Raw genomic sequence first — 57,671 nt, forward strand, 5'->3', positions numbered from 1 at the left:
CGAAGCCGCCGCAGGCCCGTAGCTCTTGGGGCACCCGCCCCGCGATCCCGATTGGGCAGCGCTGGGCGGGGCGCCCTCGGCGGCGGGGCGCAGCTGCCGCTGGTCCGTTGCTCTTGGGGCACCCGCCCCGCGATCCCGTTAGGGCAGCGCTGGGCGGGACGCCTTGCCTTTGCCGTTAGTCTTTCGGCTTTGGCTCTTGCCTTAAGGTAAGGCCCCGCAGGCGTCCCCGCCAGGGGAGTCTAAGAAGGGCCGCTCCCCCGCCGAAGTGATCCCTCCCGTCCGCTATCGCCGCTCTCTGCTCGGAGCCCTTGTTGCAGGTGTCCAGAGGGCGGCGAGCCCTTGGGGTCCCCCTTGGAAGGGGGATTTAGGGGGATAAGACGCAAACGAGCGCCACCCCGCCCCCAAAGGGGCGAGACGACGCTCGCGATACCACCCTAATTCTGCGCTTCACGCACATCCTTAAGGGGAGTGTATTCAGCACAATCTCAGTTCCGCACATAATTGTACTGTACGGGTCCGGGATAACGTCCGGCAGACGGCTGCACCTACGCACGAATACATCGCTTCAGCTTAGCTTCTAGGGGAAGATCTTCCGGCAAGGCGTGAACAATCGGCTCGCAGCAACCGCCGACTCTCTGGAGAACAATACCTTATCGTACTTTGTCCCGTCATCGAATAATTATGAACATGACACAGATATGTTCTAGTTATAGACGTTTTAAGAAAAAATGTCAACACCCACAGCACCGCAGGTAACGGGCTTATTCATCCGTTAGCAGCTTGCCCACTCCGGCTTGCCACTATACCGTCTCCCTTGGCCTGAGCGAATCCAGTCACGACTTAAGCACCAAATCAGAGCAGATTCTCGCTGGTTTCGCGGCTTTCGAGCGCGTTCCAGTCATCCTGGGAGAGCAGCTCCAGCTGCGCTTCTACTAATGTACGGAAGCGGGTACGGTAGATAGAGGCCTGCTTACGCAACTCTTCCGTCTCAATCGCTACCTTGCGGGATTTGGACAACGCTTCATTGATAATGCGGTCAGCGTTCTTTTCTGCTTCTTTAATGATCAGCTGTGATTCTTTCTTGGAATTGTTCTTCACATCATCAGCCGCTTCCTGAGCGACAAGGATAGTCTTCGATAAACTTTCCTCGATATTCACAAAATGGTCGAGACGCTCTTGAATGGTCAGAAGCTGGTTATGCAACTCTTTGTTCTCACGAATGACGCTTTCATAATCCTTGATTACCTGATCAAGAAATTCATTGACCTCGTCTTCATCATAACCACGGATTCTCCGGGAGAACTCCTTGTTATGTATATCGAGCGGCGTTAATGGCATGCTGTGCACCTCCTAGAAATTTCGGACCTTTTATGTGCCTGAACTATGAATCATAGGGTGTCCCGGCAGACATAGAAGAAAGACTGTACTGTAAAAAGAATCGGATGCATCGTCCCATCTGAAGGAGGCAGCCGGTTCTTCGAGAAAATAAGGATGTTAACTGATTTATACATCCTTACATTTTCAATGATAAGGCGCAAGTAGGAATTCATCTTGAAATGCCGCTTCAGGAACCGCCCCTTCTAAGAGTATCGGCGCCCGGCTTTCAAAATGTTTGCTTCCCTAGAGATAATCAATTTCGACAAGCACTTGCAGATTCCTGCTAGGGATTCACACAAATTTACCGATCCGGACCCGGTACCGGCCTTTTTTCGTCAGGCTGCCAATCTCCAGAACCTTGAACCGGCCAAAACCCTGGATGGAGACCATGTCCCCATCCTTGAGTCCGCAGGAAGGGTCCTCCTCTACTTTCCAGTTCACCCGGACGCGTCCGGCTTTGATCGGAATTAATATTTTGCTCCGGCTGAGCCGGGTAACGTCTGCAGCAATACCATCAAGCCGCAGGGAAGCAACCGTTAATTCCATCGTCTCAAGCTTAACCTCACTGCTGCGCAAGCCGGATAACGGCAAAAGCTCTGTACTAACATTAATCCGGTGTACTCCCGTCAGATTCATCGCCAGATAATCTGCGATATCTGCCGCTACGACCACATGACACCCATCCTCTAGCACATGAATATCGCCGATTTTCCCTCTTTTGACCCCTAATCCAAGGATAGCGCCCATATAATCGCCATGCTCCAGAGAGAGGAATTTCTGCTCCCCGGAGGAAATTGCGAGGACCTTAAGCTCCATGTCTTCGTCTGATAGATCCCGGTAATCGGGAGCCACCAGTGCACGTTTCCGCTCGGCACCTTCAGAACCGCCCTCCCATCGTACTTCAACATCGGGATGGCGGTTCACAAGACTCTGCAGAATATATCCTTGGCGCGGATCAAGAAATTCAGTCAGCTTAGTCTCATGATATTCTCCTGCATGGGTGACCCATTCCCAGGCCTTGTCCACAAATTGCCGTTCGTCAGGATGAAAATGCCCGTAAATTTCATTCTTCATCCGTTTAGCCGAAAATCAGGTTAACAATGGAGTGAAGCCCGCCGACAGCAAAGCGCAGCACGATAATCGCAATGATTGGGGAAATGTCTATCGTGCCAAAAAGCGGAGGAATAATTCTCCGGAACGGGCTAAGGTACGGCTCCACAAGCTTGCCGAGCAATTCACCAATAAAGTTCTCGCGCAGATTAGGCAACCAGGACATGAGAATGTATATAAGAATCATGTAATAGTAAATCTGAAATAGGATGTTGATAATAGAAGATATTTCGTTCAAACCCTGTTCACCTCATTCTGTTGTAATCTTGATCGTCACCTAGAATTTCTGTAATGGAGCCTTGAATTTCAACTGTATCCGGTGTGCACATAAATATATTGCCCCCAATCTTGGAGATTCCTCCACCCAGGGCATAAACAGTTCCACTGAGAAAATCAATAATCCGCATCGCCTGATCGTTGCGTACACGCTGCAGATTAATGACGACCGTACGGTGCGAGCGAAGGTGATCAGCGATTTCCTGAGCCTCCTCGTAGGAACGGGGTTCATACAGTACGACCTTTACATTTTTTTGCGAATGGATACTGACGACGTTGGCCCGCTGATTTTTGCGGGTTTCTACAGGGGCGGGCTCGTATTCATCCTCATCACGGGAGATTTGCTCCCGTTCCACAACTTCCTCTTCCTCCTGCAAGCCCAAAAAACTCATAAACCGGTTCATCACGCCCATCAAGCTCCCTCCTCGTGACCTACTAATACCGTCCCCAGGCGCACCTGGGTGGCTCCTTCCTGTATCGCCACTTCAAAATCATTCGACATTCCCATCGACAGCTCTTGTATAGGCTCAGGTGTCAAAGCTAGCAGATTGAGCTCATCTCGAAGCTCACGGAGTCCGCGGAATACGGGACGTGTAAGCTCCGGATCGCCTTCGTGAGGCGCCATCGTCATCAGTCCAATTACTTTTACACGGTGCAGAGAAGCGATTTCCCGCAGAAATCCCGGCACCGCTTCAGGCGGCAAACCAAATTTCGTATCTTCTCCTGAAATGTTCACCTGGAGGAAGACCTTCACGGTAATTCCCGCAGCATCGGCTTTTTTGTGCAGTTCTTTTGCCAATGATAACCGGTCCAAAGAGTGTATATATTCAAATTTGCCGATAACGTCCTTAACCTTATTGGTCTGCAAATGGCCGATAAAATGCCATGTACCCTTGTCTCCCAGCGCTTTCCACTTATGCTCGGCATCCTGCCAGCGGCTCTCGGCAATGTCCTCTAATCCTGCCTCCAGCACAGCAGCCACCGTCTTCAGCGATACATATTTCGTCACTGCGATAACCTTGACGTCACTTACATCCCGGCCGCTTGCCGCGCAGGCACGTGCTACACGTCCCTCTACATCGGCGATTCTCTCCTGCAGTGTCAAAACCAACGTTCAACTCTCCTTTATTCCGATCCAGCTCGTCATTCTCCCTGTAATCCCCTGTTCCTTCCGGTAAGAAAAGAACAGATCGGTGTTACAGCTTGTACACCACGTTGTACATTCGATATGAGTCGGCAAAATTCCTGCTTTTATCATAATGCGTTGATTCAATTCTTTCAAGTTCAGCATACTTTTGCTGTCATCGGATAGCGATTTGCTGTATAAGTCCTGCTCTGTCCCCGAGGAAGCGATGTGAGCCAATGTTTCTTCTAACTGAAGAACATGTTTCATTACATTGTCGTCGACCTCGTAGCAGCATTCTCCAATAGAGGGTCCTATAGCAGCTAAAATATGCTGCGGCTTACTTCGGTATACCTCCGCCATTTTATTGACCATGGCCCCGGCAATTTCCGCTACGGTCCCTTTCCAGCCTGCATGGGCCAAGCCTGCTACACGCTCCACCGGATCATAAAAGTACAGCGGTACACAATCCGCATAAAAAGAAGTTAGCAGCACTCCCGGCACATTGGTCAGCAGCCCATCTGTCGACTGGAAGGCCGATACTCTTGTCCGGCTGCCGCGTCCGCGGTCTGCCTCTGTCACTACCTCTATATGTTTACCGTGGGTCTGCTCCCCGCAGGTCCAGGCATCCAAGCTAAAACCCAGGCTCTCCGCGAGCATTCTCCGGTTGCTGAGCACATCGTCCGGATCATCGCCGACATGAAAGGCACAGTTGAAGCTTTCATAAGGCGGTTTGCCGGCTCCGCCCTGTCTTCCTGTGAAGCCGGCTGTAATCTCTCTGTACCCGCGCCACGGCTCCAGCTCCAGCAGCACAGGCATCCCCTGTTTTTGCACAAATGGTTCCATCCTCTCACCTCCGCTTAAGTGTACCATAAGAGAACCCCACAAAGTGACGTTAGGACTCAGAAGCCTATTCAAGTACTTTGCGGGGACCCCAAAACCTAACAGGATTTCCCCACAAAGTGAGGTTAGGACTCTGAAGCTTACTCAGGGTCTTTACCACAAAGCATCAAAAAAGACGCACCCGGTTAATAAGTGCGCCGTTCATTGCGGTCCCCCCGTTCCAGATACATCGTTTCCCGTTCTTCCTGCCCTTGCGGCATTCTGGATTCCTCAATCTTAACGAGCACGACATCCGCGCCAATCTTAACAATATTCCGCCAGGGAATAATCAGATCGGCTCCGCCTCCGAAAAGCCCCATAAAACGGGTGAAACCGGGAACGATGATAGCATCAATCACGCCACGACGCAGGTCAAGCTCCAGATCGCTGATCTGTCCCAGCCGTTTTCCATCCACGATATTAATGACATCCTTTGTCTGGAAATCGGAAATCTTCATTTTTTTGCCTGAGCCCAAAGAATCCTCGTTCACCACGCCACCCCTGTACAATCAGACCTATAGCTGAGTATATGATCTAAAGGCTTGGCAACATGCAAAATTAATTGCGGCTGGTCTATTTTGCATTACAAAGGGGTATCCTTCGGCTGCTTATGCAAGCCTGAACTGGATACCCCTGCTTTTTTTAACGTTAGCTTTAAGACTTTACATGCTTCTGCATCTGCTGGATGGCCGACTTCTCAAGCCTTGAAACCTGGGCCTGTGAAATACCGATCTCATCCGCAACTTCCATCTGGGTCTTGCCTTCGAAGAACCGCATGGAAAGAATCCGCTTTTCCCGCTGCCCCAGCTTGCGCATCGCTTCCCGCAGGGCAATTTCTTCAATCCACGAGACATCCTTGTTTTTGTCATCGCTGATCTGATCCATCACGTATATCGGGTCCCCGCCGTCATGGTAGATCGGCTCGAACAAGGAGACCGGGTCCTGGATCGCATCCAGTGCGAAAACAACATCCTCTTTTGGAACACCGAGCGCCTGGGAAATTTCAAAAATCGTCGGCTCCCGCGAATTCTGATTCGTCAGGCTGTCACGGACCTGAAGTGCCTTGTAGGCGATATCCCGCAGCGAACGCGACACCCGGATCGGATTATTATCCCTGAGGTACCTGCGGATTTCACCGATGATCATCGGTACTGCATAGGTGGAGAACTTCACATTTTGCGATAGATCAAAATTATCGATGGCTTTCATCAGACCGATGCAGCCTACCTGGAACAGATCGTCAACGAACTCTCCCCGATTGTTGAACCGTTGAATAACGCTAAGAACGAGTCTGAGGTTACCGTTAACTAATTTCTCTCTGGCGGATCGCTCGCCCTGCTGCTGCAGCGAAGTGAACAGCTCCCGCATTTCCACGTTTGTCAGAACGGGCAGCTTGGAAGTATCCACACCGCAAATCTCGACTTTGTTTCGGGTCATGATGATTTACCTCCCAAGGAGAAACATTACTGTACATTATCTCCCCGGCCCGGCATTTTATTCCTTGGTTTTTTCCGCTCACACCATCTTGTTGAACTCCTTGCGCAGCCGTTTGATGATTCTCTTTTCCAGACGCGAGATATAAGATTGAGAGATACCCAGCAGATCTGCAACGTCTTTTTGGGTTTTTTCCTCGCCCCCGCGCAGCCCAAACCGCAGCTCCATTATTAGCCGCTCCCGCTCGCTGAGCTTTTCCAGCGCCTTTTGCAGCAGCTTTCGGTCGACCTGTTCCTCAATATTGCGGTAAATGGTATCATTTTCCGTCCCGAGCACATCTGATAGAAGGAGCTCATTGCCGTCCCAGTCGATATTCAGCGGCTCATCAAAGGATACCTCGCTACGCGTCTTGCTGTTGCGCCGCAGATACATCAGAATCTCATTCTCGATGCACCGTGAGGCGTAGGTTGCCAGCTTGATTTTCTTCTCCGGATCAAACGTATTTACTGCTTTAATAAGCCCAATAGCACCAATGGAGACGAGATCCTCGATATTGATGCCTGTATTCTCAAATTTGCGGGCAATGTAGACAACCAGGCGCAGGTTACGCTCAATCAGCATCGCCCGGACTGCAGCATCACCGGTGGACAGCCGCTGCAGCAAATATTCCTCTTCTTCCCGGGTCAGGGGAGGCGGCAAAGCCTCACTTCCGCCGATATAATAAATTTCCTGGCTTTTCAGACCCAGCAGAAACAGCATGCGGTAGTACTGCAGCTGCAGCGCAAGCTTCCATTTGACCATTATTGTTCCTCCTCCAAGAAGTACACCGTTCCCCCAGATGTTCCTTATCTCATCCTCTTCTACCATTATCAACATGGCACTGCCGCGTCAGCGGTGTGCTCTTTTTGGGCTAAGTCAGGGTGTATGACCGCCCGGTACGCTCCGTCTCCCGACAGTGTCCCGCCATCCAGCCCGATGAGCACTCTTTTACTGCAGAAGATCTCCTCACCAAGCTTTATCTTCACCAGATCAGGCTTCAGCGCGAGCATAAACGCCGCCCCGCGGTTAATTCCCCGGTAGGGTACAAGCCGCATCCGGTCCTGCCAAGCAAAAGACTGCCCGTCCGTTTCCAGCAGAAGTTTGTCCGCACTCATCTGCGTCAGCTTACCTTTCCAGGAGGCCGGCAGATGGGTTTCCCAAAGTGAAGCCTCCATAACCATCACCGGAATCCGCGTCAATGGATCATTCAGCCGGTTTCCCGTATCCAGCAGGCCCGGACAGACAACGATTACGCCCTCAATCTCCACAGACACCTCACCGATATAGGAATCCAGCTGCTCTCTGCGGATCCGCGATGAATGGACCAGCTTGAAGAGCAGCAGCATCAGCGGAAGTGCAGCGAGCACGAACCAGAAACCGATTTTCAGCCGGTAAGCTTGACCTCCCGAAGAGGTAAATAGAATACCGTTCCAGATGTCGCCGGAGCTTTGCAGCAAGTAGTGAACACCAACAATACCGCCGGCTGCTGCAAAATTAATCACATAAAAAGCTCCCAATGCACGCAGATAGCTTTGCAGACTCCTAAACCCGAAAGCAATCCATAGCATCAGAACCGACAATCCGAACTTAATCAGGAAGGTATAGAGAAAAGAGAGCTCCGGTACGAACATCATTACCACATACAATGCGCCAACCAGCGCGGAGAGAGCCAGCCTCCACCAGGGGACTTTCACTTTGACCAGCCAGCCTGTCAGCCATAAAAGCACTCCGTCGATCAGCAGATTGGCAGCGAAAATCAAGTCAATATAAACTACCAGTGCATTCACCTGCCTATCCGGAGCCGGAAGCAGGCTCTCTTTTTTGGACGATATGATTAGTATAGAAAGTCTCGCATTCAAAGTCTGTCTAAACATGGGGGGCATTCTGGAGGTTTTTTTGTCGAGTTATAGCACGGCGCACGCAAAAAAGCCAACCTTGTAAGGCTGGCTTCAAATGAGCGATATTCAATTAATAGACTTCAGTTCTTCTTCTGTCAGGCCGGTCGCCGTCTGTATAGCTGGGAGATCCAATCCCATCAGCAGCAATTTTCGGGCCACCTCCAGTTTGGCTTCTTTTATTCCTTCTTTCATTCCCTTAGCAAAACCTTCTCTTTGAGCGCCGTCTCTTTGTGAAGCCTCATCGTGCAGAAATTTCTGGCGGTCTTCATATTTACGCCGGGCTTCGGAATCCTGACTTAAAAATTCCAGCGTTTCCATTGCTTTTCTTAATGCCGGTTCGTTCATCCGCAATACCTCCCAATTCGAATTATCGCTTCCTTTCAAAAACAGCAGCCAGTTGACCAGCCCTTCTTCACCCGGGACAGCAGTTGTATTCAGTTTAGGCAGCTCCAGAAAATGAATTTCTATATCGTCAGTAAGCGTTGCACCGCTGCCGTCCTCCCGCAGATGGAACACACTATGGGTATGCTCATTAGGCAAAACACTATAATTTAAAATATTGATCGTTATGCATTTCTTGAGTTCTGTATATTTACCGCCGGTCTGAAGCTGACTTGAATACCGCTTGCTCCAGTATTATAAGGTCCGCTTCTCCATGTCGTACCGGTTAAACAGCTGCATTTGGATGTTGATCAGCCTGCCATCAACCGTCTTAGCCCAAATATCAAAGATCGACTGCTTATCCAGCGGGTCGTCTTTGATCGTATACGGATTGAGCAGCACCACTTGCGTATCCACTCCCGTTATCCGTATTATAACAGCTGAAAAAGCAAAAAAACACCGTATCCGGTCCCAGCATTCGGCCAGGTAGATACGGTGCTTCCGTAAAGGTATTCTGTTGTGGCTAATGATTAATCGTTATTCCCACGTGTGCGGTTGCGCAGGAAGGTCGGAATATCCAGCTGATCAGAGGCAGTCTGATTTCCGAACGGACGCAGATTAGCACTTTTGTCTGCTGCAGGCTCACTGCTTGCCGCAGGACGGCGTGCTGGTGCAACTGGCGAAGGCTTGTGCTCAAAGCCGGTAGCAATAACCGTAACTTTGATTTCATCCTTCATGCTCTCTTCGATGATGGCACCGAAGATCATATTCACTTCAGGGTCCGAAGCTGAGGTAACGATCTCAGCCGCCTCATTCACCTCATACAGGGAGAGGTTGGAGCCGCCTGTAATATTCATAATAACACCGCGCGCACCCTCGATAGAAGTCTCGAGGAGCGGGCTCATGATGGCTTTGCGGGCTGCTTCTGAGGCACGGTTCTCACCGGTGGCAATACCAATACCCATAAGCGCTGAGCCGCGTTCTGTCATGATCGTCTTCACATCGGCAAAGTCGAGGTTGATAAGTCCCGGAACAGCGATAAGGTCCGAAATACCCTGTACAGCCTGGCGGAGTACATTATCCGCTTCGCGGAATGCTTCCAGCATCGGTGTTTTCTTATCGACGATTTCAAGCAGGCGGTCATTAGGAATGACAATTAAGGTATCCACTTTTTCTTTCAAAGCCTCGATACCCAGCTCAGCTTGGTTCGAACGTTTTCTTCCTTCAAATGTAAACGGGCGGGTTACAACACCCACAGTGAGTGCTCCGCACTCTCTGGCAATTTCGGCAATCACAGGTGCTGCGCCAGTACCGGTACCTCCGCCCATTCCTGCGGTAACAAAGACCATGTCGGCACCCTTAAGTGTATTCGAAATCAGATCGCGGGACTCCTCGGCCGCTTTCTTGCCTACTTCAGGATTGGCTCCTGCGCCAAGTCCCCGTGTAAGCTTGTCCCCGATTTGCAATTTATGCTCCGATTTGGCCATATGCAGCGCTTGGGCATCTGTATTAACCGTGATGAATTCAACACCCTGAACGCCATTTTCGATCATCCGGTTAACAGCATTGCTTCCGCCGCCGCCGACGCCGATGACCTTTATTTGCGCCAAGCTCTCCATTTCAAAATCAAATTCCAACATATTGATTCCATCTCCCCCTCGAATAGTGCTTGGATGGCCAGTCCAAGTATATCTGGACTTACACTTATATGAACTCGCTAAACATATTTTTTAGACGCTCCACCAAACCTGGCTTCTTATCGATCTCCTGGTTTGGAGCGGCGCTCTGCTTGCTTCGGTTGACCGTCTTTTTGTTGGCGCTTCCGCCACCTGTCCCCCGACCGCGGAAGCGGCGGACGACGTTATGCAGAATGCCTACGCCCCCGGTAAAGCCGGGGTCTCGGACTCCGATATAATCAGGAACAGCAATCCGCACAGAAGCAGATAGCTCAGTCTGGGCTGCTTTTAATACACCCGGCATGGATACAGTACCACCCGTAAGTATATAACCTCCAGGAAGCTCATTGTAACCTAACCGCTTCACTTCCTGACGAATCAAGTGGAAGATTTCCTGGACTCTCGGTTCAATAATAGCTGCCAAATCTTCCTGATTGAATTCCTTTTCCACATTGCTGCCGATGCGGAGCACTTTAAACACAACATCTGCGGCAGCATCGTCTATCCAGGCGCAGCCGTATTTCAGCTTAACCTTTTCCGCTTGATCTGTAAGTGTACGGAGTCCGTACGCGATATCATTGGTTACGAATTCTCCGCCGATCGGGATCGTGGAGGTTGCACAAAGGGAACCCTCTTCATATACGGCTATCGTCGTAGAGCCGGCACCGATGTCTACCAGTACGGCTCCCATAGATTTCTCATCTTTGGAAAGCGCCAATCCGCCGGCTCCCAGAGACATCAGCACAAGATCCTTAACTTTCAGCCCTGATTTCTCTACACAGCGAAGCAGATTATGTATTGGCGTCTTAGCCCCCGTAATAATCGTCGCCTCTACTTCCAGACGAACACCGATCATTCCGCGGGGATCCTGGATTCCTTCAAGGCCGTCGACGATATATTGCTTGGCGACAACATCGATAACTTCACGCTCAGGCGGCAGCGCAATAACCTCTGCTGCTTTGATTACGCGTTCGATATCATCTTCACCGATTTCACGGTCCTCATTCTGAACGGCCACGACGCCATGGCTGGATTGCAGACCGATATGATTGCCGGATATTCCGACATAGACCTCGGATATTTGAATACCGACCATTTGCTCCGCATGTTCTACGGCACTCTTGATCGATTGCACAGTCTGATCGATATCTACAATCGCACCCTTGCGTATTCCTTCCGAATCAGCAGATCCAACGCCAATAATATTAAAGGTTCCATTAGTTACTTCCCCAATAATTGCCCGAACTTTGGATGTACCGATGTCCAAACTAACAATGATGTCATTGTTGCTCAAGCCCTATGGCACCTCCTGTTATAATCAAAATAAAATATGATGCTGACGAAACAAACGATTTCCGGTTCCGGAAAGCTTCTTTGTACATATTCAACATCCCTATTCCTTTCCCTCTTTTTTCTACAATTTTTTTGAATGGGATAATATGGTTTATACCCTGTGAGTATAGAGGTATCTGCCAAAAAACAGGATACGAACCGATATCACAAGTAAAATAAGGTTAATAAAGGAATAACATCCATATTTCGGCCTTACTTTCAAAAAAACCGCAGAAAAAAGAGGGATACAGCTTATTGCCCGTAAAACAGATTGTAGCATTTTTTCCGCATTATTAGTAGGGACTATTTACTCTTGTGTGACCTCTTTGTCCTCATTTTCGGCAATGAAAGGAACATAAGTATCAGCTTCAAGCATCTTGATCAGCCCCGGCTGTTCTGTCTCTATCACCTGATTCAGATATTCCACTTTATCTTTCAGCAGGGAGATCGCCGTGATAACTTCAAAATGCGAACGTGTGTACAGTTTAATCCGGTCCGGGAAGGATAAGGTTGGTGAGGGTACAATCTCGGAAATGTCACTGGTCAGTTCATTCGGAATCTCGGCTAATGCTTGGCAAAGCTTGGCCTTGAACGGGTCATCTGCCTGCCAGTTAGTCAAAATAGGCTTCTCCACCGCAATCCCGGTCTCATTCACCTTGACTGCAGCTCCGCTGGATAGAATAGCTTCCAGAGTGCCTTGCTGATCTAACTCGTAAGCTACTGCCGGGAACTCTGTGACGGTGATGTTGACTACTCCGGGGAAATCCTTCTCCACGGTTGCTTCCCGGACGGTCTTAAGCTCTTTCAGCGCTTCCTGTACAGAATTAGCCGAAGCCGCGAAAAACTGGCCGCCAACCACAAGTCCGCTCTGGGCAAGGAGCTCCTCACGGGTAGCATATTTATTTCCTTGAATATTAATCTCCGTAATACGGCTGACTGACGAGCGGAAAAAGATAACCGCCAGCAGCGCGAAGAACAGCAGCAGCAGTATAACGGTGATTTTACGGCTCATTTTTTTTACATGCTTGTCCTCTTTTAGAAGAGGTAAACGGGTTTTAGGCATTCTCATATCTCCGTAGTAAGGCCCTGTCTCCTTCCCTTACAGTAATGTAAGCCGAAGGAGACAGGGAGCTTTAATTGGCCAAATCAACAGGACCCGGTACAGGTGCTTTGCGGCTGATGCGTGCACCCAGCTTCTGGAACAGCTTCTCAATACCGTCATAGCCCCGGTCAATATGGTGCGCCTGCTCGACTACAGTAGTTCCCTGGGCTGCGAGTCCGGCAATCACCAGAGCGGCTCCTGCCCGCAGATCGGTTGCTTCCACTGTCGCCCCATACAATCGCTGCACACCGCGGATAAACGCCCGGTTTAAATCAATGGAGATATCCGCACCCATACGGGCCATCTCCTCCACATGCTTAAAGCGTCCCTCGAATACCGTCTCTTTAATGACACTGAAACCGTCGGCCAAAGACAGCAGCACCATCACCTGAGATTGCAGATCCGTTGGAAAGGAGGGATACGGTGAAGTTACTATTCTCTCTACCGCACGTGGACGTCCTATGCAACTGATATTAATTATATCATTGCAAACTGTAATTTGAACACCTGCCCGCCTCAGCACATGGATGAGCGAAGTTAAATGCCCAGCGTTCGTATGGGTCAGCGTAACACTGCCGCGTGTGGCTGCTGCGGCAATCATTACTGTGCCGGCTACAATCCGGTCAGGAATAACCTCATACGTGCAGGGGTACAGCTTATTCACGCCTTGGACCGTAATCGTATCGGTACCTGCACCGATAATCTGAGCGCCCATCGCATTCAGAAAATTCTGCAGATCCTGAATCTCCGGCTCTCTGGCCGCCCCCGATATCGTGGTCGTTCCCACTGCCATAGCAGCGGCCATCATAATATTTTCTGTTGCTCCAACACTGGGATAGTCAAGATGGATGTCACTTCCAGTCAGCTTTACAGCCCGGCAGGTAATCCGTCCATTACTCTCCTCAATCTCAGCTCCAAGCAGCTTAAGGCCCTGCAGATGAAGGTCTATCTTGCGCTCCCCGATCGCACAGCCTCCCGGCTGATAAATCGTCACTTCTCCAAATCTGGATAATAATGGCCCCATCAAAAAAATAGAAGATCGCATTTGACGCATTAGATCCTCTGGAACATGGGAAGTGCTTAAGGAAGACGTATCCATCGTCACAGTCTCCGCCTCATGCGTAGTCACGCAGCCCAGCCGTTCCAGGATATTCAGCATCGTCTCGATGTCCAGCAGCTTCGGCACATTGTGCAGTGAGTGAACTCCTTCGGCCAGCAGGCTCGCCGCCAGGATCGGCAGCGCCGCATTTTTTGCTCCATGGATACGTATGGTGCCTGACAGGGGATTTCCACCCTCAATCACCAATTTGTCCAATGTATCACCTCCGAGATTACCGCTCACCCACCACTGGCACTTCCCATATGAGGACCATGAAATGTGCGGGACAGCCTTTCCCGCTTTCTCATTTCACAAACCGGTAGTGCCCTGGGTGATTGTCACGATTATAGGATTATCCTATGTTCGTAACCCCGGGTGTGTGACAGAAGGAGGTCAACAAGAACCGTATGCGCCTGATCCGGCTTGACGACCCTGTGCGACCAAGAACAGCAGCCTATTTTTTGCGCTTGGCTACAAGCCGTCGTAATTCGCTGACGACCAGCGCGGCAGAATCTCTTTTACCCAGACGTCTGGACGATTCTGCCATGCTGCTCCGCAGAGACTCCGACCCGATAATCTGCTGGATGGCCTCATGCAGCGCCTGCCCCGTTAAATCCTTCTCCAGCAGCACGACAGCCGCACCTTCCCGTTCCAGCTGCCTTGCATTCGCTTCTTGATGATTGTTCGTCACATTCGGGGATGGAATAAGGACAGAGGGAATTCCCAGTGCAGTGATCTCAGCCAGAAAAGAGGCGCCCGCCCGGTTCACAATCAGTGAGGTGCAGGCCAGAACCTCCGGCATATTGTGCACATATGGAAGAATATGCAGCCAGCTTGGTTCTCCTCCAAGCTTTTGGCGCAAGGCCTTGCGGGTTTCCTCAAAATAAGACTCGCCGGTTACATACACATAATGAACACCATTACCCTTACCCACAAACGGGGTCATTTCAATCATCGCTCGGTTAATGGCCTTGGCTCCGCCGCTGCCTCCGACCACTAGTACTACTGTGCTCCCGTCCGGGATGCCAAGTGAGGCATAGCCGCGCTTCGGACTGGCGGCTGTCACAGTTGTAGCCCGGGGGTTTCCGGTATAAATTACGTTTTTGCCGCTCGGAAAGGCTGATTCAGTGCCTTCAAAGCTAACTGCCACTGTATCGGCATAGCGGCTCAGAAACTTGTTGGTAAGACCGGGAATGGCATTCTGCTCATGAATAAGTGTCGGAATTCCCAGACGGGAAGCCGCATACACTACCGGTCCGCATACATACCCGCCGGTACCGATGACTACATCCGGTTTGAATTCTCTAAGCATTTCTTTGGAGGCTTTGACCCCCCTCAGAAAACGCATCACCGTCTTCACATTGTCCATAGAGAGCTTCCGGCGGAAACCGGTTATGTCGATGGCTTTAAAAGGAAGGTTCTCCTGCGGAACAAGTCTGCTCTCCAGACCGCGTTTACCCCCGATATAGAGAAAGGCTGATCCGCTTTCTTCTGCTTCTAGCTGCCTGGCGACGGCAACGGCGGGATAAATATGTCCCCCCGTACCACCGCCGCTTAATACGATACGCATGTCTTTCACCTCGCATAACGGGATAAATTCAGTAAAATGCCGAGAGCTGTGAGCATCAGGGTAAGTGATGAACCGCCGTAGCTGATCAGCGGAAGCGTAATGCCCGTAACCGGCATCAGGCCGATCACTACGCCGATGTTGATAATGACCTGAACGGCCACCATACTTACAATTCCTACTGCCAGATAGCTTCCGAAACGGTCAGGCAGGCTCATGGCAACCTTCATCCCCCGCCAGATCAGAATCAGGAACAGGCTCAGCACAGCGAGCCCCCCGATGAACCCCAGCTCCTCAGCCAGGATGGAAAAAATAAAATCAGTCTGCGGCTCCGGTACATAGCTGTACTTCTGCCGGCTCATGCCCAGACCAAGACCGCCAAGACCGCCGGGACCAATCGCATAGAGGGACTGGATAATCTGATAACCGGCGCCCAGCGGATCGGACCAGGGGTCCAGGAAGGCTGTGATCCGCTGCAGTCGGTAAGGGGCGGCAGCGACCAGGCCGGCGAATCCCGCTGCTCCAAGCGCTCCAAGCGAGAGCAGATGCTTCATTCGGGCCCCCGCCGTAAAGACCATCATCAGAGCCGCACCGAACATTACAGTACCTGTGCCGAGATCCGGCTGAAGCATGATCAGCGCAAACGCAGAACCGATCAGCGCAAGCGGAGGCAGCAGGCCTCGCGTGAAGGTGGAGATATCATATTCCTCCTTACCCAGCCAGTTGGCCAGGAACAGGATCATCCCCATCTTCATGAATTCGGAGGGCTGAATACCGAAGCTGCTGATTCCCAGCCAGCTGCGCGCACCGCCCCGGACCACTCCGATGCCCGGCACTAGTACCAAAACTAGCAGAATAAAGCAGAGAATCAGCGCAGGTCTGGCGAATTTCTTCAGCACGATGTAATGCGTGTTAGCGGTAAAGAACATCGCGCCTAAGCCTAGTCCGGCGAATAACAGCTGTCTTTTGACAAAATAAAACGAATCGCCATAATTGCGGAAGCCCAGAACCGATCCGGCGCTGTATACCATTACCATGCCGATAACCAGCAAAGCAAGGATGGGAATCAGCAGCCAGATGTCAGGCGCATGACGCGGTTTGTTCATCAGGAGCACACCTCTTGCATCCGTAGTAGGGGCTTATCCACCCCCCTACTTAAAGGTTATGCACCGCCTCTTTAAAAATACGCCCGCGCTCCTCATAGGAGGTAAACATATCCCAGCTGGCACACGCAGGAGACAGGAGAACAACATCTCCCGCTTCCGCAATGGCGGAAGCCTCCCGCACAGCCTCTTGCAGCACGGCAGCGGCACTCTCCCCATTATCGACGGAGATGACATGCTTTACTCCTGCCAGGCTAGCGACCTTTGCCAGCTTGTCCTTTGTCTCTCCCAGCAGAACTACACCTTTCACCCCGCCGAGGACAGGCAGCAGCTCCATATAATCGGAACCGCGGTCGAGGCCTCCTGCGATCAGTACTACCGGCTGTTTAAAGGAGCCCAGAGCCATCGTAGTCGCCTTAGAATTGGTGGCTTTGGAGTTATTGAAATAAGCGGCCCCTTCTTTATCCGCCACATACTCCAGCCGGTGCTCGACGCCGCGGAAGGAGGCTAACACCTCGCCTAACACTGCAGGATCCGCTCCTGCGGCAATGGCTATACCGCAGGCTGCCAGTGCATTCTCCACGTTGAAGCGGCCCGGCAAGCCAATGGTATTTACTTTGGCAATCTCTGTCTCGCTTTCTGAATAATCACGGTAGATGATAACCCGCTCCAGGTCATCCTCGGTATCCGGAACATAAGAGGGCCGGACAAAGATACCCTGGACCAGCTCCTCTGTCATGGAGAAAGGAAGAATACCCGCTTTGATATAAGGCACCAGCTCACGGCAGACCGGGTCATCCCAGTTTAGCACCGCAGTATCACTTGGTCCCTGATTGGCAAACAGTTTGGCTTTGGAGGCCACATAATCCTCCATACCGCCATGATAGTCCAAATGGGTCTCCGCCACATTCAGCAGTGCTCCTACCTTAGGACGGAACGTCTCGGTTCCTTTGAGCTGAAAGCTGCTTAGCTCCACTACCATCCAGTTGTCCTCATCTGCTTCCTGCGCGGCCTGGCAGAGCGGCGTACCGATATTGCCGGCGACAATCGGTCTCATCCCGGCGGCATCGAGCATACGCCCAACCCAAGTGGTTGTGGTCGTCTTGCCGTTAGAACCGGTAATGCCGATCATCGGTGCCGCACAAATACGGTAAGCCACCTCTACCTCGGTCACGATTTCAATGCCAAGCTCCAGCGCTTTTTGTACAGGAGGCACCGAATAAGGGATCCCCGGATTTTTAACTACAAGGCTCACGCCTTCATGAATCAGTCCATCCGGATGCCCGCCGCATATAACAGAAATTCCCAAAGATTCCAGTTCGGAAGCTTCGGGACTTTGATCTCTTTCCTTTTTATCATTGACCGTTACAACCGCGCCGCGTTCATGCAGCACCTTGGCCACCTGGACGCCGCTTTTCGCGAGCCCCAGGACGACCACTTGCTTACCCCGGTATTCATCTGGATGCTTCATTCCTTACAACCCCTTGCTCAAGATTAGTCCCACTGCCGCCAGTACCAAACTTACCGCCCAAAAGGTGGTGACGACTCTCCATTCCGACCAGCCGCCCAGCTCAAAATGATGATGAATCGGGCTCATTCTGAAAATGCGCTTGCCGCGCGTCTTAAAGGAAGCCACCTGCAGAACAACAGACAGCATCTCAATAACAAACACGCCGCCGATTACCACAAAGAGCAGTTCACTTTTGGTCACAATGGCAATTGCCCCAATCGCCCCGCCGATACCGAAGGAACCGAAATCCCCCATAAAGACTTTGGCCGGGTGGGCATTGAACACCAGAAAGCCGAGTACTGCACCAATCATCGCCGCTGCGCATACTCCTGCTGCAATCGATGTAGCCTGCATGGCCACTACGGCAAAGGCGGCAAGTGCAATGGCACTCACACCGGACAACAATCCATCTACGCCATCTGTAAAATTCACGGCGTTCGTGACCGCCATCATCATGATCACAATGAACGGATAGTAGAACCACCCGCCCCAGTCAAAGCTGATGTCCGTACCCGGAATGCTAATTCCGGTATTGTGGCCGGCATTATTCAGCAGGATACATAGCACGATGCCCACCAGGAGTTGACCCGCCAGCTTCTGGCGTGCGGTAAGTCCGAGTGAACGTTTAAAGGCAATCTTAATATAGTCATCCAGAAACCCGATCAGCCCGTAGCCGAGCGTAGCCACCAGAAGGACATAAAAGTCCGAATTCACCACGGAAAATTTCAAGAAAGATAACGTGAACGCCACCATGATGATAATTCCACCCATTGTAGGCGTGCCCGCTTTTTTCAAGTGGGATTGCGGTCCGTCGTCACGTACTTGCTGTCCGAATTTCATCCTGCGCAGCAGCGGAATGATGAGCGGAGCGGCAATGACCGCAAGGATAAAGGATACAGCAATTGTCAGCAGCAGAAGTTGATAATCCATGGGTACACCCCCTCCATTAATTTAGGTCTGATTAAAATGTTCATTCAGGCTGTGCAGCACCTCTTCCAGGCGCATACCCCTGGAGGCTTTGAACAGCACAATATCCTTGGCACTGCACTTGCTGTTCAGGACCGAAGACAGCTCTGCCTTGTCTGTAAAGGCAAACACCCGTTCAGGGCCGAATTTCTCGGTTGCTGCCTCAGCAAGCTTAGCAGCGAGCGGACCATAGGCAAACACCAGATCGGTTAATGCCGGATCAAGATATTCACCGATTTCCCGGTGGAAATCCTCTTCCTCCGGACCCAGTTCCAGCATGTCCCCTAGTACAGCGATCCGGCTGCCGCCGGTTTTCATAGACTGGAGCACATCAATCGCTGCTTTCATCGAGGTTGGACTAGCATTATAGGCATCATTCAGCAGTGTCAGGCCGGATGCGGTCATCATCACTTCAATCCGCATGCCGGTCAGCTTGAGACGTTTCAGCCCCTCTTCGATGTTTGCCTCGGTTACCCCATAATGGCGGGCAACTGCCAGTGCGGCCAACGCGTTGATGACATTATGGCGTCCGGGAAGCGGCAGTGTAAAGGCACGCTCCTCAGCAAGATAGCGGGTTGTAAACGTCATTCCTCCGGGGTGCGTCATCATCCCTGTAGGATAATTATCGTTATCTGCACTCAAACCAAAACGTAGCATCTGCATACGTGCAGGGGCGTGGAAAGAAGGCTCAGCCATCACTTCCGCGAGTAAAGGTTCATCGCCGTTGTAGATAAGCAGTCCTCCAGGCTTCAGCCCCTCGGCGATTTCCAGCTTAGCCCGGGCAATTTCCTTACGCGAGCCAAGCTGCAGCAGATGCGATTCGCCTATATTGGTGATAACCGCTACATCAGGAGCAGCAAGCGAAGCGAGCAGGGCAATTTCCCCCCGGGAGCTCATGCCCATCTCCAGAATAGCAATTTCTGTGTTCTCGCTCATCGAGAGTACAGTAAGCGGCAAGCCGATATGATTATTGAAATTCCCCTGGGTTTTGTGGACCTTATACTGGCCCTCCAAAAGAGCAGTAATCATATCCTTCGTTGTCGTTTTGCCGTTGCTGCCCGTGATCGCCACAACCTGCGGGGCTGTTTCAGTTAAATATGCGGCAGCCAGCTTCTGCAGCGCAGCCAGCGTATCCTCAACCAGAATGACAGCACCGCCTTCCGGTGCAGGTCCCTTGTCATGCTGCCACAACGTGGCAGCAGCTCCGGCAGCCAAAGCCGCCGCACTGTAATGATGCCCGTCAAAATTGTCTCCGGCCAGCGGCACAAACAGGCAGCCTGTTGTAATTTTACGTGAGTCGGTAACGACCCCGGCAATCTCCATATTCGTATCTACAGCGGAACCCAGTTCTCCTCCGCACATGTCAGCGATTCTTTGCAGCGTTCTTGTAATCAATAGCTTCGGCCCCTTATAACATCTTTGGCAACAAGACGGTCATCGAAATCATGAACCACTCCGCCAATCAGCTGATAGGTCTCATGACCTTTCCCCGCAATCAATACTACATCCCCGGGGCTTGCCATTTCAATAGCTTTTGTGATCGCCTCCCGGCGGTCCGGTATCATCTCATAGCTGTCCTGTGCCACGCCATCTTCTGTCAGTCCGGCCTCGATATCCTGCAGAATCAGCAGCGGATCCTCCGTCCGGGGATTATCGGAAGTAACAAAGACATGATCGCTATACTTCGCGGCAATCTTGCCCATGAGCGGCCGTTTGGTCTTATCTCTGTCTCCGCCGCATCCGAACACCGTCAGCACCTTTCCGCCGGCAAATTCACACACTGCTCTCAGTACATTCTCCAGGCCATCCGGTGTATGGGCATAGTCAACAATCACTGCATAATCCTGGCCTGCATCGACAGACTCTACACGTCCATCCACACCGGCTACAGATTCCAGACTGGCCTTGATCTCTTCCAGCGGAACATCTTCAAGCAGTGCGGCTGTAATTGCAGCAAGCGCATTGTAGACATTAAACTTACCGACCATACGCAGCGAAATGTCAGCCTCTCCCTTAAACGTATCCACATGGAAAAAAGTTCCCTTTGACGTGATCGATATCTGCGAAGCTCTAACATTCGCTTTGCTGTCAATACCGTATGTAATCACTTCGGCTGCGGTTTGGGCGGCAAAATAAGCAGCCGCCTCATCATCGGCATTCAGCACGGCATATTTGCGTTCTTCTTTCCATGGCGAAATCACATTTCCAAGACGTGAGAAGAACAGTCCTTTTGCAGCACGGTACTCCTCCATCGTATGATGGTAATCCAGGTGGTCCTGGGTTAAATTCGTGAAAATAGCTGTACGGTAATCCGTCCCTTTTACCCGTCCCTGATGGAGCGCATGGGAAGATACTTCCATTACACAGCACTCCACACCCTTTAGAGCCATATCATTCAGCGTGCGCTGAAGCTCAAGCGATTCTTGTGTAGTACCTGACGCCGTGTAGGTCTGGCCGTCATAACGCAGCTGAATCGTACCGATCAGCCCTGTCTTTACTCCATGATCCGCCATAATCTTTTCGATCAGATAGGTGGTCGTTGTTTTACCGTTTGTACCAGTCACACCAATCATCTTCATCCGGCTGCTCGGAGAGCCGAAGAAGGCATTTGACAATACGGACATCGCAAACCGGCAATCATCTACGATTAGCTGCGGCAGATCTATGTCCAGCTTCCGTTCGCAGACAAGAGCAGAAGCCCCGTTTGCCGCCGCCTGCGGTGCAAATTCGTGACCATCCACCGTAAAACCCGGCAGACAGATAAACAGGTCACCCGGTTTAACTTTGCGGGAATCCGCCTGAATATCTGAAATCTCTGTTTCCCCATCCCCGTACAAACGCGATGCCGCGAGACAAGAAGATAATTCTTTAATTTTCATAACTAATCCCTCACTCTGCAATTTCGGATAAGAAGATATACTTACCACTATCATTCACTGGAAGTACCCATATAAATCCTAATGGTTGAACCCTGTTCAACTCTTGCCCCAGGCTTGGGAGCCTGATTAATTACAGTATTGCCAGTCCCGGAACGAGCAAGCGTAAAGTTCATATTCAGATCCTCATAAATATCCTGTACTGTCGCCCCTGTAAGATCAGGAACCGTAACAATCGGAGTTTCTCCGTATTTATAGGTTTTGGGAAGCTGATCTTTCCGCTCCGGTACCTTTAAATAATGCAGGGAATCCTCCAGGATGTTCTGTACGATCGGAGCGGCTACTACGCCCCCGAACTGTATTCCCTTGGGATTGTCGACCGCGGTGTATACTACGATCTGCGGATCATCCGCAGGCGCAAAGCCGACAAAAGAAACAATGTGCTCCGTCGGAGAATAGCGGCCGTTAATCACTTTTTGTGCCGTCCCCGTTTTACCTCCCACCCGGTAGCCGTCAATGAATGCCGGCCGCCCGGTGCCTTTGGCAACCACGCTCTCGAGGGCAGCCCGCACTTTCTTCGACGTTTCTTCCGAAATCACTTGCCGCACTTCCTTAGGCTGAACCTCCGATACAGTCTCACCCGTTTCCGGATTGATCCAGGCCTTAGCAACATGGGGGGTAAACAGCTTGCCGCCATTAATGGCTGCCGACACTGCTGCGATCTGCTGGATAGGTGTAACCGAGACCCCTTGGCCAAAAGCAGTAGTTGCCAGCTCCACCGGCCCGACTTGGGAAGGCTTGAACAGAATTCCGCTCGCTTCTCCGTTCAAATCAATGCCTGTCTTCGTTCCAAAGCCGAAATCACGGATATATTTGAACAAAGTATCTTTACCAAGCCGCTGCCCCAGTGCCACAAACCCGGGGTTGCATGAATTTTCAACCACTTCAAGGAAGGTCTGGCTGCCATGCCCGCCCTTTTTCCAGCAGCGCAGCTTCGCACCTCCGACCTCAATATATCCCGGATCAAAGAAATGCTCATTCTGCAAATCAACTTTATTCTCCTCCAGCGCAGCAGCCAAGGTAATAATCTTGAACGTTGACCCCGGCTCATAAGTCATCCATATCGGAAGATTGCGGTTATAGACCGCTGCATCATATTCCTTGTAAGCACCAGGTTCATAACCCGGCCGGCTGGCCATGGCCAGAATTTCGCCGTTCTTCGGATTCATCGCGATTGACCAGGCGCCTTGTGCCTGATACTTGACCATTGCCTGATCGAGCTCGCGTTCCATGATCGATTGAATTTGCTTATCAATCGTCAGCTGCAGGCTCAAGCCTTCCTGAGGTTCGGAATATTTCTCTGAAGAGCCTGGCATCAGCCGGCCGCCCGCATCGGACAAATAAGACACATTGCCTTCTATTCCTTTTAGCAGCTTATCGTATATGCTTTCTACTCCGGTAATCCCCTGATTATCAATCCCGGTGAATCCGAGAATATGTGCTGCCAAATCACCGAAGGGATAGTAACGCTTGTTATCCTCAGCCACAACGATGCCCGGCAGCTGCAAATCACGGATGCTCGCGGCAAGCTCCATCGTAATTTTGCGGCCGCCGGGCTGTAGCTTCACCGACATCTCACGTTTGGACATTAAGGCGACCAGCTTCTCTTCGGTCATACCAAGAAGGGGAGCCAGCTGCTGTGCCGTCTTTTGCTTATCCTTGACCTGTACGGGAACAGCATAAACCGTAGGCGAGCTGACATTGTAGGCCAGCGCGACGCCTTCGCGGTCCAATATTTCACCGCGCTTTGCGGTATACGGAATATTACGACGCCACGACTCCTCTGCCTTAGCGCTCAGCTTCTCACCTTGATAGAGCTGCACATAGGCAAGACGTACGGCCAGCGAACCGAACAATACAGCCAGTCCCAGCAGTGTCCACAGCATTCTCCGCCGAGTTACGACTTTCGAAACCTTCATTCCGTTCTCCCCGCTTTCGCTCGTATAGACATGATCTCTTATCTTCATGACTATTCGGGACAAACAGGGCTTAGAACAAGCCTCACGAAACTGCAAGAATTACTATAGATTAAATTTGTGCTTTTTTATGCTAGCCTCCGCTATCCTCAGAACCTGCTGCATCCTCATCTGCGGCAGCAACAGGAATTTCCTCCCCGTATTCATTGAGCGGATTGAGCTTCAGGGTCACCAGCTTTTTGCCATTCTGATCTGATTCGGTCTGCTCTGTGACATACCCTTCACCTTCAACCGCAATGCCGACCTTAAGCAGATTAAGAACCTCCAGCGCATCACGCAGTGACTGCCCGCGCAAATCAGGGATGGCCGTTTGATCCCCCTGCTGGCTAAGCAAATAGATCCGCTGGCCCGAAGCGAGCAGGGTGCCCTTCTCCGGATACTGGCTTACTACATTCGCCCCTCCGCCGACCGTTTCAAAATCATATCCCTGATCGAGCAAAAGCTCCCGTGCTTCCTTCATCGTTTTGCCGGTTAAGTCCGGTGTTGAACGCTGCGGCACTGCAGCAGTTTGGCTCACCTTCGCCCCCGTTTCCTTTGCACTCTCAACTGTTTTGGGTACGCCCATATATTGGAGAGACTGCGAAACGATCTCTTTGAAGACCGGAGCTGCTGCGGTACCGCCGCCAACCTCCACGTTTGGTTCATCGATAATGACGATAACCGCGATCTTCGGATCATTAACCGGGGCATAACCGATAAAGGATACGAGCACCTTGGACTTCACGTAATCCTGACCCTCTACCTTGATCGCTGTACCGGTCTTCCCTGCTACCCGGTAGCCTTCAATGTAGGCATGACGTCCGGTACCAATACTCTGATCCGATACAACCTGCTCCAGATAGCTGCCGGTCTCCCGTGCACTTTCCTCCGAGATAACCTGACGGACAACCTCTGGCTGGGTAACCACTGTTTTCCCGGTATTCGGATCGGTCACTTCCTTGACGACATGCGGAACCATCAGCTTACCACCATTCGCGATGGCCGCTACTGCCGTAAGCTGCTCGATTGGCGTTACCTGCACCTTCCCGTGTCCGTAAGCCAGTGTGGCATACTCGACAGCATATTGCGGTGTTACCCTACCTGAGACTTCTCCAGGCAGATCGATGCCTGTCTTCTCTTCAAACCCAAAATCATGGATATACTGGGTCAGCCGTTCCTGTCCAAGCATCTCATAACCCAGCTTTACAAAAGCAACGTTACTGGAGCGTTTGACACCTTCAAGAAAGGAAATCTCACCCCAACCAGAGCGGTTGATGTCATGGAGCGCTTTACTGTAGCCCTTGATCCGGATCGAACCTGACTTAAAGGTGGCATCGGGATTAAACAGCTTCTCCTGCACCGTCCCGGCCAGCGTTACAATTTTAAAGGTGGAACCGGGCTCGTAGATCGATTTAATCGCATGGTTCAAAAAGTCTCCCTGATCGGTTGTCTTCCAGAATTCATTGGGATTAAACGTAGGCATGTTCGCCATACCGAGAATATCCATCGTGTTCGGATCCGCAGCAATAACAGTCATGCTCTTCGGTTTGTACTGGTTATAAGCCTTCTGCATCGCATCTTCAATATAACGTTGAATCATACTGTCAATGGTCAGCTTGAAATTACTTCCGTTTACCGCGGGCTTATAGGTATCCTGAGAGTCAGGAAGCTTAATCCCCTTGCCGTCACTCTGATAATTGAGCTCGCCGTTGATTCCCTTAAGCTTATCGTCCAAATATTTCTCCAGCCCCATGATGGCAACGCCGTCCCGGTTGGTATAGCCCAAAATATGCGCAGCCAAAGAGTCCTTCGGATAATAGCGTTTCTGCTCCGTGATAAGTCCAACCCCGGTCTCGAGAATATCATGCTCTTCTTCCAGACCTTCGTAGAATTCCTTCACCTTATCCGCAAGCTCTTTGTCTATCTTCCAGCCTTCATTGCGGATTTCACGGTTCTTCAGGTAGTTCCCGTTCTTATCCTTGGCTTCGACCAGCGCCTTCAGTTCATTCTCCGGTTTGCCCAGCAGCTCGTGGAGCCCCTGAATCACTTCTTCACCGAGCCCCTGCTCCGCTATGACCTCAGGGTTCACAACAACCGTGTAAGCCGGAACATCGCTGGCCAGAACACTACCGTTGCGGTCTTCGATCGTTCCCCGCTTAGCTTTGATGACTGAGGTATGCGCCCATTGGGCGATTGCCTTTTCATGCCAGAAATCGTTTTGCAGCACCTGAATCCAGAATACCCTGGCAACTAAAACAAGAAAAAAGAGGGTAATACACCCTCCTATAAACAGCGTGCGAAGTTTGATTCTCTTTACCATAAGGAAACCTCACAAACTCTATTATTGCGGCTGCTGTCAGCCGCTAATTGTCGTTTCCGTCAGCTGCCGTACCTTTAGTGGATACATAGATTGTAGAATCTTCAGGCGGCTGAATATAGCCCAGCTTTTCAGCTTTCACGGCCACCTGCTGCTCTAAAGACTGCTTCTCCATTTGATAAGTGGCAATTTGCTTTTGAGTTTCAGCGATTTTGCTGTCCAGCTTTTGAGCCTGCATGTTCAAATCATAAATATGGACGTAACGCCAAATCAGGGCGACAGCTACCAGCACAAATGCTCCCAGTGTCAGCATATACAAAAGCTTCTCCTGTGTAGGCAGCACCATCCGTCTGGTGACAACTTTCGTCTTCTCGCGGTAAAGCGGGTTTACCTCTTGTTTTCTCTTGGGTTGAACTGCTAAATTGCCGCGGGTATAGGCCATCTCTGACTCTCCTTTATCGTCGTATTTTACAATTTCTCTGCAACGCGCAATTTCGCTGAACGGGCGCGCGGGTTAAGCTCAAGTTCTTCCTCGGAAGGAATCAGCGGCTTACGGTTTATTAACTTGAGCGTGCCTTCAGCGCCGCAAACGCAAAATGGAAAGTCAGGCGGACAAGTACATCTGCTCAAATAGCTGCTGAAAATCTGCTTGCAAATCCGATCCTCCAGCGAGTGAAAAGTAATGACTGACACTCTTCCTTCCGGCGCCAGACAGCGTACAGCTCCATGCAGCCCTTCTTCAAATGCTCCCAGCTCATCATTAACCGCAATCCTAAGCCCTTGAAAACTGCGTTTCGCAGGATGTCCTCCCGTTCTCCGCGCGGCTGCGGGAATGCCCTCCTTGATCAGCTCGGCCAATTCTCCGGTACTCTCTACCGGCCGCTCCTCACGCCTCTCCACAATTTTCCGGGCAATCCGCCGTGAGAACTTCTCTTCTCCATATTGGAAAAGCACTCGGGCGATTTCCTGCTCAGGCCATGTGTTAACAATTTCGGCTGCGGTCAAGTCCGCGGACTGATCCATCCGCATATCAAGCGGGGCATCGTGATTATAGCTGAACCCCCGCTCCCCTTCATCAAACTGGGGTGAAGATACGCCAAGATCAAACAGTATGCCGTCTACCTGGGGTACACCGTCTTTTTGCGGAACAAACGGAAGATTCTTCAGGACCTGTTCAAGGTCACGGAAGTTGGTCTTAACCAGAACCACCTTCTCACCGTATTCAGCCAGACGTTCTCTGGCATTCTCCAGGGCCCAATCATCCTGATCCAGACAGATCAGCCGGCCGCTGCCGCTAAGCTTGGACGCTATAAGAGAACTGTGTCCAGCTCCTCCAAGTGTACAGTCGACATAAATGCCGTCCTTCTTGATGTGCAGCCCTTCTGTCGCTTCTTCTTTAAGCACCGTGATGTGGTGAAACAAGCTGCATCCCTCCAGGGCAGTATTCGAATTGTGTATGTTTTATAGATCAAAATTGAAATCAACCAATTTTTCGGCAATCTCGTTGAACGATTCCTCTGACTGTTCGAAGTACTGTTCCCATAGCTCCTTGTTCCAGATCTCCACCCGGTTCGAAACGCCCAGAATAACACAGTCCTTGTCCAGCTTGGCATATTGCCGCAAATTCCCCGGCAGATTTACCCTGCCCTGCTTGTCCCAGACGCATTCGGTCGCTCCCGAGAAAAAAAAGCGGCTGAATGCACGGGCATCCGATTTCATCAGTGAAAGGCTTTTGAGCTTTTGCTCCATGATTCCCCATTCTTCCATGGGATAAACAAACAGGCAGGAGTCAAGGCCGCGGGTCGCAACGAAAGAGGTTCCGAGCAATTCACGGAACTTAGCCGGGATAATGATCCGGCCTTTGTCGTCAATGCTATGCTGGAATTCCCCCATAAACATCGTTTTACCCACTCCTTGTTACCGATTCCCCACTTTACCCCACTTCACACCACCTAAGCATAATAGATTCGCCATTAAAAATCAAAAACCTTTTTCACAGGTGAGGTAATTTTTTCTTATTTGTCAAGTCTCCATAAAAATAACCTGGGCCGTTTGTCGGCACCAGGCTTTAGTGTGTAACTATACCGCTTAACCGTTCAAATTCCAGCTGTCTAGATAATCGATTTGCGCCAGAGTTAGACTATCGATGGCAATTCCCAAGCTTTCCAGCTTGTAACGCGCCACCTGCTCATCCAGATCATAAGGGACGTTCTCCACTTTGACGCCGATATTCTTGTAGTTGTCATTTACATATTTGAGGGACAATGCCTGCAGTGCAAAGGTGGTATCCATGATTTCTGCTGGATGACCGTCTGCCGCGCCCAGATTGACCAGTCTGCCTTCTACCAGCAGATAGAGCTTGCGGCCGTCCTTCAGCTGATATTCTTCGATGTTTTTGCGCACCGTCCGCTGGGAAACCGAACGTTCAGCCAGCTCCGGCTTGTTCACTTCCACATCGAAATGCCCCGCATTGCAAAGAATCGCTCCGTCCTTCATCACATCGTAGTGCTCGCCGCGGATCACATAACGGTTGCCCGTAACAGTCACGAAGAAATCACCGCGCTTAGCCGCTTCCAGCATCGGCATTACATGGAAGCCGTCCATGTGTGCTTCAACAGCTTTGATGGCATCGACTTCGGTCACGATGACATTAGCGCCAAGACCTTTCGCCCGCATGGCTACACCCTTGCCGCACCAGCCGTAACCGACTACTACGACTGTTTTACCGGCTACAATCAGGTTGGTTGTGCGGACGATGCCGTCCCACGCTGATTGGCCAGTACCATAACGGTTGTCGAACAGATACTTGCAGTAAGCATCATTGACTGCTACCATCGGGAACTTCAGGATGCCTTGCTTCTGCAAGGCTTTGAGCCGGATAATTCCGGTTGTTGTCTCTTCTGCCCCGCCGCGGATGTTCTCCATCAGGTCGGGCCGCTCCGAATGCAGCAGTGTTGCAAAATCCCCGCCATCGTCGATAATCAAGTCCGGCTTGCTCTCCAGCGCCTTGATGTTCAGTGCTTTGAACTCTTCCGGGGAAGGATTGTATTTGGCGAATACTGTAATCCCGTCTTCGACAAGCGCCGCACAGACATCGTCCTGTGTCGAGAGCGGATTGGAGCCGGTAATCGTAACCTCTGCACCTCCTGCTTGCACTACCTTAGCCAAATAGGCAGTTTTCGCCTCCAGATGCAGTGTAATCGACACCTTCAGCCCCTTGAACGGCTGCTCGGCTTCAAATTGTTCACGGATACGGTTCAGCACCGGCATATGCTGGCGGACCCAGTCGATTTTGAGATGCCCCTCGGGTGCTAGCGACATATCTGCAACAATACTATTTTCTTTCGACAATGGACTCATTTAAAAACCTCCTAAAAGTTGTGTATAGCAGATAATATCTTTTATCCTACATATAAATAATCCGGTGCGTTCCGCTGTAATCCGCCGGGATTGTCATCAGCTCATCCAGCCAGGACAGGCCATACCGGTTCAAGTAATACATAATATTGTATACTCTCTCCTGAAGCTTACCTGCAGGCATGAGCGACTGCTCAATCCGTTCCCACTGGCGAAGCGCTGCTTCATTCTGCTTTTCCATGGCATCCATGGCTTTTCCTTGCAGAAAGGCAATCTGATCGAGAATTTTCTCTTTATTATTGTTGCCGAGTTTCAGAAGTCCGGCCTGAATGTTGCCGAGCTGTTCAATCAATGGCTCATACATAGCGGTGAAAGCTTCTTTGGTCTCCTCGAACCGCCGCCCAAGCTCAAGTTCATCCTGGGCTGCCAGCCACTCTTTGCGTTTATTCTCAAGACCAGCACGGACATCCGCGAAGGAAAGTCCGTATTTATCCATGTGCTTGTGGAGCGTGCCTTCTATTACCGTAAAAGACATACGCGGCAGAATCAGCGGCATTTGCCCGCCGACCACTTGAAATGCATCGCGCGGGATCGCCCAGTAAGCCATTTCCCCTTGTCCGAGTACGGTTGCCAGAACCGGCAGGATATAATCCTGCATCAGCGGGCGGGTCAGAACATTGTTGCTGAACCGTTCCGGATGCTCGTCCAGAATCATCAGCAGCTCCTCCCGTGAAAAAGAGACCTCTCCTTTACGATCGCTGAATCTTCCTTCCGATTTATGCAGCAGAAGGCGCGCTCCTTCATGTATATAGAAGAGATTGGCATTGCCCGGCGTCACATCCGCCTGCAGGTCATAACCTGCGGCAATAATATTCGCAGCTGTCTCCTTATAGGCAGCTTCCAGCTCATCATTCCGTTCAATCAGTGCCTTGAACAATGGACGCTCCAGCCTACGCAGCGACGGATCTGCAGAGTCAAGCAGAATAAGGCCGAATTTGCCGAACAAAGAACCCATTAGCTTAGCAAAAGCATCACTCATACTGCATGCTGAATCTGAGGAAGTACGGATAAACTCCATGATTTGCGGTTTAAATTCACTTTCCTGCAGCATGCCCTCCAGCAGTTCAGTAACCTGCTGCCAGCTCTGCTCCTCTACCGTGATGCCGCTGACTGAAGCGCGCGGCCCTTCAGGTTTGTCCAGCTTGATTTTAGCAATCTCACCCGTCCGGTTCAAAACATAGGTATGATTCACCTCATCCCAGTCATGATCCTCTCCGGCGATCCAGAATAGCGGAACGACAGGCCGCCCCAGCCGGGTTGCGGCTTCTTTAGCCGCCAGAATTGTTGTCACCGCCTTATAAACAACGAAGAGCGGTCCTGTGAACAGGCCGCTTTGCTGCCCGCCGGTAATCACCAGTGTTCCAGGCTGCTCAAGCAGCGCAAGTGATGCCATCACCTCAGGAGAGGAATTATGACGTTCATTATAAAGGCGCAACACTGAAGCTACCTCAGCCCTGCTGGCACGCTGATCCTCACTGCCATCCAGCCACTCCGCCCGTTTCCTTCTGCTCTCTTCATTTCTGAAATCTCCGCCGTACAAATGACCTACCGATTCATAGCGGTCTATATAATCGCGTGCGAGCGCAGATCCGCCCGGTAGCGGTTCCGGTGCTACATTCATGTGTAATTGCCTCCCGTTCTTCTATTCCTGCTGTATGTAAACATTAGGTCCATAAACTCTATATGATTGTATCCAAAGTAAGGGGCTGCGTCAAAGGAATCCCGCTGACGCATAAGAGGCGGGAGCTGAACGCTCCCGCCTACATGAATGACTACTGATGATTATGCAAATTGTTTGGCGACAAAGTGACCCTTGGATACTTCCACAAGTTCGAAGTCGCTGTCATTCGATTTCGAGCCAGCCGCATAAATCGGGCTACCGAGCTCATCATGCAGGTGAATACGCTTTTTGTTAACTTCGATTTCCGGGTCCGGAACCGGAATCGCCGACAACAGCGATTTGGTGTACGGATGGATCGGGTTAGCATACAGCTCTTCGCTCTCTGCCAGTTCAACCATTCTGCCCAGGTACATAACCGCTACGCGGTCACTGATGTGCTTAACCATGGACAGGTCATGCGCGATAAAGAGATAAGTCAGGCCAAGACGGTCCTGCAATTCCTTCAGCAGGTTGACAACCTGTGCCTGAATCGACACGTCAAGCGCAGAAATCGGCTCATCGCAAACGATGAATTTAGGATTTACTGCGAGCGAACGGGCAATCCCGATACGCTGGCGTTGTCCGCCGGAGAACTCATGCGGATAGCGGGTAGCATGATCATGGTTAAGACCAACCATATCCAGCAGCTCTTCAATCCGCTTCTTGCGTTCTGCGCGGCTTCCGGCCATACCGTGAATATCCAGCGCTTCACCGATGATATCAGAAACCGTGAACCGCGGGTTAAGCGATGCGTACGGATCCTGGAAAATCATTTGCATATCGCGGCGCATAGCTTTCATTTTACCGGATGACAATTTGTAAATATCAGTACCATTATATTTCACGCTTCCGGCAGTCGGTTCGTAAAGACGAAGAACCGTACGGCCAGCAGTAGTTTTACCGCAACCGGATTCGCCTACCATCCCGAGGGTTTCACCTTCACGGATTGTGAAATTAATATTATCCACAGCCTTAAGAACTTTACCTTTGCCTACATTGAAATATTTCTTAAGACCTTCAACTTCAATCAGGTTCTTACTCAAACGTACTGCACCTCCTTGGCCATCGAATGCAGATTCCAGCAGCGCGCCATATGGGTTTCGCTGAATTCTGTGGCGCCGGGATCGATTTGTTCGCACACATGCATTGCTTCGCCGCAACGCGCAGAGAACGGACAGCCGATCGGCGGCTTAATCAGATCCGGGGGAGTACCGATGATCGGAATCAGCGGCTCACCCTTCTTTTGGTCCAGACGCGGCATTGACCGCAGAAGACCTTTAGTGTAAGGATGCTGCGGATTTTTGAAGATTTCCCACCGCGTACCGGTTTCCACTACTTCACCGGCATACATAACGATGACCCGGTCACACATGCCGGCAACCACTCCGAGATCATGTGTAATCAGGATAATGGAGGTCCCAAGCTTTTGCTGCATCTCTTTCATAACATCCATGATTTGCGCCTGAATGGTTACATCAAGCGCCGTTGTCGGCTCGTCCGCAATGAGCAGAGCCGGGCGGCAGGCTAGTGCAATAGCGATCATCACACGCTGACGCATACCGCCGGAGAATTCGTGGGGATATTGGTAAAAGCGAGCCTCCGCATTTTTGATACCTACTAATTTAAGCATCTCAATACCTTGCTTGGTCGCTTCGGCCGCTGACATTTTCTGATGTTTGATCAAAACTTCGGTTATCTGTTTACCCACTTTGATAGTTGGGTTTAAAGAAGTCATCGGGTCTTGAAATATCATGCCAATATCTTTGCCGCGAATATGTTCCATTTGTTTCATGCTTTTGTCCAGCAGATTCTGTCCTTGAAAAATAATTTCACCCTTTTTCACTTTCGAGGGCGGGGTAGGGATCAGGCGCATAATCGATTGTGCGGTAACACTCTTGCCACTACCGGATTCACCGACAATAGCAACCGTTTCGCCTTTGCCTACTTCAAAATTCATACCGCGGACAGCCTGTACTTCTCCGCCTTTCACAAAAAAGGAGACATGCAAATCCTTGACTTGCAGAATGGGTTCCATCAACGTTCATCCCCTATTTTTTCAATTTAGGATCCAGCGCATCACGAAGGCCGTCACCAAAAATGTTAAAGGAAAGCATGATCAAACTTACCAGGATAGCCGGGAACAGGAAGCGCCACGGATAGTACAGCCAGCCGGTCAGTGAGTCATTGATCATCGATCCCAGGGAAGCGACAGGAGCCTGCACACCAAGTCCAAGGAAGCTCAGGAATGCTTCAGCAAAAATTGCATTTGGTACAGATAAAGTAATCGTTACGATAATAGGTCCGACCGCATTAGGCAGCAGGTGACGGAACAACAATCTCTTGGAGCCTGCACCCATTGAACGTGAAGCAAGGACGAACTCGCGGTTCTTGAGCTGCATAATCTCACCGCGTACAATCCAGGACATATTGATCCAGCCCGTGATGGTTAAGGCCAGGATAATGGTACCCAGACTTGGCTCCATTACAACCAGGAGCAGGATAACAACCAAAAGGTAAGGAATGGCATATAAAATTTCCGAGAATTTATTCATGATGTTGTCGACACGGCCACCGAAGTAACCCATAATACCGCCGTAAATAACACCGATCAAAAGGTCGATTGCCGCAGCAGCCAGACCTACAATAAGCGAGATACGAGCTCCATACCAGGTACGTACGAAGATGTCACGGCCAAGATCATCAGTTCCGAAGAAATGATCACCTGAAGGAGGCTTATTGGTATTGAGCAAATCATTGGAATAATAATTGAATTTCGAGAAATACGGTGCAAAGATTGCAGCCAGTACAATCAGTCCCAGAATACCAAGCGCAGTCATCGCCATTTTGTTTTGACGCAGCCGCTGCCAGGAATCCCGCCAAGCGGAAAGACTTTCACGCTGAATAACCTCTGCCTGCTTCTCATCAATCCCAATTTTACGGAAATCTTCCGGTTTCAGGTTCGCATCTAGCGATACCAAGTTTTTGTCAGATGCCAATCTTTAGCCCTCCTTTCCTCCAGTTAGTTTGATCCGTGGATCTACGAATACGTAGGCAATATCTGTGATAAAACGGGCAAGCATTAGCAATACGCCGTAGAAAATCGTAATCCCCATAATAACCGTATAGTCGCGGACACCAATGGCTTCCACAAACTGCTTACCGATACCGCCAATCCCGAAGATTTGCTCGATAACTACCGAACCGGTTACAACGTTAGCTGTCATTGGTCCGAGGTAAGTTACAACTGGCAAAATCCCGTTGCGCAATACGTGACGGCTCAAAATCGCAGCCCAGCTGAGTCCCTTAGCTTTTGCCGTCTTAATATAATCGGCATGTAGCACTTCCAGCATGCTGGAACGGGTCAAACGGGCTATAAAGGCTATCGGCTGCGCTGAGAGCGCTGCTACAGGCAGAATATAATAGATCGGCCCTTTGAAGCCTGATACCGGAACCCAGTGGAACTTATAGGCTAGTACATACTGTAAAACAGAAGCGACTACAAAGCTCGGAACCGCAATCCCCAACACCGCAAGCACCATCGCAGCACTATCAATGAATTTACGGTGATAGAGTGCCGCTATCATCCCGAGAAATACCCCGACAATAACCGACACAATAATTGCGACGACTCCCAGCTTTAAGGACGCTGAAAAGGTTTGACCGATCAAGTGTGTAACGTCCTGGTTCAAACGTTTCATAGATACACCAAGGTCACCCTGGGCAATGTCACCCAAATACTTAAAATACTGATGATAGAGCGGCTTGTCCAGACCGTATTGCTCATATAAACGCGCTTTTATTTCCGGCGGAACTTTCTTCTCAGAAGTAAACGGGTCCCCCGGAATAGCTTTCATCAGAAAAAAGGTCGCTGAAATTAACACAAACAGCGATACAAGCATGTAAAACAACTTATTAGCAACATAACGAACCATCCCCATCAACACCTCCTTCGACAATTTTTTTAGGCACACAAACTGATTTTATGAAAAAAACGGCAGTTTGTCTATTTTCTATTTTTGTAAACAAGAGTAAACATTAACAAAATGCCTGAAATGCAAAAAAAAGGGATATATATGGAATTCCACATATATATCCCGAAGTGTAAAGCTAACTTCAGATACTAACTATTCAGTTCAGCTTACTGAAGTATATAAAATCTTAGTGCTCGAGCAGGTAGCCGCGAGTCAGGTCGATTGCACCACTGAAGTCAAGAGTTACACCTTTAAGGTACTCTTTAGTCAGGGAGTTGTTTGTGTAGTAGTAAAGCGGGATCAAGATCATGTCGTCTTCGATCAGCATTTTTTCAGCTTTAGCAAACATTTCTTGGCGCGCAGCCAGGTCGGAGCTTGCTTTAGCTTCGTTGATCAGCTTGTCGTATTCAGGGTTAGCGTAACCTGTATCATTGTTACCGCCGCCTGTTACCCACATGTCGAGGAAGGTCATTGGATCATTGTAATCCGCAGTCCAGCCAGCGCGTGCAATCTGGTAGTTCAGGTTTTGACGGTTTTCGATAAATACAGCCCACTCTTGGTTAACGGTTTGTACATCGATACCCAGAGCGTTTTTCCACATATCAGCAATAGCCAAAGCGATTTTCTTGTGGCCTTCACTTGTGTTGTAGCTCAATGTAACTGTAGGAAGCTTGTCAAGACCTTCTTCTTTCAGACCTTCAGCCAGCAAAGCTTTTGCTGCTTCAGCATCTTCAGTGAAGTAGCTGTCTTTAACAGCTGTGCGGTATTCACCGTTAGCACCAGCGATACCCGGAGGTACGAAGCCGTATGCTGGAAGTTGACCACCCAGTGTAACGTTGTCGATCAGCACTTGGCGGTTAACAGTCATAGCCAGGGCTTTACGGATTTTAGCGTTGTCGAAAGGTTTTTCAGTGATGTTGAATTCATAGTAGTAAACACTTGCAATACCTTTTCTTACGAACTCGTTAGGAAGCTCTTTGGAAACGATAGGAATCTGATCTGTAGGAATTTCACCAGTAGGACCGCCAGCGCGATCCAACTCGCCGTTTTTGTAGCTCAGCAGTTCAGTCGCGCCGCTGTTTACAAGGGAGAAGTCGATTTTGCTAAGTTTAATGGATGCAGCATCCCAATATTTTTCATTCTTAGTTACTTGCAGAGATTGTCCAGTTGTCCACTCGGTCAATGTGAATGCACCGTTAGTGATCATAGTGTCTTTGCTGGTTGCCCATTTAGCATTACCCTCAACGGATTTGTGTACAGGGTAATAAGTATAGAAGGAAAGCAATCCAAGGAAGTAAGGAGTTGGTGCTTTCAGAGTTACTTCAAGCGTTTTAGCGTCAACTGCTTTTACGCCAACTTCATTGAAGTCAGTAACTTTCTTAGTGTAGTACTCTTCACCATTCTTGAGGTAGTACAGTTGATAAGCGTAAGGTGCTGTTGGATCAGTGTTCGGATCGAGCACGCGTTTCCAAGCACGAACGAAGTCAGCAGCTTCTACAGGGTCGCCGTTGCTCCATACTGCATCACGCAGGTGGAAGGTATATACCAGACCGTCAGCGGAAACATCCCATTTCTCAGCGATACCTGGCTCAGCTTGGCCAGTTTCGTCATTCATGCGAGTCAAGCCTTCGTACATAGTTTTCAGGACAGTGTTTGCTTGGCTGTCTTGAGCTTGTGCAGGGTCAAATGTAGGTGGCTCTGCGCTCAGGTTGATTCTAAGCGTTTGGTCAGCAGCCAATTTCTCGTCACCGGTGTTGCCTGTGTTTGTACCTGCATTGTCTGTAGCCGTGGCGTTGTTAGTCGCGGCAGCGTTGTTGCCATTGTTTGCATTGTTCGATCCGCAACCAGCAAGCACTGTGCCGATTACCAGAACAATTGCAATCATGAGCAAAAGACTTTTACTCTTCTTCATCTAGCAGTTCCCCCTAAATAGAATGTGGTATATGGTTTATGATTATACAACCAGTGGTCAAAAAAATCTAGAGCAATATTTTCTGAAAACACATTTTTTTTAAAACTTAAAAATTTTGTGACATTGACGCTTCACCGGAGCAGTGGAACATTACATCGCTTGTGATATGTATTGAATGAGGACGACAACCATAAAAAGTACATACATGGAACTTAAAAAAAAGAAAGAAAGTCTCCAAACCGCCCGGAATAACCGCTTCCCGTCCACCTTTCCTTTGATCCGGTTTTGGGCTCCGCCAATCAGTCCAGCGGATATTAATACAATAAGTAGTATAAAGTAAAACCCGAATTTCGCATGAAAGAGGATGTTGAATAAAGCCGAAACCGATAGTAATAAAAATAATGTGGTTACGTCCATTGCCAGTAAAAAGTTCTTTCTTTTATCCTGTTTGAGGCCCATTCCAATAAGATAAACGATAAAAAAAGGAACAACCGGAATTACACCTAATGTAATAAATGAATTTTGCAAAAACTCCAAACAGCCTCACCTCTCTCTCGCACTCATGCCTTCAACAAGCTGGCAAATCCAGCGATGCAGTGGAACCTGAATCCCCCGGCGCTCTGCCAGATCCACAATGCTTCCGTTAATCCAGCGGATTTCTGTTGCTCTTGAGGAGAGCACATCGGCAAGCATCGAGGAGATATTGCCCGAAGTTGCCCGGCATACTTCTATAATGCTGTCCCAGGCATTCTCCTCATGGGCAATTCCGCATGCATCAAATACAGTAATCGCTTCCGCATACAGTTCCTTCATGACCAGCAGCCGCTGTTCAGAAGCCAGCAGTTCACCGTTCTGTATGCGCCACACCGCCGTAAGCGGATTGATCACAGCATTGATTAAGAGCTTCCGGTAAATCATGGTATTCACTTCTTTCGACACAGAGGCGGAGAATCCTGCTGTCAGGAGTATGTCCACCAAACTTATTGCTGCCGGAGCATGTACAGGTATTTCCGGTTCAGGACTAGACCCGCCGAGTCCCCCTTCCCCAATCCATGTTTCCCCTCTGCCAGCATGAATAACCTTTGTTAATGTCTTCCTCTTAGCCGCTTCTGTAGTCACTGCTGCCCAGATAGATGCGTAAGGCATTATCTCCTGCAGCCGTTCCAGGTGTCCGTATCCATTTTGAAAACAAACCATTTGCAGACTTTTGTTCTTTAGCGGAAGTAGCAATTCAGGCAACTTCTCATGAAAAGCCTGCTGCTTGAGTGTGATAACCAGCCAATCTCCAGGGTCCCGCAGGACAGTATCTGCAAATGCACTTGCGGGAGCAGCAAAGATTTCCTTTCCCGGGATGAAGACCGGTGCTGTTCCATCCTCATAGCCGACTGTTAATCCCTCTTGTTTCAGCGCTTCTGCCTGTTCTGAACTCCGGCACCATATTCTGATCCCGGCTCCGGCATGTATAAGCTTTCCGGCCAGCAGCAGCCCCAATGATCCTGCACCGATAATATCAATTATCATGGCTAACTAACGCATCCTTCCAATAATTTCCCTCATTATAGCCCGCTGCTGCTTACGAAAGCAAAAATAAAAACCGCAATACGTTTGCCGGGCGGCATTCGTTTGCGGCTTATAACCGGGACAGACTGTTATTCCTTTATTCAATCCGTTCCAAATTTCCGTTCGCATCCATTTTGAATCTTGTTTTCATTTCTTCTTCTTCTTCATTAAGGAACGCAAGTCTGCGGGCCCGGTCCATAATTTGAATTAAAGCCTTATAATCATCGTTCACAACACGATAATCACTTTGAGCCAGATTCACTTCTTTGGATAAGCGCTCATTTTCTGCCCGAAGCTCCGTTAATTCGTCTTCCTTCTCACGCAAATCACGCTCGAGCATTTTCAGCTGGCGGCCTGCTTCCTGAAAGGTTCCCTTCCACTGTCTCAGGAACCGGATCACCGCGTCGATGGATAAGGTGCTTTCGTTCAGCCCTTCGCTTCGCCCATATTCCTCATCAATGTCTCCAAGAATCAGTCCGGCAACTTGCGCTCCTCTGTTCACTGGCTGCTTTTTCAGGTAGCTCCGCTTCTGGCGCTGGCCTTTAGCAATACTAATAGCATCCTCATAGCTTTTACGGACACAGCTGTTCCAGCGAAACCCGCATGCCGCTGAGGTTCGGCCGATCTTTTCCCCCACCTCTTCAAAAGCAGCAAGCTGCGTGCTGCCTTCCCGGATATGACGCAGCGTTATTTCTGCCAATATCAAATCATCTTCCGCGCTCCAAGCGTCCTGTCTAACGGCTGTCATAAAGCCTAACCCTCCTAACAACATCTTGAAATAACCATCTTCATAACCGGCAGCTCCGCCGGATAGTGAATAGGATAAAAGCTGCTTACTCCATTTCTATGCCTCTGCTAGAGTTCATAGAATCTATTTGATACTAAATTGTATTTCCATTTTGGTTAAACCTCATACGCTCATAGCTATAAATTCTCATTTTGGGTCAAATCCGAATTAGTCAATTGCAAAAATCATATTTATTATATAAATACTAATTTTTTTCAATGAATTCGTTTACAGCTTTTTGTCCAGCAGTTATAATAGATCCAAAGAAGTACTTTTCGGGAACCATTTCTAAGAAGGGGGCTACTCTCTTGGACCGTATGTTTCGCGTATTGGGTTTTTTCACGCTCGCTATCGGGCTTATGGCTTTCGCCGGCGACTTAACCGAAATGGCATTGCTCTTCTTTTTGCAAACGGCCTTTTTTGTTGTGCTGGGCTATATGAAATTTACGGAAAAGACTTATATTCTGCTCTTCTGGGGCTATATGATTCTGACGTTCACCGGCTTCAGCTACTGGACTGTCTTTCAGATGGGACTGCCGCTGTAACCCCACTATTTAAAAAGTAAAAACGGAGGTGCTCCTTGTTATAAGGAACAGCCTCCGTTTTTTGTGTGCTCTTTTGACAGAACAGGGTATGATATTTTAACAGGACAAAACATATTATTAGTACATACCTATCTATTATGCAAAAGGTGGTGGTGTGGTGCTCTCCCGCAATAAGGCAATCCGAAGGTTCAGCGTTTTGCTCATTCTAATGATTCTCACTATACTCCCACTGTCGTCTACAGCTTATCTTTCGGCTGGCCCCGGCTCCATCACCTCATCTCAGCCTATCATCCCGGATAATGATGAAACCCGGAAGCTGCTGGAGCAAACTTTGTCATCTACCGAAATCGAAAAGGAAATTGCCAGAATTACCGCAGAGCAAGCTGTTCTTGAGCGAAAAGTGGAAGTGTTAAAAAAACAGGCCACAGCTAAGCAAACCGCGATACTGGATCAGCAGCAGCGCGCTGGTGCTATTGTACGTTCTTATTATATGGGAGAAAGAGACGGGCTGCTTGCTGCAGTGCTCTCGGCAAAAAGCATCGGGCGGATGCTTGCCCTATATGATTATTATGAGATTATTATCGGGCGGGACCATGATATCCTGAGGCAGTATGAAGGGGAATATAAAGACTTGAAGTCGACTCTGGCTGCTGCTGAACGCAGTTCCAAAGAGCTTGCAGAGCTTAAAACTGCTTTGGAGGATCAGAAAACGCGGGTTGCCGCGCTGAATGAAGAGATTGAGGGCGGGATTTCAGCCAGCAGTGACCCTGAAAGCATGAGCGCTCTGCTGGACGAGTTTACAAAGTACTGGGAAAATATCGGCCTTCATGAAGTAAAAACTTATTTCAAAGCCCTATCCTCCGCCATGAATCATCTGCCGCAATTTGTCCAGAGCCGGGATGGCATTCTGACCCGTAAAGGAATGACTTACAATCTAGCGCTAAAGGAAGAGGATTTGAACGAATTTCTGGTATCACAGAATAAGCTGTTCAAAGATTTCGGCTTTCATTTCAATAACGGTAACGTGACTGCCACCGGATCAAGCGGCGGTTTAACACTCACCCTGACAGGCCATTACTCGATAGAAACCGAGCCGGTTAACGCACTGATGTTCCATATCGATAATGTCGTGTTTAACGGTTTAGAGCTGCCTGAGTCCACCCGCCAGGATCTGGAGGATGAATTCGATCTCGGCTTCTATCCGGAGAAGATTGTTTCCTTCCTGCATGCGACAACTGTGGAGAGTAAAGACGGCGTGCTATATGTGAAGCTTTCCCTCTCATTCTGATTTCTGGCTGAGTGCAGCTTTATATCCAGCAGCATCAAGCTTTCCGGTCAGCAGTAAGGTAGTCGCTGCGGAAAATGCATTCCATCTGCCCGGCGCTTCCTCAGTAACAGCTTCGTCAGATAACAGCAGCTTGCTATCAAATGGAAGACCGGTAATCTCCGGCAAGGATGATTGGTACAGTTCATCCAGTGCGGGCAGCCGTTTAGTATTCTCCAGCCATTCCAGCTGTGCAGTGGATGAAGTAATGTAAGCCAGCCAATTGACCGCTGCTTCCGGATTGCTTGAACCGGCCGGAAGTGCAAAGAACCGGCTGTGCATCGCCTCGTATCCTTTATTGCCGGCCATTTCCATGGGAGCCTCAGCCGTAAGAGATGCGTTTCCGTACTGCTGCCATTCGGAGAGGGGAAGCGCAGCAATGGCAAGCTTGCCGCTTTGAAGCATGTCCCAGAGATCTGGATTATAGCGGCTGCTCAGATAAAAATAGCTGCGGGCATATTGCGTCCACTCCAGCGCGGCTGTATTGTCAGAAGCCAGGCTGAATCCCATACTTTCCAGCAGCGTGATATACCCATAAGGGTTGCGGCTGTCCAATCCGAGGAGATACTGTTCTTTCCCGGGAGTCTTCTCCTGCTGTTCACGCAGTTGATTAAGTAGTAAGCCCCATTGCTCCAGACTTTTCGGAGCTTCCGCGAGGCCCAGTTCGGCAAGCCGCTGTGGTGAGTATACAAGCACATATGGATCGATATCCAGCGGAACTCCCCAGTCATATCCGTTCCACTGCATTTGCGGAATCAGCATCGTGAGCGGCGCACTGCCCGGCACACTTTGATAAACGTCTACCGGCAGCAAAAATCCGCGGGTGGCCAGATCAGCGATATTCCGGCCGTCGGTCATGATAATATCCGGACTTTCGCCTGTCGTCAGCTCCTGTTTAAGCATATCGGCATTCTCTTCATTGCCTACATTACTAATTACTACTTGTATTCCGCTTGATAAGGTATAATTGCTGCTGATCCGTTCCAGCTCTTTAAGCTCTTCGCTGCTCAAGGAGACCCTGATACTCAGACTTCTCACTCTGCCCTGATCTCCCGAATCGGGCTGTTTGGATAGACTTTGCGGCTGCCTCAGCGGATAGGAACCTTCGGTGGTATCCAGCTCCATGCTGGGCGACAAGCTTGTCAGCGCCAGCAGCAATATTGCAAACAGCAGCCAATAGTTTTTGCGTCTCAGCACGTTTCTTTCCCCTCCCGACTACAGTGTTCTTCCCTATTTTACCAGATGACAGCGATGTTGTCTTTGACAGTTGAAACCGTTCTCTTTCTATTATATAGGAGGTGTGGCGAGGAGTGATAGTTCTTATAGAGAGTGAAGCCGCTCCGCGTACGGATTGTTCTTCCGATCGCTGTTGTCCCCGGATTGTTGGTTGAGATTAAATGGTATCAATCCGGGGACAAAGGCGAACGCTACCGCTTCTCCAGAACAATTCCGCTCACTCCGCTACACTACTCTCGTAGAACAGAAAATTAACTCCCCGCCCCAACGGGGGGGCAGGCAAAAAGCCGGGAGGTGATCTCCCGGCTTTTGCTAATGGTAGTACAGCTTGGGCGGGATGCCCTTGCTGACTGATAGTGCTCAGCAACGTGCTTGGCGCTGCTCTTATTTATGCAGAATAGTTTAAGCAGCAGCATTTAGCGTACAGTTTATTACTGGCTGCCTATTAACTCTACAACAAATCCGCGGCCAGCTGGGCCAGGCGGGAACGCTCGCCTTTTTCCAGAGTAATATGTCCGCTGATGCCTTCCTGCTTGAACTTTTCAACGATATAGCTGAGTCCGTTGCTTGCGGCATCGAGGTAAGGATGGTCAATTTGCTCCGGGTCACCCATCAGGATGACTTTACTACCTTCCCCGGCTCTGGAGACAATCGTCTTCACCTCATGACGGGAGAGATTCTGCGCCTCATCGATGATGATGAACTGCGATGGAATGGAACGTCCGCGGATATAGGTGAGCGCCTCAACTTGAATGCTGCCCAGCCCCATCAATATTTTATCAATATCCCCGGCCTTTTTGGTATCGAACAGAAACTCCAGATTATCATAAATCGGCTGCATCCACGGACGCAGCTTCTCGTCCTTCTCTCCGGGCAGGTAACCGATATCCTTACCCATCGGTACAACGGGACGGGCGATGAGCAGTTTTTTGTAGCGGTGCTCATCCTCTACCTTGAACAAACCGGCGGCTAGTGCCAGCAGTGTTTTACCTGTTCCTGCTTTGCCGGTAATGGTCACCAGCGGAATATCCTCATTCAGCAGCAGCTCAAGTGCCATACGCTGCTGTGCGTTGCGGGCACTGATGCCCCAAACTGCATCATTGCCGAGATACAGCGGCTCCAGCCGCGATGCATCACTGTTCACTTTGAGCAGAGCCGACTTGCCGCTGCCGATTTCGTCCTTCAGAATGACGAATTCATGCGGATACAAAGGGTAGGATAAGGAAAGCTGCTTAACGGACAAGGAACGGTGACTGTAATATTCATCTATCAGTGAAGGATGGACCAGCAGAGACTGGCAGCCGCTATAAAGCTCGTTCAGATCTCCAGTACGGTCGGATAAATAATCCTCCGGTGTAATCCCCAGCACATCCGCTTTGATGCGAACGAGTACATCTTTACTTACGAGTACCACAGGACGCGGTTCAGCTTTCTCGTTCTCCTCATGGAGATAATTAAGCGCTACAGCCAATATCCGGTTATCATTGGACACTTCTCCGAACATTTCCTGTACCTTTACGAAGCTGCGGTGGTTAAGCTCCACCTTCAGCGTGCCTCCATGCTCCAGTACCACTCCGCTGTGCAGGTGGCCGAGTTCACGGAGTCCGTCTAACAAGCGTGACACGGTGCGGGCGTTGCGGCCGATTTCGTCGGCGTTGCGCTTCTTGGAGTCGATTTCTTCCAGAACTACAGCCGGAATAACTACCTCATGCTCCTTGAACGCAAAGATCGAATTGGGGTCGTGCAAAAGCACGTTAGTGTCTAGTACAAATATCTTTTTCATGATATCCCCTCCACAGCGCCTGGTTTGATTGATCATACATAACTCTTTTCAGTAAGGGCAACATAAGGTAAAGTACTGATCTTTGACTGAAAGGAGTATTCACATATGAGAAAATCAATGTGTCTGTTGCTGGTACTGCTGCTGCTGACAAGCTGCGGTATCGCTAATAAAGAGTCATCACCCTCTCCTCAGAGTCAACAATCGCCTGAAACATTGAGCAGCCAGGGGAACCAGGAGGTACGGAATTTGCCTGATGACAATGCCGCTACTCCAGGTGATGAGACCAAAGCCGGACAAGCTTCTGACGTTCAAGGCGAAAGCGATGTTGCACTAAAAGACCATTTTGAACAACTGGCTATAAGAGTTCCCGGTGTAAACGGCGCCCACTGTGTCGTGATGAACAACCTTGCAGTAGTAGGCATTGATGTCGATGGGTCACTTGGACGCTCACGGGTCGGAAGTATCAAATACTCCGTAGCCGAAGCGATCCGCAAGGACCCCCGGGGGATAAAAGCTCTGGTTACCGCCGACATGGATCTTTCTAACCGGCTGGATGAAATGGGACGCCATATTTCCAGAGGCAATCCGGTATCCGGATTCGCTGCAGAAATGGCCGATATCATCGGGCGTATCATCCCTCAGCTTCCTGAAGACACTAAACCGCAGGGCAACGGCCAATAACCGGTACTGCCCTTTAGTTCCTCCGATTGGAATTCCTAATGGACAAAAAAAGCCTAGTGAGAGAATCACTGGGCTTTTTGCATGGCGGCAAACACTTGTCCGTCCAGCTTCTCAGCCGCACGCGCATCGTATACCTTCGCATATTTCGGGGCGGATTCAAGCTGTGCACCGTAAAAAAGCGCATTGCGGACCGCATCAATTTCAACATCAAAACAGCACATCTTAAAAGGTACATCCAGCAGCGGATCCTGCTTGACGGAAGCACGCCCGTTAATGGCATGAACAGTACCCTCGCCAAAAACCGTAATCGTTACCAGCGGATTGACCTTCATGTTGTTCACCAGTCTGGACCGGTGGTCCACCGCAAGACGCACGATAGAAGGGCTCACTGCGTAGATCCAGGAAATGGCAGTGGACGTAGGTCCGCCGGATTCCGCATCTACCGTGTTTAGAAGAACAAAAGTTTCCGATTGCAGCATCGTTAGCAGGGTTTCATTGAGCTGAGCAATGGCTTCGGACATAAGTACAGGCCCCCTATGACGCAAATGTGCATTCAATTTATTATATTATAGCACATGCCCAAACTTGCATTCAATTTCAGGATGTTCGCAGCTGCGGCTCAAGGGGTCTCTGCAGCAGCAGCTCCATCCGCAGCACCTCCGGTAATCCGGTTGTGCAGGCTTTTTTTGGCGTTCTCCAATTCTTCATCGTTAATATACACATACGGACTGCGCCAGGTTCCGGTGACAGGAACAAATTCTATGTTTTCTTTGGAGATTTTCCAATAGGTAGCAATCATGCTTTTAATCTGGGCGTTTTCGATATCCGTCTTCAGATTATTATCGACAGCATCAAGCACCTTGCCTATTTTGAGCACACCGCCCAGCGACTGCATTTGTCCGACCAGTGCGTTCAGTACCTCATTCTGGCGTTTGTTGCGGTCAAAATCATCTGAAGCCTCTGTCTTGGGGCTGCAATTCGATTTGCGGTAACGTACATAGTCGAGTGCATCATCACCGTTCAGCTCTGCAAGGCCTTTTTTGAGGTTGATATCTGTCCCGTCCACACTGTCGGTATAGCACATATCGGCACTGATGTTCACATCCACTCCGCCAAGCTCATCCACAATATCGCGGAAGCCCTGGAAATCGAGCACAGTGACATAATCGACATCAATGTCCAAATATTTGCTCATCATCGTCTTCATTTCATCCTCGGCGAGTATGCCGGAGGACTTTTCCTTGGCCTTAAAGCGGGCGTAGAAGGCGTTGATCTTGGTCTTCTTATAACCACTAAGCTCCACATAGGTATCACGGGGCAGCGAAACAACTGTCGCAGATTTCGTCTCCGGGTTCAGCGTAGCCACCATAATGACATCCGTCAGATTGGAGGGATGCTTCGGACGGTTATCGGTACCCAGCAGCAGGAGAGTCAGCGGCTTCGACGAGGCGAGCTGTCCGCTCTCTACAGACTGGTCCACACCGAAGCCGCCTTTTTCGAACTTAAAGTACAGGTATCCGGCATACCCGAGTGCGGCAAGTACCGCAATCAATACCAGGACGAGCAGTAATCTGACGAATCTGGCAAAAATTCCGCGTTTCTTTACTTTTTTCTTATTAGGCTTTCCTTGCGGAGCGGTTCTGTTCTGTGATCCCCTGCTCCCTTGTTGCCCGTTTGATCTTGGAGGTAAACTCCCCTTGCTTGTATTCATAATGGAATAAAGTCCTTTTCAATTCACATAGATTTTAGTGCATCAATATATAAATAGACGAATCGGGGCGGCAAAAGTTGCGGTTACTGCCGTTTGGCTGCTGCTGCCGCTGCCTTCCGCCGCTGCCGGGCCTCCACCAAATAACGGACCCGCACAAGCAGCATAAGCCCTACAGCGACCAGCAGGCACTGTATAATCGGCAGTTTGTCGTGCTGAAAGATCAGCAGCATTCCCGAGCCCAATGCCATCATCAGATAGAGCATGATTTCCTTCCCGATGGGCAGTTTCTGATTCACGCGGAAGACACGGTTATACACATAAGTCAGCAATATAAAAATAACGATATAAGCGACAATCGGATGATCTGCAAACCAGCTCTGCACAGCCGTCACTCCTCCCGGAAATAAGTATCGCTTACATTATAGCATTCCTGCCGGCGTTAAGCCTAGACACAGAAAAACCGCCGGACTACTCATCCGGCGGCTTAGGTGTCAGCTTAGGCTTGGCTGGCTTGCGCCTGCTTACGCTGTTTCTCTACACGTTCGCGCTCGCCCTTATTCAGGATTTTTTTGCGCAGGCGAACAGATTTAGGTGTGATTTCGCAATATTCATCATCATTCAGGTACTCAAGCGCACCTTCCAGCGAGAACATACGCGGAGTTTTCATTTTTACCGTTTCATCCTTTGTTGCGGAACGCACGTTAGTCAGTGCTTTTTCCTTACAGATGTTAACGATAATATCGTTGTCACGGGTATGCTCGCCGACGATCATACCTTCGTAGATATCCGTACCCGGTTCCAGGAAGAGGATACCGCGGTCTTCAACACCCATCATGCCGTAGAACGTAGTTGTTCCAGTTTCACTGGATACAAGTACACCCTGGTGACGTCCGCCAACTTGACCGCCAATCAGTGGAGCATAGCTATCAAACGCGTGGTTCATTACACCGTAACCGCGGGTCAGGGTCAGGAAGTGTGTATTGTAACCGATCAGACCGCGTGCCGGAATCAGGAATTCCAGACGGACTTGGCCGGTGCCATTGTTGATCATATTGACCATTTCTGCTTTGCGGCTGCCCAGGCTCTCCATAACGGCGCCCATGCTTTCTTCCGGAACATCGATAAGCAGACGCTCAAGCGGCTCCATTTTGGTACCGTCGACTTCCTTCACGATAACCTCAGGCTTGGAAACCTGCATTTCATAACCTTCACGGCGCATATTCTCGATCAGAATCCCGAGGTGAAGCTCACCGCGTCCGGATACGATAAAAGCGTCAGGGCTGTCTGTTTCATCTACACGCAAGCTGACATCTGTTTCGAGCTCTTTGAACAGACGCTCACGCAATTTACGTGAAGTCACCCACTTGCCTTCTTTACCGGCAAACGGACTGTTGTTCACGAGGAATGTCATTTGCATCGTAGGCTCATCGATCTTCAGAACCGGCAGTGCTTCAGGGTTCGCAGGATCGGCGATTGTTTCACCAATGTTGATGTCTTTGATACCGGCAATAGCCACGATGTCACCCGCGCCGGCTTCTTCTGTTTCTACACGTTTGAGGCCCTGGAAACCGAACAGCTTCTCAATACGCGCAGTCTTGCTCTTACCGTCACGCATAATAACTGTTACAGACTGGCCTTGCTTGATCACACCGCGGTTTACGCGACCGATAGCGATACGTCCGAGGTACTCGTTGTAGTCCATCAGGGTTACAAGGAACTGCAGAGGCTCGTCAACTTTTTCAGTTGGAGACGGGATATGCTCGATAATGGTGTCATAGAGCGCCTGCATGTTGTCGTCCTGCTGTTCCGGATCCAAGCTCGATGTACCGTTCAGTGCAGAAGCATAGACAACCGGGAATTCAAGCTGATCGTCACTGGCTTCCAGCTCAATGAACAGATCCAGCACTTCATCAATAACTTCCTTCGGACGGGCAGCCGGACGGTCAATCTTGTTAACGACAACGATTGGAGTCAGGTGCTGTTCCAAGGCTTTGCGCAGAACGAATTTCGTCTGTGGCATACAGCCTTCATAGGCATCAACAACCAGAAGGACACCGTCAACCATTTTCATGATACGTTCTACTTCGCCGCCAAAGTCGGCATGTCCAGGGGTATCTACAATGTTGATCAGGAACTCTTTATAGGTAATTGCTGTATTTTTGGCTAGGATGGTGATACCGCGTTCCCGCTCCAAATCGTTCGAGTCCATGGCACGTTCCTGCAGGGTTTCGTGGGCGCTGAAAATACCCGACTGCTGCAAAAGCTGATCGACGAGTGTTGTTTTACCATGGTCAACGTGGGCAATGATCGCAATATTGCGAATTTCTGTTCTTGAATGCATGATTTGTATCCAAATCCTCTCATTTATCAAATTAAAAATGTTTAAATTCATGGCATGTCACGGCAATCTCACAAAAGAAGCGCCAGGCAGAAAGCCGACGCTCCAACATTCCTTAATATTATAGTGAAAGCACCATGAAAAGCAAGTCTTTTTATGAAAAAACGATTTCCAGCTTCGTTTAAATTTTCTAGTTCCGGGCAGCCGGGTTACCAGCCGCCGTTCCATTTTTTGCGGCTTCCCTGTTTTCTGCGGCCAAACATCAGCCAGACTCCGCCTGCAACCAGTACAATCCCGAGCAGATAAAGGGCTCCGGTACCCAGCAGAGTGAAAATAAAGAGCACAAGACTCAATACACCCAGTATCACTGAAGTGGCTGTCAGGCTACCCGTCCGCGCCGGTGAAAAAAATGCATATTCGTACAGGCCGACAGCGATGCCGAACAGCAGCAGCGGCCAAAGATGACTCATAAATCCCCAACCCCAGGTATTGCAGAATCCCAGCAGCAAACCGTAAACAGTCAAAATCCCGGCGGGAATCAGCACGGCGGCAGAGGCGCGGCGGCTAAAGAAGAGCACATGGAGAAACAGGCCTGGAACCAGAATTACGAGCGGCCACAAGGCTCGTCCGAGAAATCCGAATACCCCCAGCTTTCCTAATAAAATCACGAGGCCGGCGGCGGCAATAAATACCCCCAGTTTCATGTCGTTTTTAGATGACATTGTCCACCCATCCCTTCAGAATTCACTTCTTGTCCCTGGATTTCTCTTATATTTTATCTGAAAACGAGTTAAAACGCCATCATTCTTCATGTTTCGGTTGTCTAAAAAAGTCATAACGCAGTTCATGCTAAAAAGGCTGCGCCAGAGCTTATACAGCTTCTGGCACAGCCTTAAGTATTGCCGGTTCTTACCCGGCGGATACAAGCCGGCGTCTGAATGCGCCGGTCAGCACTACAATAATGCCAAGGGCTACCGGCAGTAAAGAATGCGAAGAAGGCAGAAAGAACGAGAGGACCGGCCCAAACATGGCATCCTGAAGCAGCATTTCCCCTGCTGTATGGGCGAGAATAAAAGCGCCGATATAGACCAGGACAGGAAAACGGTGCAGCCAGCCGACAATGATCCCGCTACCCCACACGACAATCGGAATGCTTAGGGCAATTCCGATTACAATCAGAGCCAGATCCCCTTTGGCCACTCCGGCTATCGCCAGAACATTATCAAGGCTCATAATGAAGTCGGCCAGAAGGATGGTGCGGATAGACTTCCACACGCTGGAGCCTTCCTCCCGGACATTAATTTCATCTTCTTCCTCCAGCAGCAGCTTGAACGCAATCCACAGCAGCAGGATCCCCCCGCCGGCTTGGATGTATGGGATTTTTAGCAGCAGTACTGCTACAAAGGTCAATAGGCACCTCAGTGCCACAGCCCCAGCCGCTCCCCACCATACCGCTGTTTTACGGTGTTTCTCCGGCAGATTTTTGCTGGCCATTGCTATGACCATTGCGTTATCCCCGCTCAGCACAAGATTGATCATCAGTATTTCACCAAGCAGCACTACGGAATCCATTAGTTATTACCTCCCCGGGCTACATGTATTACATGTATGTCCACAGCAGGCAAGCTATGCTTCCTGTCCGTTTTTTTTGCAGGAGGATGAATGTCAGGGGCCATTTTAGCGTATACAAAACTATACCGTGGCAATTTCGAACAACGCAAGCTCTCTATGGGTTCTAAGGTTTAGACAAACAAACATTAGGAGTGACCTTGGCTTGAACACAACCTTTACGGATTTTATATTGCCGCTGTTGAACATTATTTTTCTTGATCTGATTCTGGCGGGAGACAATGCCATTGTCATCGGACTTGCCGCCCGCAATCTGCGCGGGGACACCCAGAAAAAGGCCATTCTGCTTGGCACTGGCGGAGCCATTATCCTAAGGATCATTGCGACCATTCTGGTAGTCTGGCTGTTGAAAGTACCCTGGTTGCTCCTGTTCGGCGGACTGCTGCTGATCCTGATTGCCTACAAGCTGCTAACCGGTGAGAGCAATGAGGAAGCCGGTGACATTCAGGCCGGAGGAACCCTGTGGGCTGCCGTGCGGACGATTATTGTGGCCGATGCAGCCATGGGTCTGGACAACGTCATTGCGATTGCAGGAGCTGCCAATCACAATATCACACTTGTTATTGTGGGCCTGCTGATCAGTGTACCGATCGTAGTCTGGGGCAGCACCCTTTTTATTAAACTGATTAACAGATATCCCTGGATCATCTATATCGGTTCCGCTGTGCTAGGCTATACGGCATCCACTATGATTACCGGAGAAAAGAAGCTCGAGCCTTTTTTCGGCCAGCATCCGGTGCTACATGTCCTCTTCATCGTCCTGGTCATAGCGGGCATTCTTGCTGCCGGACACTGGAAGCGGCACCTTGATCATAAGAAGATTCCCCATAGCGGAACCTCCGGCTGAACCTTATTTTAGAACCATTCTTCCTGCAGTCCGGCTTGAGCCGGAACGACGTCGCTTGGCTTCTCATCACCGTAAGGCGTAATGGAGAGGGTCTCCGTACCTGCAACCGCTTCATCCAGCCGTGCTGAATATCCGGGCAATGTTGCCTCAATCTTCTCCACGATCCGCAGATTGGGATTAGTTGTAGGTGATTTCGGGACAAACAGGGTGCAGCAATCCTCATAAGGCAGAATTGACAGATCATAAGTACCGATGGTTTTGGAAAGCTCCACGATTTCGCTCTTGTCCATCATGACCAGCGGACGAAGCAGCGGAAGCACAGTAGCACGGCCGATAGCGTTCATGCTGGACAAAGTCTGGCTAGCAACCTGCCCGAGGCTGTCCCCGGTGACCACCGCTAGAGCACCTTCACGCTCAGCCAGCTGTGTAGTAATTCTCAGCATCGCCCGGCGCATCAGCGTAATAATCAAATTATCCTGGCCAATCCCGGTAAAAGAGGTCTGCACCTCCGTAAAGGGAACCAGGTGCAGCTTGATCACGCCCGCATAACGCGACAGCACACGTGCAAGATCCACCACCTTCTGCCGGGCTAGCTCACTTGTGTAAGGATAGCTGTAAAAGTGGACGCATTCAACTTCCAGCCCGCGACGCATCGATGACCACCCCGCTACCGGACTGTCTATGCCTCCAGAGAGGAGAAGCATCGCCTTCCCGTTAGTCCCCAAAGGAAACCCTCCGACACCTGCAATTTGCTCACAAAAAATAAAAGTATGCCCCTCACGGATTTCAAGCTTCAGCTCAAGCTCCGGCGACTTCACATCCACCAGCAGCCCCGGGTATCCCTGAAGCAGCGGTGTAGCGATCAGTTTGTTCATCTCAATTGAGCCATGCGGGAAGTCCTTCCATACGCGCCGCGCACTTACCTTGAACGTAGTGCCCTTTGCCGGGGCAATAATTTCAAGAAATGTCCGGCTGACGGCCAGAATATCCTCAAATTCAGAGCGTGATACCTTGACCGGACTTATCGAAGCGATACCAAAAACATTTTTCAGCGCCTCCGCAAGCTCGCGGGCCGGTTCACCGTTCAGCGTCACATAAATCCGCCCGAATTCTTTGCTCAGCACTGCCTTCGGATAGGGCTTAACCAGTTCCTTCACATGCCGCAGCACCGTCTTTTCAAACCGGGTACGGTTTTTCCCCTTTAAAGTAAACTCCCCGAACCGCAACAGCAGCATATCGGCATAGTCTATACTGCTTCTGCCGCTTGCTGCGGCTGCCGTCTCCCGTTCTCTCATCATCTTGTGCCCCTCTCAACAATGTTCAAAGCTTGTACTGCTGTCAGCAGCGCCTGCTCCAGAGCAGCCACATCTGCTTCTGTATGACTATCACCTAAACTGATACGGACCCCGCCGAGTGCTTCAGCTGAATTTCTGCCCATGGACAGTAAAACCCGGCTCGGCTCCGCCAGCCTTGAAGAACAGGCGGAGCGGGTGGAGACGGTCATCCCCAGTTCTTCCAGCTTGCGGGCCATGACCTCGCCATTTACCGCCGGATAAGAAAAATGTACAATATGCGGCGCTCCGTCCCTGCTGCTGTTTACTGTGAATTCCGGAATACCGGAGACAAACTCCAGCAGCCTGTTCCGTAGCGGAAGGATCTGCAGATTAAAAGCTTCTCTCCGCTCCCCGCTCATGCGTATAGCTTTGGCAGAAGCCACAACTGCGGCTACGTTCTCCGTACCGGCACGAACTCCCTGCTCCTGCGATCCGCCAGTGAGCAGAGGGAAAAGCGTAACCCCTTCTTTTACATAAAGAATTCCCACACCGCGGGGACCACGGACTTTATGAGGAGACAGGCTGTACAAGTCTGCCTGCCATTCCTTGATTTGCGTATTCAGCTTCCCATAGCCCTGAACGCCATCCACATGAAATAACGTCCGTCTGTTGGCCGCTTTGATCCGGCTGCCGATTTCCCGCAGCGGCTGCACCGCTCCGGTCTCGTTGTTAACATGCATGACGCTCACGAGAACCGTGTCCCGGCGGACTGCTGCAGCAACTTGTTCGGGATCTACAACCCCTGTGCTGCCGGGCGCCACAAATGTAACCTCCCAGCCCAGTGATTTCAGCTGCAGGCAGCTCTCGTATACTGAAGGATGCTCGATTTCTGTTGTTACAATATGGCGTCCCCTGCTCCGATACTGCAAGGCTGCCCCTTTTACCGCAAGATTATTGCTCTCCGTTGCTCCTGAAGTAAACAGAATTTCCTGAGGCTGTACGCCAAGTGCAGCAGCGCAGACTTCCCTTGAACGTGTAATAAGCCGGTCCGCTTCCGCCCCTGGACGGTGCAGAGATGAAGGATTGGCATAATGCAGCTTCATAATCTGCTCCATCGTCTGCACCACCTCTTCATAGGGCGGGCTTGCTGCGGCATAATCCCAGTACAGCATATATTGGCGCTCCTTTGCATCTTTGCTGATAAGTCCTGACTCAAGAAATATAGAATACCTTATCGCGAAGTCCTTATAAAGCTTAGACTTCAAAAAAAAGGACCAAACGGTTCCTGCACCATCACAAGGGTGCAAGTCGATACCGTCTGATCCTTCTATTATACCGCGTACTCTGCGCGGGCGCGTTCTATTTTGGTAATGTAGGCCTGGGTTTCCTTGGGAAGCAGACTCAGCTTCTCCATCAGCTCCTGGTCATTGCTCACGCCGAGCCTGTTCACCCGTCCGGGTCCGGCGTTGTAAGCAGCCAGCGCCATCTTCTCCTGCCCGTCATAACGCTTCAGCTGGTAAGACAAGTAACGGACCCCGCCATCGATGCTTTGGGCCGGATCGAACGGATCTGAGACGCCCAGCCCGTTAGCGGTTCCGTCCATCAGCTGCATCAGCCCCTTAGCTCCAGCCGATGATACAACATTCGGATTAAAGGAGGATTCTGTATCAATCACTGCCTTGATCAAATCGACAGGCACCCCGTATTTCGCACTGGCAGCCTGGATTAGATCCTCATAGTCAGTTGGAACCGTCTCTGTTATTTCCCCGGAAATTCCGCTGTAGCCGCCGGCAGTCCCGCCAAGCTGCTGCCATATCAGATTACTTAGCGATGAACTGTCCGGAAGGGAGGTCAGCCCGTTGGAGCTGTCTCCGTTCGCTGATTGCAAGGCAAGCTGTTGAAGCAAGGCGGCGAACTCTGATTTGGAGGAACCTGAGGTTTCTCCGCTATGTTTTCCGGTTAACTCCTTGATGCCTGCACCCCGCAGATTCACCCATTTCAGCTGCCCATGCCCGCTGGCCGTAGCCGGATCTATACCCATACCTGAAAACCCTTCTTTCTGGCTCATTATATATATAAATTCTCTGGTCCGAAGAGGCTCTATTTAAAATTTGAGATGCGCCTTTATTTTACAATTCATTTACTATAAATGCTATAACCCGACATGAAAAAACAGACTTAAGACCCCTATAGTTAGGTCTTAAAGCCTGTTTCGATACTGATTTTCATCTTTTTCCAAAGTCTACCGGGCAAACGGAATCATCACAAAATAGCTCAGCGTAGATACAATCCCCAGTCCCATCGCCCACGCACCGGTTGTTTTTTGTCCCCGGGTATAAGCATAGTAACCAAGCACTGCAGCCACTGGCCCTGTAATAATCGACCAAATAAATAAGGAAGCTATCCCGAATGCAAGTCCAACGTAGCCCATTCTTTTACTGCCGCTGCTTTCCCCAGCGGTTTCTTTCTTCTCTGTACCCCTGTCGGTTCTTTGCAGCTGTGTTAAGGGAGGACTTACTTCAGCAGCGTACTCTTCATTATGGGAAGGGTCCCGCCTAGGGTAATCCACCCTGCTGCGCGGACGCAGAATTATTTTCCTGCGTTTTGCCGGGTCATGCTTCATTCCCTCTTGGTTCGAATCCATCTGCAGTCCTCCTAGACACTTGGCTTGAAGGTTAGGCAACAGGTTGCGGACGAAGTGCTGGCATGATCATGGTGGTTGTGATTGGTCATCTCTTCGGCATATTCTTCCTTAAAGCCGCTGCCGGTATGCTTGTCGATCTCAATAATGATTTCTTCAGCCCGGCATAAATTTTGTTCACCCCAATAATGGCAATTACTCACACTGCATTTTACAAGCGGTTTAGTGTTTGACATATGATCACCTCGGATTCATTATGTCCGTGGCATTTCATCTCTATTCGGGTTGCGGACTGCCAGCTGTTACCGGGATGTACCGAATAATAAAAAAAGACCGGACCTGTCATGTACACCATGACAAGTGCGGTCTCTTGGGAATTTAAGTTATGGGTAGCTGTATGCAAAATAAAGCTTATACCTGGTTTTGCATCCGCTTTTCGGTCAAATAGTCATTCTCATAATAGCTGAGATCATCACGCAGTTCTTCATAAACCTTGGTAATCTCCATAATGATGTCGCGCGCAGGGCGGACAGGTTTTTTGCGGAAGCGGATGGCATCCTGGCCTGTGTAAGCATAGCGGCCATCTTCTGAGTAGCTTTCATTCTTCGGATAGAAGAAGTTGTTGACTCCAAAATGGTATACGTTATAAAGAGCCTTTTGCGCGAAATCTTCATCAAATGTGGCACGGCGCAAAGCAACCCCAAGCTTCTCATAGGACATTTCCGAGAATACCAGCAAATGGCGGAGATCGGACAAGAAACCTTGATAGAACGCCACGGTTTCCTCATCTTCTTCGGTTACCAGCTGCGGCAGCGCATGCCCATTCAGGAATAACTCCATTTTTCCGATTACCGATTTAAGTTTTTCTCTCGTCGTTTCACATAATTTCTGCACATTAGCTGCTGACATGGCGATTGCTCCCCCTTATTAGTCCTTGCTCTTATTGTTGTTAACGAAAGGTATTGCCAAAACGGATGGTTACTGTAGCCTTATCAAGAAGCTGTACTAGCCGGTTATTCCTTTTGATATTATCACAAAACCAAGGGACGCGGTATCCTTTTCTCTGATGCATAAAACATGTGCGCTCTTCTAAACCTACAGCTTATACGATACCTTGAAGGAGCGGAAAATATGTCACGTAAAAATCTAACGGTCGCCGGTCTTGTCACCGCTGCGTTCACGGTTGTCCTGCTAACCTTTGTTCTGCGCCCTGCTGAAGAACCGAGGCTGAAACAGACTGTGCAAGCCACAGTTCCCAATCCCTCACAGGAAAAAACGGTCAAAAAAACAAATCTTGTTCAGGATGTCAGCGCTACCGACCGTTTGAACCGGACTGATGTCAGCAGACATTTGCGGACCATGCTCGCCGAGACTCACGGTGCACCGCCCCAGGATATTTCAGCATATGCTCAGCGCCTTCAGCAGGGACACGGGCATATCACCATGCTGATGTGGATCGATTACCGGACCCATAAGACAAGTACCTTCAAGTCCTTACTCCCGGAAGGCACCGATCAGGAGAATAAACAGCTGCGCAAATACCTGAATTCAGCAAAAGCTGCGATTAAAGGGCATCAGTCGTACGAATCCCCTTCCTTCATTATTGGCGATAAAAAATATTACTTTATGGCCCAGCGTGATCAGGAAGGAAATATCGCTGTAATCGCCCTGATCAATCAAAGGATCCTTGACCGTGTAGCCGATCACCAGCTCAAAAATCTGCGGCTGATCCCTTACCCGAAGGAAGGCAACTACCGGGTGGAATCCGTCCATACTGATACGCTGAAGGATATTACCGTTAAGACAGGCCATGATAACGAAAATGCCAGCCATTTTTACGAGAACGAAATCGTCGTCCGCTTCAAGAACGGTCATCCTACAGCCGGACAGCTTCAGACCATCGCAGCGGATATCCGCTGCAAGGAGCCTCGTAAACTGGGCTATGCTTATATTTTCAGATCGGACAAAATGACCTATTTCCAGCTCAAAACCTATTTCACTAAGAAATGGAGTCCGGAATATACGGAGCCTCACTATATGTATTTAACCAATGACGCTGTAGACGAAAATGCCGGAGCTAAAGTAATTACACCCAATGATCTCCTGTTCTCTACTTATCAGTGGAATCTTCCGGCTATCGAGACCGAGCAGGGCTGGAATCTGTCCAAAGGCAGCAAAGAGGTTATTGTCGCCGTGGTGGATACCGGTGTGCAGGCAAGCCATCCGGACTTACAAGGCCAGCTGCTCACTGGATATAATGCGATCACAAACG

At 50.1% G+C, this 57,671-nt stretch carries 54 protein-coding genes, 1 pseudogene and 1 other annotated feature (1 of these 56 cut by a window edge); of the genes and pseudogenes, 5 read left to right on the plus strand and 50 right to left on the minus strand.

Annotation, left to right across the window (positions count from 1 at the left end):
* Nucleotides 1–402: 402 nt before the first annotated feature.
* Nucleotides 403–681, minus strand: a binding site (T-box leader).
* Nucleotides 682–852: 171 nt separating this feature from the next.
* From L6H70_RS10690 to L6H70_RS10865, 36 genes and pseudogenes are all read right to left on the minus strand, one after another.
* Entirely contained in the window at nt 853–1,338 is a 486-nt protein-coding gene (locus L6H70_RS10690; protein WP_054941738.1) for a DivIVA domain-containing protein, read from the minus strand.
* Nucleotides 1,339–1,668: 330 nt separating this feature from the next.
* On the minus strand, nt 1,669–2,451 hold the full coding sequence (locus L6H70_RS10695) for a YlmH family RNA-binding protein (protein WP_236332633.1): 783 nt from the start codon (nt 2,449–2,451) through the stop codon (nt 1,669–1,671).
* Between the two features lie 4 nt (nt 2,452–2,455).
* Nucleotides 2,456–2,725 carry a YggT family protein gene (locus L6H70_RS10700; protein WP_423802790.1) on the minus strand — a complete coding sequence of 90 codons (270 nt, stop codon included), beginning with the start codon at nt 2,723–2,725 and terminating at the stop codon, nt 2,456–2,458.
* Nucleotides 2,726–2,732: 7 nt separating this feature from the next.
* Nucleotides 2,733–3,176 (minus strand): cell division protein SepF, encoded by a 444-nt coding sequence (locus L6H70_RS10705; protein WP_206101465.1) that lies wholly within the window; start codon nt 3,174–3,176, stop codon nt 2,733–2,735.
* Nucleotides 3,176–3,868 (minus strand): YggS family pyridoxal phosphate-dependent enzyme, encoded by a 693-nt coding sequence (locus L6H70_RS10710; protein ID WP_236333240.1) that lies wholly within the window; start codon nt 3,866–3,868, stop codon nt 3,176–3,178. Before L6H70_RS10710 ends, L6H70_RS10705 begins: the two co-directional genes overlap by 1 nt.
* Nucleotides 3,869–3,877: 9 nt before the next feature.
* Nucleotides 3,878–4,732, minus strand: a complete 855-nt coding sequence (gene pgeF, locus L6H70_RS10715) for a peptidoglycan editing factor PgeF (RefSeq protein ID WP_236332635.1) — start codon at nt 4,730–4,732, stop codon at nt 3,878–3,880.
* Nucleotides 4,733–4,914: 182 nt separating this feature from the next.
* Entirely contained in the window at nt 4,915–5,226 is a 312-nt protein-coding gene (locus tag L6H70_RS10720) for a YlmC/YmxH family sporulation protein (RefSeq protein ID WP_236333242.1), read from the minus strand.
* A 196-nt stretch (nt 5,227–5,422) separates the two neighbouring features.
* Entirely contained in the window at nt 5,423–6,205 is a 783-nt protein-coding gene (gene sigG / locus L6H70_RS10725; RefSeq protein ID WP_039875939.1) for an RNA polymerase sporulation sigma factor SigG, read from the minus strand.
* Nucleotides 6,206–6,283: 78 nt separating this feature from the next.
* The gene (gene sigE, locus L6H70_RS10730; protein ID WP_054942164.1) at nt 6,284–7,006 is read right to left on the minus strand and encodes an RNA polymerase sporulation sigma factor SigE; all 723 of its coding nucleotides are present in this window, start codon (nt 7,004–7,006) and stop codon (nt 6,284–6,286) included.
* A gap of 65 nt (nt 7,007–7,071) precedes the next feature.
* On the minus strand, nt 7,072–8,019 hold the full coding sequence (gene spoIIGA, locus L6H70_RS10735) for a sigma-E processing peptidase SpoIIGA (protein ID WP_236333245.1): 948 nt from the start codon (nt 8,017–8,019) through the stop codon (nt 7,072–7,074).
* A 186-nt stretch (nt 8,020–8,205) separates the two neighbouring features.
* A pseudogene (locus L6H70_RS10740) lies at nt 8,206–8,931 on the minus strand (Rpn family recombination-promoting nuclease/putative transposase); the annotation flags it as partial.
* A 119-nt stretch (nt 8,932–9,050) separates the two neighbouring features.
* Entirely contained in the window at nt 9,051–10,160 is a 1,110-nt protein-coding gene (gene ftsZ / locus L6H70_RS10745) for a cell division protein FtsZ (RefSeq protein WP_054941744.1), read from the minus strand.
* A 64-nt stretch (nt 10,161–10,224) separates the two neighbouring features.
* Complete coding sequence (ftsA, locus tag L6H70_RS10750; RefSeq protein ID WP_236332638.1) at nt 10,225–11,490, minus strand: cell division protein FtsA; 1,266 nt, start codon at nt 11,488–11,490, stop codon at nt 10,225–10,227.
* A 345-nt stretch (nt 11,491–11,835) separates the two neighbouring features.
* Nucleotides 11,836–12,591, minus strand: coding sequence for a cell division protein FtsQ/DivIB (locus tag L6H70_RS10755; protein ID WP_236332639.1), 756 nt, complete (start codon nt 12,589–12,591; stop codon nt 11,836–11,838).
* Between the two features lie 70 nt (nt 12,592–12,661).
* On the minus strand, nt 12,662–13,945 hold the full coding sequence (gene murA, locus L6H70_RS10760) for a UDP-N-acetylglucosamine 1-carboxyvinyltransferase (protein WP_236332642.1): 1,284 nt from the start codon (nt 13,943–13,945) through the stop codon (nt 12,662–12,664).
* Between the two features lie 238 nt (nt 13,946–14,183).
* Nucleotides 14,184–15,299 (minus strand): undecaprenyldiphospho-muramoylpentapeptide beta-N-acetylglucosaminyltransferase, encoded by a 1,116-nt coding sequence (gene murG, locus L6H70_RS10765; protein WP_236332644.1) that lies wholly within the window; start codon nt 15,297–15,299, stop codon nt 14,184–14,186.
* 5 nt (nt 15,300–15,304) lie between these two features.
* A complete protein-coding gene (gene spoVE, locus L6H70_RS10770; protein ID WP_236332646.1) occupies nt 15,305–16,402 on the minus strand; it encodes a stage V sporulation protein E in 1,098 nt (365 codons plus the stop codon).
* A 49-nt stretch (nt 16,403–16,451) separates the two neighbouring features.
* Entirely contained in the window at nt 16,452–17,870 is a 1,419-nt protein-coding gene (gene murD, locus L6H70_RS10775) for a UDP-N-acetylmuramoyl-L-alanine--D-glutamate ligase (protein ID WP_236332648.1), read from the minus strand.
* Between the two features lie 3 nt (nt 17,871–17,873).
* Nucleotides 17,874–18,839, minus strand: coding sequence for a phospho-N-acetylmuramoyl-pentapeptide-transferase (mraY, locus tag L6H70_RS10780; protein ID WP_206101475.1), 966 nt, complete (start codon nt 18,837–18,839; stop codon nt 17,874–17,876).
* 21 nt (nt 18,840–18,860) lie between these two features.
* On the minus strand, nt 18,861–20,270 hold the full coding sequence (locus L6H70_RS10785; RefSeq protein ID WP_236332650.1) for a UDP-N-acetylmuramoyl-tripeptide--D-alanyl-D-alanine ligase: 1,410 nt from the start codon (nt 20,268–20,270) through the stop codon (nt 18,861–18,863).
* Nucleotides 20,267–21,754, minus strand: coding sequence for a UDP-N-acetylmuramoyl-L-alanyl-D-glutamate--2,6-diaminopimelate ligase (locus L6H70_RS10790; protein WP_236332653.1), 1,488 nt, complete (start codon nt 21,752–21,754; stop codon nt 20,267–20,269). The genes L6H70_RS10785 and L6H70_RS10790 overlap by 4 nt, the downstream gene beginning before the upstream one ends.
* Before the next feature lie 50 nt (nt 21,755–21,804).
* Nucleotides 21,805–23,730, minus strand: coding sequence for a stage V sporulation protein D (locus tag L6H70_RS10795; protein WP_236333247.1), 1,926 nt, complete (start codon nt 23,728–23,730; stop codon nt 21,805–21,807).
* Between the two features lie 130 nt (nt 23,731–23,860).
* On the minus strand, nt 23,861–26,086 hold the full coding sequence (locus tag L6H70_RS10800; RefSeq protein WP_236332654.1) for a penicillin-binding transpeptidase domain-containing protein: 2,226 nt from the start codon (nt 26,084–26,086) through the stop codon (nt 23,861–23,863).
* Nucleotides 26,087–26,129: 43 nt separating this feature from the next.
* On the minus strand, nt 26,130–26,525 hold the full coding sequence (locus L6H70_RS10805) for a hypothetical protein (RefSeq protein ID WP_236332656.1): 396 nt from the start codon (nt 26,523–26,525) through the stop codon (nt 26,130–26,132).
* A gap of 26 nt (nt 26,526–26,551) precedes the next feature.
* Nucleotides 26,552–27,505 (minus strand): 16S rRNA (cytosine(1402)-N(4))-methyltransferase RsmH, encoded by a 954-nt coding sequence (rsmH, locus tag L6H70_RS10810; RefSeq protein WP_236332658.1) that lies wholly within the window; start codon nt 27,503–27,505, stop codon nt 26,552–26,554.
* Nucleotides 27,506–27,544: 39 nt separating this feature from the next.
* Nucleotides 27,545–27,982 (minus strand): division/cell wall cluster transcriptional repressor MraZ, encoded by a 438-nt coding sequence (gene mraZ, locus L6H70_RS10815; RefSeq protein WP_038595376.1) that lies wholly within the window; start codon nt 27,980–27,982, stop codon nt 27,545–27,547.
* 189 nt (nt 27,983–28,171) lie between these two features.
* Nucleotides 28,172–29,443, minus strand: a complete 1,272-nt coding sequence (locus L6H70_RS10820) for an adenosylhomocysteinase (protein WP_236332660.1) — start codon at nt 29,441–29,443, stop codon at nt 28,172–28,174.
* Between the two features lie 46 nt (nt 29,444–29,489).
* Nucleotides 29,490–31,121 (minus strand): bacillithiol biosynthesis cysteine-adding enzyme BshC, encoded by a 1,632-nt coding sequence (gene bshC / locus L6H70_RS10825; protein WP_236332662.1) that lies wholly within the window; start codon nt 31,119–31,121, stop codon nt 29,490–29,492.
* Between the two features lie 161 nt (nt 31,122–31,282).
* Nucleotides 31,283–32,203 (minus strand): ABC transporter ATP-binding protein, encoded by a 921-nt coding sequence (locus L6H70_RS10830; RefSeq protein ID WP_236332664.1) that lies wholly within the window; start codon nt 32,201–32,203, stop codon nt 31,283–31,285.
* Nucleotides 32,200–33,195, minus strand: a complete 996-nt coding sequence (locus L6H70_RS10835) for an ABC transporter ATP-binding protein (protein ID WP_206101485.1) — start codon at nt 33,193–33,195, stop codon at nt 32,200–32,202. The genes L6H70_RS10830 and L6H70_RS10835 overlap by 4 nt, the downstream gene beginning before the upstream one ends.
* Nucleotides 33,196–33,208: 13 nt before the next feature.
* Nucleotides 33,209–34,156 carry an ABC transporter permease gene (locus L6H70_RS10840; protein WP_269751859.1) on the minus strand — a complete coding sequence of 316 codons (948 nt, stop codon included), beginning with the start codon at nt 34,154–34,156 and terminating at the stop codon, nt 33,209–33,211.
* Nucleotides 34,157–34,159: 3 nt separating this feature from the next.
* On the minus strand, nt 34,160–35,092 hold the full coding sequence (locus L6H70_RS10845) for an ABC transporter permease (RefSeq protein ID WP_206105254.1): 933 nt from the start codon (nt 35,090–35,092) through the stop codon (nt 34,160–34,162).
* 226 nt (nt 35,093–35,318) lie between these two features.
* Nucleotides 35,319–37,043: a peptide ABC transporter substrate-binding protein gene (locus L6H70_RS10850; protein WP_236332666.1), complete on the minus strand. Its 1,725-nt coding sequence runs from the start codon at nt 37,041–37,043 to the stop codon at nt 35,319–35,321.
* Between the two features lie 150 nt (nt 37,044–37,193).
* Complete coding sequence (locus L6H70_RS10855; protein ID WP_236332667.1) at nt 37,194–37,580, minus strand: DUF3397 domain-containing protein; 387 nt, start codon at nt 37,578–37,580, stop codon at nt 37,194–37,196.
* 6 nt (nt 37,581–37,586) lie between these two features.
* The gene (locus L6H70_RS10860; RefSeq protein ID WP_236332669.1) at nt 37,587–38,564 is read right to left on the minus strand and encodes a ketopantoate reductase family protein; all 978 of its coding nucleotides are present in this window, start codon (nt 38,562–38,564) and stop codon (nt 37,587–37,589) included.
* A 136-nt stretch (nt 38,565–38,700) separates the two neighbouring features.
* Nucleotides 38,701–39,351, minus strand: a complete 651-nt coding sequence (locus L6H70_RS10865) for an RsfA family transcriptional regulator (RefSeq protein ID WP_236332672.1) — start codon at nt 39,349–39,351, stop codon at nt 38,701–38,703.
* A gap of 347 nt (nt 39,352–39,698) precedes the next feature.
* Between L6H70_RS10865 and L6H70_RS10870 the strand changes: the two genes are divergently transcribed.
* Both L6H70_RS10870 and L6H70_RS10875 read left to right on the plus strand, forming a co-directional pair.
* Nucleotides 39,699–39,935, plus strand: coding sequence for a DUF2626 domain-containing protein (locus L6H70_RS10870; protein WP_054941764.1), 237 nt, complete (start codon nt 39,699–39,701; stop codon nt 39,933–39,935).
* A 157-nt stretch (nt 39,936–40,092) separates the two neighbouring features.
* Nucleotides 40,093–41,223, plus strand: coding sequence for a coiled-coil domain-containing protein (locus L6H70_RS10875; protein WP_236332674.1), 1,131 nt, complete (start codon nt 40,093–40,095; stop codon nt 41,221–41,223).
* On the opposite strand, the gene L6H70_RS10880 is transcribed toward L6H70_RS10875, so the two are convergent.
* On the minus strand, nt 41,215–42,456 hold the full coding sequence (locus L6H70_RS10880) for an ABC transporter substrate-binding protein (RefSeq protein ID WP_236332675.1): 1,242 nt from the start codon (nt 42,454–42,456) through the stop codon (nt 41,215–41,217). The genes L6H70_RS10875 and L6H70_RS10880 overlap by 9 nt on opposite strands.
* 490 nt (nt 42,457–42,946) lie before the next feature.
* Nucleotides 42,947–44,278: a PhoH family protein gene (locus L6H70_RS10885; protein ID WP_054941766.1), complete on the minus strand. Its 1,332-nt coding sequence runs from the start codon at nt 44,276–44,278 to the stop codon at nt 42,947–42,949.
* Between the two features lie 105 nt (nt 44,279–44,383).
* On the opposite strand from L6H70_RS10885, the gene L6H70_RS10890 reads away from it, so the two are divergent.
* Complete coding sequence (locus L6H70_RS10890; protein ID WP_236332677.1) at nt 44,384–44,959, plus strand: YhcN/YlaJ family sporulation lipoprotein; 576 nt, start codon at nt 44,384–44,386, stop codon at nt 44,957–44,959.
* A gap of 65 nt (nt 44,960–45,024) precedes the next feature.
* Here the strand turns inward: L6H70_RS10890 and L6H70_RS10895 are convergent, their stop codons facing one another.
* From L6H70_RS10895 to L6H70_RS10920, 6 genes are all read right to left on the minus strand, one after another.
* Entirely contained in the window at nt 45,025–45,480 is a 456-nt protein-coding gene (locus tag L6H70_RS10895) for a PNPOx family protein (protein ID WP_054941768.1), read from the minus strand.
* Nucleotides 45,481–45,578: 98 nt separating this feature from the next.
* Nucleotides 45,579–46,670, minus strand: a complete 1,092-nt coding sequence (locus L6H70_RS10900) for an LCP family protein (protein ID WP_236332679.1) — start codon at nt 46,668–46,670, stop codon at nt 45,579–45,581.
* 83 nt (nt 46,671–46,753) lie between these two features.
* Complete coding sequence (locus L6H70_RS10905; RefSeq protein WP_236332681.1) at nt 46,754–47,053, minus strand: YlaH-like family protein; 300 nt, start codon at nt 47,051–47,053, stop codon at nt 46,754–46,756.
* Between the two features lie 113 nt (nt 47,054–47,166).
* Nucleotides 47,167–49,011 (minus strand): translational GTPase TypA, encoded by a 1,845-nt coding sequence (gene typA, locus L6H70_RS10910; protein ID WP_236332683.1) that lies wholly within the window; start codon nt 49,009–49,011, stop codon nt 47,167–47,169.
* A 206-nt stretch (nt 49,012–49,217) separates the two neighbouring features.
* Entirely contained in the window at nt 49,218–49,730 is a 513-nt protein-coding gene (locus L6H70_RS10915) for a hypothetical protein (RefSeq protein ID WP_236332685.1), read from the minus strand.
* A 187-nt stretch (nt 49,731–49,917) separates the two neighbouring features.
* Nucleotides 49,918–50,580 carry a TerC family protein gene (locus tag L6H70_RS10920; protein ID WP_236332686.1) on the minus strand — a complete coding sequence of 221 codons (663 nt, stop codon included), beginning with the start codon at nt 50,578–50,580 and terminating at the stop codon, nt 49,918–49,920.
* 202 nt (nt 50,581–50,782) lie between these two features.
* On the opposite strand from L6H70_RS10920, the gene L6H70_RS10925 reads away from it, so the two are divergent.
* Nucleotides 50,783–51,484 carry a TerC family protein gene (locus L6H70_RS10925; RefSeq protein ID WP_236332688.1) on the plus strand — a complete coding sequence of 234 codons (702 nt, stop codon included), beginning with the start codon at nt 50,783–50,785 and terminating at the stop codon, nt 51,482–51,484.
* Nucleotides 51,485–51,492: 8 nt separating this feature from the next.
* On the opposite strand, the gene thiI is transcribed toward L6H70_RS10925, so the two are convergent.
* The 6 genes from thiI to L6H70_RS10955 all read right to left on the minus strand — a co-directional run bounded on the left by thiI (nt 51,493) and on the right by L6H70_RS10955 (nt 56,308).
* Entirely contained in the window at nt 51,493–52,779 is a 1,287-nt protein-coding gene (gene thiI, locus L6H70_RS10930; protein WP_236332690.1) for a tRNA uracil 4-sulfurtransferase ThiI, read from the minus strand.
* Nucleotides 52,779–53,930: a cysteine desulfurase family protein gene (locus L6H70_RS10935; RefSeq protein WP_236332692.1), complete on the minus strand. Its 1,152-nt coding sequence runs from the start codon at nt 53,928–53,930 to the stop codon at nt 52,779–52,781. The genes thiI and L6H70_RS10935 overlap by 1 nt, the downstream gene beginning before the upstream one ends.
* 158 nt (nt 53,931–54,088) lie before the next feature.
* Nucleotides 54,089–54,799, minus strand: coding sequence for a lytic transglycosylase domain-containing protein (locus L6H70_RS10940; RefSeq protein WP_236332694.1), 711 nt, complete (start codon nt 54,797–54,799; stop codon nt 54,089–54,091).
* A gap of 201 nt (nt 54,800–55,000) precedes the next feature.
* On the minus strand, nt 55,001–55,402 hold the full coding sequence (locus L6H70_RS10945) for a DUF5353 domain-containing protein (RefSeq protein WP_236332695.1): 402 nt from the start codon (nt 55,400–55,402) through the stop codon (nt 55,001–55,003).
* A gap of 11 nt (nt 55,403–55,413) precedes the next feature.
* Nucleotides 55,414–55,635, minus strand: coding sequence for a DUF1540 domain-containing protein (locus L6H70_RS10950; protein ID WP_236332697.1), 222 nt, complete (start codon nt 55,633–55,635; stop codon nt 55,414–55,416).
* Between the two features lie 175 nt (nt 55,636–55,810).
* Nucleotides 55,811–56,308, minus strand: coding sequence for a YpuI family protein (locus L6H70_RS10955; RefSeq protein WP_206101505.1), 498 nt, complete (start codon nt 56,306–56,308; stop codon nt 55,811–55,813).
* 222 nt (nt 56,309–56,530) lie between these two features.
* On the opposite strand from L6H70_RS10955, the gene L6H70_RS10960 reads away from it, so the two are divergent.
* A protein-coding gene (locus L6H70_RS10960; RefSeq protein WP_236332699.1) for a S8 family peptidase crosses the window boundary here: on the plus strand, nt 56,531–57,671 show its 5' portion. Its footprint extends 758 nt past the window's final position; the window shows 1,141 of its 1,899 coding nt (coding positions 1–1,141); its start codon is at nt 56,531–56,533; the stop codon falls past the right edge of the window.

The organism is Paenibacillus auburnensis, from assembly GCF_927798115.1.
GTDB classification, from domain to species: domain Bacteria; phylum Bacillota; class Bacilli; order Paenibacillales; family Paenibacillaceae; genus Paenibacillus_AQ; species Paenibacillus_AQ auburnensis.

Bases quoted from the DNA above. Each gene is read 5' to 3' on its own strand.
- L6H70_RS10690 (WP_054941738.1), bottom strand. From the start codon at position 1,338: ATGCCATTAACGCCGCTCGATATACATAACAAGGAGTTCTCCCGGAGA.
- L6H70_RS10695 (WP_236332633.1), bottom strand. From the start codon at position 2,451: ATGAAGAATGAAATTTACGGGCATTTTCATCCTGACGAACGGCAATTT.
- L6H70_RS10705 (WP_206101465.1), bottom strand. From the start codon at position 3,176: ATGGGCGTGATGAACCGGTTTATGAGTTTTTTGGGCTTGCAGGAGGAA.
- pgeF (WP_236332635.1), bottom strand. From the start codon at position 4,732: ATGGAACCATTTGTGCAAAAACAGGGGATGCCTGTGCTGCTGGAGCTG.
- L6H70_RS10720 (WP_236333242.1), bottom strand. From the start codon at position 5,226: ATGAAGATTTCCGATTTCCAGACAAAGGATGTCATTAATATCGTGGAT.
- sigG (WP_039875939.1), bottom strand. From the start codon at position 6,205: ATGACCCGAAACAAAGTCGAGATTTGCGGTGTGGATACTTCCAAGCTG.
- ftsZ (WP_054941744.1), bottom strand. From the start codon at position 10,160: ATGTTGGAATTTGATTTTGAAATGGAGAGCTTGGCGCAAATAAAGGTC.
- L6H70_RS10755 (WP_236332639.1), bottom strand. From the start codon at position 12,591: ATGCCTAAAACCCGTTTACCTCTTCTAAAAGAGGACAAGCATGTAAAA.
- murG (WP_236332644.1), bottom strand. From the start codon at position 15,299: ATGCGTATCGTATTAAGCGGCGGTGGTACGGGGGGACATATTTATCCC.
- spoVE (WP_236332646.1), bottom strand. From the start codon at position 16,402: ATGAACAAACCGCGTCATGCGCCTGACATCTGGCTGCTGATTCCCATC.
- murD (WP_236332648.1), bottom strand. From the start codon at position 17,870: ATGAAGCATCCAGATGAATACCGGGGTAAGCAAGTGGTCGTCCTGGGG.
- mraY (WP_206101475.1), bottom strand. From the start codon at position 18,839: ATGGATTATCAACTTCTGCTGCTGACAATTGCTGTATCCTTTATCCTT.
- L6H70_RS10790 (WP_236332653.1), bottom strand. From the start codon at position 21,754: ATGAAAATTAAAGAATTATCTTCTTGTCTCGCGGCATCGCGTTTGTAC.
- L6H70_RS10795 (WP_236333247.1), bottom strand. From the start codon at position 23,730: ATGAAGGTTTCGAAAGTCGTAACTCGGCGGAGAATGCTGTGGACACTG.
- L6H70_RS10800 (WP_236332654.1), bottom strand. From the start codon at position 26,086: ATGGTAAAGAGAATCAAACTTCGCACGCTGTTTATAGGAGGGTGTATT.
- L6H70_RS10805 (WP_236332656.1), bottom strand. From the start codon at position 26,525: ATGGCCTATACCCGCGGCAATTTAGCAGTTCAACCCAAGAGAAAACAA.
- mraZ (WP_038595376.1), bottom strand. From the start codon at position 27,982: ATGTTTATGGGGGAATTCCAGCATAGCATTGACGACAAAGGCCGGATC.
- L6H70_RS10820 (WP_236332660.1), bottom strand. From the start codon at position 29,443: ATGAGTCCATTGTCGAAAGAAAATAGTATTGTTGCAGATATGTCGCTA.
- bshC (WP_236332662.1), bottom strand. From the start codon at position 31,121: ATGAATGTAGCACCGGAACCGCTACCGGGCGGATCTGCGCTCGCACGC.
- L6H70_RS10835 (WP_206101485.1), bottom strand. From the start codon at position 33,195: ATGGAACCCATTCTGCAAGTCAAGGATTTGCATGTCTCCTTTTTTGTG.
- L6H70_RS10845 (WP_206105254.1), bottom strand. From the start codon at position 35,092: ATGGTTCGTTATGTTGCTAATAAGTTGTTTTACATGCTTGTATCGCTG.
- L6H70_RS10850 (WP_236332666.1), bottom strand. From the start codon at position 37,043: ATGAAGAAGAGTAAAAGTCTTTTGCTCATGATTGCAATTGTTCTGGTA.
- L6H70_RS10860 (WP_236332669.1), bottom strand. From the start codon at position 38,564: ATGATAATTGATATTATCGGTGCAGGATCATTGGGGCTGCTGCTGGCC.
- L6H70_RS10865 (WP_236332672.1), bottom strand. From the start codon at position 39,351: ATGACAGCCGTTAGACAGGACGCTTGGAGCGCGGAAGATGATTTGATA.
- L6H70_RS10885 (WP_054941766.1), bottom strand. From the start codon at position 44,278: ATGAAAAAGATATTTGTACTAGACACTAACGTGCTTTTGCACGACCCC.
- L6H70_RS10890 (WP_236332677.1), top strand. From the start codon at position 44,384: ATGAGAAAATCAATGTGTCTGTTGCTGGTACTGCTGCTGCTGACAAGC.
- L6H70_RS10895 (WP_054941768.1), bottom strand. From the start codon at position 45,480: ATGTCCGAAGCCATTGCTCAGCTCAATGAAACCCTGCTAACGATGCTG.
- L6H70_RS10900 (WP_236332679.1), bottom strand. From the start codon at position 46,670: ATGAATACAAGCAAGGGGAGTTTACCTCCAAGATCAAACGGGCAACAA.
- typA (WP_236332683.1), bottom strand. From the start codon at position 49,011: ATGCATTCAAGAACAGAAATTCGCAATATTGCGATCATTGCCCACGTT.
- L6H70_RS10915 (WP_236332685.1), bottom strand. From the start codon at position 49,730: ATGTCATCTAAAAACGACATGAAACTGGGGGTATTTATTGCCGCCGCC.
- L6H70_RS10920 (WP_236332686.1), bottom strand. From the start codon at position 50,580: ATGGATTCCGTAGTGCTGCTTGGTGAAATACTGATGATCAATCTTGTG.
- thiI (WP_236332690.1), bottom strand. From the start codon at position 52,779: ATGAGAGAACGGGAGACGGCAGCCGCAGCAAGCGGCAGAAGCAGTATA.
- L6H70_RS10935 (WP_236332692.1), bottom strand. From the start codon at position 53,930: ATGCTGTACTGGGATTATGCCGCAGCAAGCCCGCCCTATGAAGAGGTG.
- L6H70_RS10940 (WP_236332694.1), bottom strand. From the start codon at position 54,799: ATGGGTATAGATCCGGCTACGGCCAGCGGGCATGGGCAGCTGAAATGG.
- L6H70_RS10945 (WP_236332695.1), bottom strand. From the start codon at position 55,402: ATGGATTCGAACCAAGAGGGAATGAAGCATGACCCGGCAAAACGCAGG.
- L6H70_RS10950 (WP_236332697.1), bottom strand. From the start codon at position 55,635: ATGTCAAACACTAAACCGCTTGTAAAATGCAGTGTGAGTAATTGCCAT.
- L6H70_RS10955 (WP_206101505.1), bottom strand. From the start codon at position 56,308: ATGTCAGCAGCTAATGTGCAGAAATTATGTGAAACGACGAGAGAAAAA.